Source organism: Polaromonas sp. (assembly GCF_010365105.1).
Classification (GTDB): domain Bacteria; phylum Pseudomonadota; class Gammaproteobacteria; order Burkholderiales; family Burkholderiaceae_C; genus Polaromonas.
In genome coordinates this window covers 1-56,042 of the sequence record NZ_JAAFGZ010000016.1, presented here as the reverse complement: position 1 = coordinate 56,042, position 56,042 = coordinate 1, and the positions used below count along the sequence as shown (strand labels likewise).

At 63.2% G+C, this 56,042-nt stretch carries 52 protein-coding genes and 1 pseudogene (1 of these 53 running past the window's edge); 31 read left to right on the top strand and 22 right to left on the bottom strand.

Going from position 1 to position 56,042, the window contains the following annotated elements; genetic code table 11:
* The 7 genes from GZ092_RS12155 to GZ092_RS12125 form a co-directional block, all read left to right on the top strand.
* Positions 1-845: the 3' portion of a tripartite tricarboxylate transporter substrate binding protein gene (locus GZ092_RS12155; protein WP_293636717.1), read on the top strand. Its footprint begins 148 nt before the window's first position; 845 of the gene's 993 nt are visible here — the last part of the coding sequence; its start codon lies beyond the left edge, outside the window; the stop codon is at positions 843-845.
* A 16-nt stretch (positions 846-861) separates the two neighbouring features.
* Positions 862-1,737: a fumarate hydratase gene (locus tag GZ092_RS12150; protein ID WP_293636715.1), complete on the top strand. Its 876-nt coding sequence runs from the start codon at positions 862-864 to the stop codon at positions 1,735-1,737.
* 20 nt (positions 1,738-1,757) lie between these two features.
* Complete coding sequence (locus tag GZ092_RS12145; protein ID WP_293636713.1) at positions 1,758-2,369, top strand: fumarate hydratase C-terminal domain-containing protein; 612 nt, start codon at positions 1,758-1,760, stop codon at positions 2,367-2,369.
* Positions 2,366-4,102, top strand: coding sequence for an FAD-binding protein (locus GZ092_RS12140; protein ID WP_293636711.1), 1,737 nt, complete (start codon positions 2,366-2,368; stop codon positions 4,100-4,102). Before GZ092_RS12145 ends, GZ092_RS12140 begins: the two co-directional genes overlap by 4 nt.
* 93 nt (positions 4,103-4,195) lie before the next feature.
* The gene (locus GZ092_RS12135) at positions 4,196-5,182 is read left to right on the top strand and encodes a tripartite tricarboxylate transporter substrate binding protein (protein WP_293636710.1); all 987 of its coding nucleotides are present in this window, start codon (positions 4,196-4,198) and stop codon (positions 5,180-5,182) included.
* An 11-nt stretch (positions 5,183-5,193) separates the two neighbouring features.
* Entirely contained in the window at positions 5,194-6,822 is a 1,629-nt protein-coding gene (locus GZ092_RS12130; RefSeq protein ID WP_293636709.1) for a thiamine pyrophosphate-binding protein, read from the top strand.
* A gap of 144 nt (positions 6,823-6,966) precedes the next feature.
* Positions 6,967-7,716 carry a sulfite exporter TauE/SafE family protein gene (locus GZ092_RS12125; RefSeq protein WP_293636708.1) on the top strand — a complete coding sequence of 250 codons (750 nt, stop codon included), beginning with the start codon at positions 6,967-6,969 and terminating at the stop codon, positions 7,714-7,716.
* A gap of 56 nt (positions 7,717-7,772) precedes the next feature.
* Here GZ092_RS12125 and GZ092_RS12120 read toward each other — a convergent pair whose 3' ends face one another.
* Positions 7,773-8,810, bottom strand: coding sequence for a LacI family DNA-binding transcriptional regulator (locus GZ092_RS12120; RefSeq protein ID WP_293636707.1), 1,038 nt, complete (start codon positions 8,808-8,810; stop codon positions 7,773-7,775).
* Positions 8,811-9,063: 253 nt separating this feature from the next.
* Between GZ092_RS12120 and GZ092_RS12115 the strand changes: the two genes are divergently transcribed.
* The 7 genes from GZ092_RS12115 to GZ092_RS12085 all read left to right on the top strand — a co-directional run bounded on the left by GZ092_RS12115 (position 9,064) and on the right by GZ092_RS12085 (position 15,769).
* A complete protein-coding gene (locus GZ092_RS12115; protein WP_293636706.1) occupies positions 9,064-9,837 on the top strand; it encodes an ABC transporter permease in 774 nt (257 codons plus the stop codon).
* On the top strand, positions 9,837-10,619 hold the full coding sequence (locus GZ092_RS12110) for an ABC transporter permease (RefSeq protein WP_293636705.1): 783 nt from the start codon (positions 9,837-9,839) through the stop codon (positions 10,617-10,619). Before GZ092_RS12115 ends, GZ092_RS12110 begins: the two co-directional genes overlap by 1 nt.
* 31 nt (positions 10,620-10,650) lie before the next feature.
* Positions 10,651-11,448, top strand: coding sequence for an ABC transporter ATP-binding protein (locus GZ092_RS12105; RefSeq protein ID WP_293636704.1), 798 nt, complete (start codon positions 10,651-10,653; stop codon positions 11,446-11,448).
* A gap of 40 nt (positions 11,449-11,488) precedes the next feature.
* Complete coding sequence (locus tag GZ092_RS12100; RefSeq protein ID WP_293636703.1) at positions 11,489-12,547, top strand: ABC transporter substrate-binding protein; 1,059 nt, start codon at positions 11,489-11,491, stop codon at positions 12,545-12,547.
* A gap of 117 nt (positions 12,548-12,664) precedes the next feature.
* Positions 12,665-13,978 (top strand): histidinol dehydrogenase, encoded by a 1,314-nt coding sequence (gene hisD, locus GZ092_RS12095; RefSeq protein WP_293636701.1) that lies wholly within the window; start codon positions 12,665-12,667, stop codon positions 13,976-13,978.
* Between the two features lie 11 nt (positions 13,979-13,989).
* Complete coding sequence (locus GZ092_RS12090) at positions 13,990-14,745, top strand: SDR family oxidoreductase (RefSeq protein WP_293636699.1); 756 nt, start codon at positions 13,990-13,992, stop codon at positions 14,743-14,745.
* A gap of 22 nt (positions 14,746-14,767) precedes the next feature.
* On the top strand, positions 14,768-15,769 hold the full coding sequence (locus GZ092_RS12085) for an alcohol dehydrogenase catalytic domain-containing protein (RefSeq protein ID WP_293636698.1): 1,002 nt from the start codon (positions 14,768-14,770) through the stop codon (positions 15,767-15,769).
* A gap of 43 nt (positions 15,770-15,812) precedes the next feature.
* Here the strand turns inward: GZ092_RS12085 and GZ092_RS12080 are convergent, their stop codons facing one another.
* The 3 genes from GZ092_RS12080 to GZ092_RS12070 all read right to left on the bottom strand — a co-directional run bounded on the left by GZ092_RS12080 (position 15,813) and on the right by GZ092_RS12070 (position 18,380).
* Positions 15,813-16,649: a ChaN family lipoprotein gene (locus GZ092_RS12080; RefSeq protein WP_363254483.1), complete on the bottom strand. Its 837-nt coding sequence runs from the start codon at positions 16,647-16,649 to the stop codon at positions 15,813-15,815.
* Positions 16,650-16,803: 154 nt separating this feature from the next.
* Positions 16,804-17,085: a DUF3567 domain-containing protein gene (locus tag GZ092_RS12075; RefSeq protein ID WP_293636696.1), complete on the bottom strand. Its 282-nt coding sequence runs from the start codon at positions 17,083-17,085 to the stop codon at positions 16,804-16,806.
* An 80-nt stretch (positions 17,086-17,165) separates the two neighbouring features.
* Complete coding sequence (locus GZ092_RS12070) at positions 17,166-18,380, bottom strand: DUF3108 domain-containing protein (protein WP_293636694.1); 1,215 nt, start codon at positions 18,378-18,380, stop codon at positions 17,166-17,168.
* A gap of 29 nt (positions 18,381-18,409) precedes the next feature.
* Here GZ092_RS12070 and GZ092_RS12065 point away from each other — a divergent pair, with 29 nt between their 5' ends.
* Positions 18,410-19,366, top strand: coding sequence for a fumarylacetoacetate hydrolase family protein (locus GZ092_RS12065; protein WP_293636692.1), 957 nt, complete (start codon positions 18,410-18,412; stop codon positions 19,364-19,366).
* A 42-nt stretch (positions 19,367-19,408) separates the two neighbouring features.
* On the opposite strand, the gene GZ092_RS12060 is transcribed toward GZ092_RS12065, so the two are convergent.
* Positions 19,409-19,822, bottom strand: coding sequence for a VOC family protein (locus GZ092_RS12060; protein ID WP_293636690.1), 414 nt, complete (start codon positions 19,820-19,822; stop codon positions 19,409-19,411).
* Positions 19,823-20,149: 327 nt separating this feature from the next.
* Here GZ092_RS12060 and GZ092_RS12055 point away from each other — a divergent pair, with 327 nt between their 5' ends.
* Together GZ092_RS12055 and GZ092_RS12050 are read left to right on the top strand one after the other, a co-directional pair.
* A complete protein-coding gene (locus tag GZ092_RS12055) occupies positions 20,150-21,070 on the top strand; it encodes a PhaM family polyhydroxyalkanoate granule multifunctional regulatory protein (protein WP_293636688.1) in 921 nt (306 codons plus the stop codon).
* A gap of 152 nt (positions 21,071-21,222) precedes the next feature.
* Positions 21,223-22,515, top strand: coding sequence for an FIST N-terminal domain-containing protein (locus tag GZ092_RS12050; RefSeq protein WP_293636686.1), 1,293 nt, complete (start codon positions 21,223-21,225; stop codon positions 22,513-22,515).
* Between the two features lie 6 nt (positions 22,516-22,521).
* On the opposite strand, the gene GZ092_RS12045 is transcribed toward GZ092_RS12050, so the two are convergent.
* Both GZ092_RS12045 and GZ092_RS12040 read right to left on the bottom strand, forming a co-directional pair.
* On the bottom strand, positions 22,522-22,734 hold the full coding sequence (locus tag GZ092_RS12045; RefSeq protein WP_293636684.1) for a hypothetical protein: 213 nt from the start codon (positions 22,732-22,734) through the stop codon (positions 22,522-22,524).
* A gap of 98 nt (positions 22,735-22,832) precedes the next feature.
* Positions 22,833-24,485: an ADP-ribosylglycohydrolase family protein gene (locus GZ092_RS12040; protein WP_293636682.1), complete on the bottom strand. Its 1,653-nt coding sequence runs from the start codon at positions 24,483-24,485 to the stop codon at positions 22,833-22,835.
* Positions 24,486-24,572: 87 nt separating this feature from the next.
* Here GZ092_RS12040 and GZ092_RS12035 point away from each other — a divergent pair, with 87 nt between their 5' ends.
* Positions 24,573-25,337: an NUDIX domain-containing protein gene (locus GZ092_RS12035; protein WP_293636680.1), complete on the top strand. Its 765-nt coding sequence runs from the start codon at positions 24,573-24,575 to the stop codon at positions 25,335-25,337.
* A gap of 23 nt (positions 25,338-25,360) precedes the next feature.
* Here the strand turns inward: GZ092_RS12035 and GZ092_RS12030 are convergent, their stop codons facing one another.
* Positions 25,361-26,092 (bottom strand): helix-turn-helix transcriptional regulator, encoded by a 732-nt coding sequence (locus tag GZ092_RS12030; protein WP_293636679.1) that lies wholly within the window; start codon positions 26,090-26,092, stop codon positions 25,361-25,363.
* Between the two features lie 244 nt (positions 26,093-26,336).
* Between GZ092_RS12030 and GZ092_RS12025 the strand changes: the two genes are divergently transcribed.
* The 4 genes from GZ092_RS12025 to GZ092_RS12010 all read left to right on the top strand — a co-directional run bounded on the left by GZ092_RS12025 (position 26,337) and on the right by GZ092_RS12010 (position 30,357).
* Positions 26,337-28,316 carry an MFS transporter gene (locus GZ092_RS12025; protein ID WP_293636678.1) on the top strand — a complete coding sequence of 660 codons (1,980 nt, stop codon included), beginning with the start codon at positions 26,337-26,339 and terminating at the stop codon, positions 28,314-28,316.
* A 123-nt stretch (positions 28,317-28,439) separates the two neighbouring features.
* Complete coding sequence (locus tag GZ092_RS12020) at positions 28,440-28,580, top strand: hypothetical protein (RefSeq protein WP_293636677.1); 141 nt, start codon at positions 28,440-28,442, stop codon at positions 28,578-28,580.
* Between the two features lie 72 nt (positions 28,581-28,652).
* The gene (locus GZ092_RS12015; RefSeq protein WP_293636676.1) at positions 28,653-29,873 is read left to right on the top strand and encodes a toxic anion resistance protein; all 1,221 of its coding nucleotides are present in this window, start codon (positions 28,653-28,655) and stop codon (positions 29,871-29,873) included.
* Between the two features lie 34 nt (positions 29,874-29,907).
* Positions 29,908-30,357 (top strand): YiaA/YiaB family inner membrane protein, encoded by a 450-nt coding sequence (locus GZ092_RS12010; protein ID WP_293636675.1) that lies wholly within the window; start codon positions 29,908-29,910, stop codon positions 30,355-30,357.
* A gap of 19 nt (positions 30,358-30,376) precedes the next feature.
* Here the strand turns inward: GZ092_RS12010 and GZ092_RS12005 are convergent, their stop codons facing one another.
* The 3 genes from GZ092_RS12005 to GZ092_RS11995 form a co-directional block, all read right to left on the bottom strand.
* A complete protein-coding gene (locus GZ092_RS12005) occupies positions 30,377-31,192 on the bottom strand; it encodes a hypothetical protein (RefSeq protein WP_293636673.1) in 816 nt (271 codons plus the stop codon).
* Between the two features lie 158 nt (positions 31,193-31,350).
* Positions 31,351-31,683: a hypothetical protein gene (locus GZ092_RS12000; protein WP_293636672.1), complete on the bottom strand. Its 333-nt coding sequence runs from the start codon at positions 31,681-31,683 to the stop codon at positions 31,351-31,353.
* 209 nt (positions 31,684-31,892) lie between these two features.
* Positions 31,893-32,951: a glycosyltransferase family 2 protein gene (locus GZ092_RS11995; RefSeq protein ID WP_293636670.1), complete on the bottom strand. Its 1,059-nt coding sequence runs from the start codon at positions 32,949-32,951 to the stop codon at positions 31,893-31,895.
* 759 nt (positions 32,952-33,710) lie between these two features.
* On the opposite strand from GZ092_RS11995, the pseudogene GZ092_RS11990 reads away from it, so the two are divergent.
* From GZ092_RS11990 to GZ092_RS11980, 3 genes and pseudogenes are all read left to right on the top strand, one after another.
* Positions 33,711-33,824: pseudogene (locus tag GZ092_RS11990) on the top strand (IS5/IS1182 family transposase); the annotation flags it as partial.
* Positions 33,825-34,181: 357 nt separating this feature from the next.
* On the top strand, positions 34,182-36,827 hold the full coding sequence (locus GZ092_RS11985) for an excinuclease ABC subunit UvrA (RefSeq protein ID WP_293636668.1): 2,646 nt from the start codon (positions 34,182-34,184) through the stop codon (positions 36,825-36,827).
* A gap of 521 nt (positions 36,828-37,348) precedes the next feature.
* Positions 37,349-38,467 (top strand): serine endopeptidase, encoded by a 1,119-nt coding sequence (locus GZ092_RS11980; RefSeq protein WP_293636666.1) that lies wholly within the window; start codon positions 37,349-37,351, stop codon positions 38,465-38,467.
* 106 nt (positions 38,468-38,573) lie between these two features.
* Here the strand turns inward: GZ092_RS11980 and GZ092_RS11975 are convergent, their stop codons facing one another.
* Genes GZ092_RS11975 through queA form a run of 8 tightly spaced genes read right to left on the bottom strand, consistent with a single transcriptional unit; the run spans position 38,574 to position 45,971 of the window.
* Complete coding sequence (locus GZ092_RS11975) at positions 38,574-39,575, bottom strand: aldo/keto reductase (protein ID WP_293636664.1); 1,002 nt, start codon at positions 39,573-39,575, stop codon at positions 38,574-38,576.
* 50 nt (positions 39,576-39,625) lie between these two features.
* The gene (locus GZ092_RS11970; protein ID WP_293636662.1) at positions 39,626-41,416 is read right to left on the bottom strand and encodes a glycosyl transferase; all 1,791 of its coding nucleotides are present in this window, start codon (positions 41,414-41,416) and stop codon (positions 39,626-39,628) included.
* A 12-nt stretch (positions 41,417-41,428) separates the two neighbouring features.
* Positions 41,429-41,914, bottom strand: coding sequence for a GtrA family protein (locus GZ092_RS11965; protein WP_293636661.1), 486 nt, complete (start codon positions 41,912-41,914; stop codon positions 41,429-41,431).
* A 13-nt stretch (positions 41,915-41,927) separates the two neighbouring features.
* Positions 41,928-43,154, bottom strand: coding sequence for a glycosyltransferase family 9 protein (locus GZ092_RS11960; protein WP_293636660.1), 1,227 nt, complete (start codon positions 43,152-43,154; stop codon positions 41,928-41,930).
* Positions 43,155-43,157: 3 nt separating this feature from the next.
* On the bottom strand, positions 43,158-44,285 hold the full coding sequence (tgt, locus tag GZ092_RS11955) for a tRNA guanosine(34) transglycosylase Tgt (protein WP_293636659.1): 1,128 nt from the start codon (positions 44,283-44,285) through the stop codon (positions 43,158-43,160).
* The gene (locus GZ092_RS11950) at positions 44,285-44,680 is read right to left on the bottom strand and encodes a type II toxin-antitoxin system VapC family toxin (protein ID WP_293636658.1); all 396 of its coding nucleotides are present in this window, start codon (positions 44,678-44,680) and stop codon (positions 44,285-44,287) included. The genes tgt and GZ092_RS11950 overlap by 1 nt, the downstream gene beginning before the upstream one ends.
* Positions 44,680-44,901, bottom strand: coding sequence for an AbrB/MazE/SpoVT family DNA-binding domain-containing protein (locus GZ092_RS11945; protein ID WP_293636656.1), 222 nt, complete (start codon positions 44,899-44,901; stop codon positions 44,680-44,682). The genes GZ092_RS11950 and GZ092_RS11945 overlap by 1 nt, the downstream gene beginning before the upstream one ends.
* Complete coding sequence (queA, locus tag GZ092_RS11940; RefSeq protein ID WP_293636654.1) at positions 44,898-45,971, bottom strand: tRNA preQ1(34) S-adenosylmethionine ribosyltransferase-isomerase QueA; 1,074 nt, start codon at positions 45,969-45,971, stop codon at positions 44,898-44,900. Before queA ends, GZ092_RS11945 begins: the two co-directional genes overlap by 4 nt.
* 17 nt (positions 45,972-45,988) lie before the next feature.
* On the opposite strand from queA, the gene recG reads away from it, so the two are divergent.
* The 4 genes from recG (at position 45,989) to ubiA (ending at position 50,669) form a co-directional block, all read left to right on the top strand.
* Positions 45,989-48,136, top strand: a complete 2,148-nt coding sequence (gene recG / locus GZ092_RS11935; RefSeq protein WP_293636652.1) for an ATP-dependent DNA helicase RecG — start codon at positions 45,989-45,991, stop codon at positions 48,134-48,136.
* A gap of 46 nt (positions 48,137-48,182) precedes the next feature.
* Positions 48,183-49,139, top strand: a complete 957-nt coding sequence (locus GZ092_RS11930; protein ID WP_293636650.1) for a LysR substrate-binding domain-containing protein — start codon at positions 48,183-48,185, stop codon at positions 49,137-49,139.
* Between the two features lie 110 nt (positions 49,140-49,249).
* Positions 49,250-49,774, top strand: a complete 525-nt coding sequence (locus GZ092_RS11925) for a Dps family protein (RefSeq protein ID WP_293636648.1) — start codon at positions 49,250-49,252, stop codon at positions 49,772-49,774.
* 34 nt (positions 49,775-49,808) lie between these two features.
* Positions 49,809-50,669, top strand: a complete 861-nt coding sequence (gene ubiA / locus GZ092_RS11920; protein ID WP_293636784.1) for a 4-hydroxybenzoate octaprenyltransferase — start codon at positions 49,809-49,811, stop codon at positions 50,667-50,669.
* Positions 50,670-50,785: 116 nt separating this feature from the next.
* Here ubiA and GZ092_RS11915 read toward each other — a convergent pair whose 3' ends face one another.
* The 3 genes from GZ092_RS11915 to glpK all read right to left on the bottom strand — a co-directional run bounded on the left by GZ092_RS11915 (position 50,786) and on the right by glpK (position 53,683).
* Complete coding sequence (locus GZ092_RS11915; RefSeq protein WP_293636646.1) at positions 50,786-51,004, bottom strand: hypothetical protein; 219 nt, start codon at positions 51,002-51,004, stop codon at positions 50,786-50,788.
* 254 nt (positions 51,005-51,258) lie between these two features.
* Positions 51,259-52,098, bottom strand: a complete 840-nt coding sequence (gene proC, locus GZ092_RS11910) for a pyrroline-5-carboxylate reductase (RefSeq protein WP_293636644.1) — start codon at positions 52,096-52,098, stop codon at positions 51,259-51,261.
* A 91-nt stretch (positions 52,099-52,189) separates the two neighbouring features.
* Complete coding sequence (gene glpK / locus GZ092_RS11905; protein WP_293636643.1) at positions 52,190-53,683, bottom strand: glycerol kinase GlpK; 1,494 nt, start codon at positions 53,681-53,683, stop codon at positions 52,190-52,192.
* A gap of 203 nt (positions 53,684-53,886) precedes the next feature.
* Between glpK and GZ092_RS11900 the strand changes: the two genes are divergently transcribed.
* A complete protein-coding gene (locus GZ092_RS11900) occupies positions 53,887-55,479 on the top strand; it encodes a glycerol-3-phosphate dehydrogenase/oxidase (RefSeq protein ID WP_293636642.1) in 1,593 nt (530 codons plus the stop codon).
* A gap of 418 nt (positions 55,480-55,897) precedes the next feature.
* Positions 55,898-56,042, top strand: a 145-nt coding sequence (locus tag GZ092_RS11895; protein WP_293636782.1) for an uL14 family ribosomal protein, incomplete at its 3' end; no start/stop codon positions are given.

Here is a 56,042-nt window from a genome sequence, read left to right as displayed (position 1 = left end):
CAACCGATGTGGTGGCACGCATGATCGGCCAGAAGCTTGCGGTGCTCTGGGGCCAGCCGGTGATTGTCGAAAACCGCGCCGGGGCTGGCGGCAACCTGGGCGCAGACATGGTGGCCAAATCGCCGGCCGACGGCTACACCCTGCTGATGGCCTCGGGCAGCATCACCATCAATCCGCACATCTACAAGAACATGCCTTTTGACACCAGGAAGGACCTGGCGCCGATCACGAATGTGGCAAGCGGGCCGATGTTGCTCGTGGTGCCTGACCGTGCGCCGGTCAAGAGCGTGAAGGAATTGATCGCGCTCGCCAAGGAAACACCAGGCGCGCTCAACTTCGGCTCTGCCGGCGTGGGCAGCCAGGTGCACCTGGCCGGTGAAAACTTTGCCGATGCCGCCCGCATCGAAATCAGGCATGTGCCTTACCGGGGCGAATCGGTCGCCTACAACGACCTGATAGCGGGCCAGATCCAGATGATGGTGGGCAATTTTGCAGCGGCTTCTGCCTTGCTGGGCCCGGGACGGCTGCGCGCGCTTGCCGTGACCGGCAAGCAGCGCTCAGCGCAGCTGCCTGACGTTCCTACCGTCGCCGAAAGCGGCCTGCCGGGCTTCGAAAACACCGGCTGGTTTGGTTTTCTGGCTCCCGCCGGCACGCCCCAGGGCATTCTTTCCAAAATACAGATCGACACCGCCAAGGTGCTGGCCGAGTCTGACACCAAGGCGCGCCTGTTCGTGCAGGGGATGACCCCGGTGGGCAACACCCCGGCCGAATTTGCCAAGGCCATGGATGCCGAGTCCAGACAGTGGGCCACCCTCGTGAAAAACCGCAACATCACCACCAACTGACGCGAGGGGAAAACCGATGAAGATTGATTTGCAAGCGGTGGAAGACGCCGCTATGACGCTGTACATCCGCGCGCTCAAGATGCTACCGCCCGATGTCAAGGCCGGGCTGGACCGGCTGACCCGGACGGAAACTGCTGCCACGGCCCAAAGCGTGCTGGCGACCATGGTGACGAATATCCAGGTGGCGGAAGCCACCGACAACCTGCTGTGCCAGGACACCGGCATTCCCATCTACAACCTGCTGATCGGCTCGAACGTGCAGGTGGACGGCCACGCGCTCAAGCAGGCGATACGCCGGGGCTGCGAGCGCGCCACCCGCGAGCATCCGCTGCGCTCCTCGGTGGTGCATCCGCTGACGCGCAAGAACAACCACACCTCCTGCGGCATCGAGGTGCCCGTCATCCACATTGATTTCAGCCCGACGCCCGACCTGCTGGACATCGAAATGATTCCCAAGGGCAGCGGCTCGGAAAACAATTCCTTCCTGAAGATGGCCATTCCGGCCGAAGGCATCGACGCGATCAAGACCTTTGTGATCGACTGCGTGCTGGCGGCCGGCGGCAAGACCTGCCCGCCGACCATTGTCGGCGTGGGCCTTGGCGGCACGTCCAACCTGAGCGTGGCGCTGGCCAAGCGCGCGGCCACGCGCGAACTGGGCAGCCGCTGCAGCGATCCGGAAGGCGCCAGGCTTGAAGAGGCGCTGTCTGCCGCAGTCAACCAGCTGGGCGTGGGACCGCAGGGCCTGGGTGGCGACTCGACGGCGTTCGCGGTGCAGATCGAGCTGGCCTCGACACACATCACCATGAACCCCATCGCCGTCAACATGCAGTGCCATTCGGCGCGGCGCGCCCGCGCAACGTTCACGCCTGCAGGCGTGACCTACGGCTATTAAGGACTTTTTAGGAATTCAGCATGGCGCATCACGAACTCTCCACGCCGGTCACTGAGGCGCAAATCCGTCAGCTGCGCATCAACGACACGGTCACCTTGCAGACGACGCTGTTCGGCATCCGCGATGCAACGCAGATTCACATGTTCGACCACGGCCGCCAAGCCAGGTTCGACATGAACGGCCATGCCGTTATCCATACCGCGCCGAATGTGCAAAAGGTTGAAAAATCCGCCGAGTACCCGGCCGGCTACCGGCCGATCTGCATCGGTACGACGACTTCGGACCGGATGGAACGATTTACCCGGCCGCTCATGACCGACTACGGCGTGCGCATGGTCATCGGCAAGGGCGGCCTGCGTGACGGCTCGCTGTCCGCATTCAGGGAACTGGGCGGCGTTTACCTGGCCATCGTCGGCGGCACCGCTGCGCTGGAAACGACCTGGATCGAGCAGATTGAAGATGTCGACATGGACGACCTGAACCCCGAGTCGCTCTGGAAATTCAGGATACGCAATTTCGGCCCGCTGCTGGTGGCGATGGACAGCCATGGCGGCAGCCTGTATGACGTGCTCAAGCAAAGTACGGCGGGAAACAGGGCCACAGCGCTGGCCAGTCTTGGAGTGAAAACATGAATATCAAACGCGTGCAGACCGACATCCTGATTTTGGGCTCCGGCGGCGCTGGCCTGTTTGCAGCCCTGCATGCGCACCAGACGGCGCCCGAATTGTCGATCACCGTCGCCGTCAAGGGTCTGCTCGGCAAATGCGGCTGTACCCGGATGGTGCAGGGCGGCTACAACGTCGCGCTGGCCCCAGGCGACTCGGTCGAGCGGCATTTCATGGACACGATCGAGGGCAGCAAATGGCTGTCCGACCAGGACCTGGCCTGGACGCTGGTGACCAAGGCGGTCGAGCGGGTGCACGAGCTTGAAAACGAACTGGGCTGCTTTTTCGACCGCAACCCCGATGGCACTGTGCACCAGAAAGCCTTTGCCGGCCAGACCTTCGACCGAACCGTGCACAAGGGTGACCTGACGGGCATCGAGATCATCAACCGCCTGTCCGAACAGGTCTGGTCACGCGGCATCGGGCGGCTTGAAGAGCACCGCGCCATCGAGCTGATCAAGACGCCCGACGGCAGCGCCTTGGCGGGCGTACTGATGATCGACATGCGGGACGGCGGCTTTGTTTTCGTGCAGGCCAAGGCCGTGCTGCTCGCCACCGGCGGCGGACCGACCATGTACAAGTACCACACGCCTTCCGGCGACAAGTCCTGTGACGGCCTGGCGATGGCGCTGCGGGCGGGTCTGCCGGTACGCGACATGGAAATGGTGCAATTCCACCCCACCGGCCTGCTCGCCGGCACCGGCACGCGCATGACCGGCACGGTGCTGGAAGAGGGCTTGCGCGGGGCAGGCGGCTACCTGCTCAATGGCGACGGCCAGCGTTTCATGGACCGCTACGACCCGAGGCTGGAGCGCGCGACGCGCGACATCGTGTCACGCTCCATTTTTTCCGAGATGCGCGAAGGCCGCACGTCACCGAATGGCGGCGTGTATCTCCAGATGTCGCATCTTGGGCCCGAGAAGGTGCGCAAGCAGTTCAAGGGCATGGTCGAGCGTTGCGGTGATTGCGGTTTCGATCTTGCAGGCGGCCTGGTGGAAGTGGTGCCCACCGCCCACTACATGATGGGCGGCGTGGTGTTCAAAGCCGACTGCACCACGGCGCTGACCGGTTTGTTTGCCGCTGGCGAAGACACGGGCGGTGTGCACGGCGCCAACCGGCTGGGCGGCAACGGCGTGGCCAATTCCACGGTGTTTGGCGGCATCGCCGGCGACAGCATGGCGGTCTGGGTGAAAAGCCAGGGCCGCCTGCGCGAACCGGACGAAGCGGCGATCGGGCAAAGCATGGCAGCGCACCTGACGCCGTTTGCGCAGGCGCCCGGGGACATTGAGGCGATTCGAGAGGCGCTGTTCGATTGCATGTGGCAGGACGTTGGCATCTTGCGCACTGCAGAAGGCCTGCAGCGCGCACTCGTTACCTTGAACGCACTTGACGAACGGCTATCAGGTATTGGCGTGGCCGATGGCGACCGCGCCTTCAACCTGAGCTGGCACGACTGGCTCAACCTGAAGAGCCTGATTGCCGTGGGCCGCGTTATCACCACCTCCGCGCTGGCGCGCGAAGACTCGCGCGGCGCGCATTTCCGCGAAGACCATCCGCACGCCGGCGACCTGGAAGGCTCCAGCTACATCGTCGTGACGCAGGCCGGCCAGACGCTGTCGATGCGCAGAGAGCCCGTTCACTTCACCCGCGTCGTGCCTGGCCAGACGATCCTGCAAGAGGAGGATGCAATCGTTTCTTGAAATTCTTGAACAAGGCGCACTGCGCGCTTTTACCTTCCATGGCAGGCCAGCCGGTTGGCGCCCGAATTTCTAATCTGAACAACAGGAGACGTCGTGCATTCCATCCCGTATACCCTGGCCCTATGGGCCGGCCTGTCTGCCATCGCACCTCAGGCAAGTGCCCAAGCCCACCTCTACCCCGATCGTCCGGTCACGCTGGTCGTGCCCTTCAGTGCCGGGGGCGATGCCGATGTCGCTGCGCGCAATCTGTCCGTTGTGGTGCAACGCACCATGGGCCAAAGCCTGATCGCCGTGAACCGGGCAGGTGCGGGCGGCGCCATTGGTTCCCTTGCGGTGCAGGGCGCCAAACCCGACGGCTACACACTGCTGCTCGCCCGTGTGGGTTCGCAGGTCGTCCTGCCGGCACTGCAAAAGGGGCTGGACTACAAGTGGGACAGTTTCACTTTCCTCGGTCTGCTGGAATTGAATCCTGTGGTCTGCGCGGTGCACAGTGAATCGGGCTACAAGACCATGGCGGACCTGGTCAATGCGCTGCGCGCCAAGCCTGGCAAGCTCAACTACAGCACCACTGGCCCAGCGACGATCCTGAATTTCGGTCCCCAACTGTTGTTCGATGTGCTCAAGCTCGGCAAGAACGCCGCTGTGCCGGTGGCCTACAAGGGCGGTGGTGAAGCGGCCATGGCGGTGCTTTCAGGCGATGTGGATTTCAGTTGTGGAAACCTCACGTCGATGATCGGCAATATCAAGGGCGGCAAGCTGCATGCGCTGATGACCACGACGCCAGAACGACTCAAGGATCTGCCAGACGTGCAAACAGCGCGCGAGGCAGGTTATCCGGAACTTGAAACGGTCATTGGCTGGAGCGCGCTGTATGGTCCGCCCGGCCTGGACAAGGAAATCACAAACCGCTGGGTGAACACACTGGCTGCTGCCGCGCAGGATGCCCAGTGGACTGCCGCAACTGAAAAAGCCGGCAGCATTCCACGGGTGATGAAACCCGCGGACACCAGAAAATTCGCATCAGACCAGTACCAGGTGTATGAACGCCTGGGCCGCGAACTCCAGATTGAATTGAAATAAAAGGCCGATACATGAACATCTCTTCCCGCAACCGTGGCTGTGATGCCTTGATCCAGTCGCTCAAGACAGCCGGCGTGCGCCGGATCTTCACGCTTTCGGGCAACCACATCATGCCGATTTACGACGCCGCGTTCAATTCTGGAATTGAGCTCATCCACACGCGCCACGAAGCCAGCGCCGTGCACATGGCCGATGCCTATGCGCGCATCACCGGCGAGGTGGGTATTGCGCTCGTCACCGGTGGCCCCGGCCATGGCAATGCGGTTTCCGCGCTTTACACCGCGCAGATGGCCGAATCCCCGGTGGTGCTGCTGTCCGGCCATGCGCCGAACAGCCAGCTTGGACTGGGCGCCTTTCAGGAAATGCGCCAGGCCGAGATGGCGGGGCCGGTGACGAAGGCGGCCTGGACATGCGCCGGGCCGGACCAGATCGCCGGCGACATTGCCAGGGCGATCCGCATCGCGCGATCGGGCAGGCCCGGTCCGGTGAACCTGAACCTGCCCACGGACGCACTCGATGACATCGCTGAGTCAGCATCGCTGACGGCCGATGCCTTTCAGCCCGAAACCATGGCATTGGATTTGGCTACTGCCAGCGACCTGATGCAGCGCCTGGCCCAGGCCAGGCGTCCGATGATCCTTGCCGGCCCGGCCTGCATGACCCGCCCGGGCCGCGCGATGCTGGCTGCACTGGAAGCTGCCAGCGGTGTGCCGGTGATCGGCATGGAGAGTCCACGTGGCATCGCCGATGCCAGTCTGGGTGCCTTTGCGCAGATGCTGGCGCAGGCCGACTGCGTGCTGCTGGTCGGAAAAAGGGTGGACTTCACACTCAAATTTGGCAAAGCTCCGGCCCTCTCGGCACAATCTGAAGTGCACCAAATAGATGCCGAGCCAGCCGAAATCGAACGCACGCGCAACGCGCTCGGTGATCGACTTCAAGTCACAGCACTGGCCGATGCTTTTTCGTCCCTGTCGGCTTTGACGCAGGCGGCTTCAAGCAGTGCGCCGTCCGCTTGGCTGTCTGATGTGCGCAGCGCTGTGGCCTACCGTCCGCCGGCATGGGACAGCGTGCAATCGGAACTGCCTGGCAAGCTTCATCCGGTACAGATGCTCAGGCCGCTGCAGGCACTGCTCGACAGCCATCCCGAATCGGTGCTGGTGTGCGATGGCGGTGAAATAGGGCAGTGGGCGATGGCTTGCCTGAATGCGCCGCACCGTGTCAACAACGGTGTGGCGGGCTCGATCGGCTCGGGTCTTCCCTATGCGCTGGCGGCGCGATGCGCCCAGCCGCAAGCGCCCGTGGTGGCGGTGATGGGCGACGGCACGGTCGGGTTTCACATCGCTGAATATGACACGGCCATGCGCTACGGCTTGCCCTTCGTTTCGGTGATTGGCAACGATGCGCGCTGGAATGCCGAATACCAGATCCAGCTGCGCGACTATGGTCCGGACCGGCTGGTGGGCTGCGAGCTTCGTCCCATGCGCTACGACGCGGTCACGCAGGCGTTTGGCGGTCATGGAGAACGGGTGACCGAGCCGCACGAGATGGCAGCTGCTGCACAGCGTGCGCAGGCGAGCGGCCTTCCCGCCTGTTTGAACGTGATGATCGAAGGGGTGCCTGCGCCCCAGATCAAATATTGAAAGAGTGCATGTGTGTCAAACGACAGCACCTGTGCCACGACAGTGGCAGGTTTGCCAACCTCTGTTGTGATTCACGCAGAAGCGTGGACTTAGTGATGGGCTGGCCTTTGCAGCGCAAGCCTGTCAACGCCAGGCCGCAAGCGTGTGATTGACTTGCCCTGGATCACGCTGCTGAGCGCGGCGCTGATCGTCACGGTCGCGTACACCGTGTACGGCCTGACCGGATTTGGCGCGGCGATCATTGCCATTCCACTGCTGGCGCATTTCTTCCCGTTGCGCTTTGCCGTCCCGATGATGCTGGTGTTTGATCTTTTTGCGGGTTTGTTGCTGGGCCTGAAGAATCGCAAACACCTGGACCGGACCGAATTGCTGCGATTGTTCCCCTTCTTGCTGATCGGCATGGTGGTGGGTGTGACCGTGCTTGTGCAGGCCAGCGAACGCTGGCTTTTGATGGTGCTGGGCATCTTTGTGCTCAGTTATGCCAGCTGGAGCCTGCTGCGCAAGGCAGAAATTGCACCCATTTCATCCAGGTGGGCCCTGCCCGCCGGCATGATAGGCGGCGCGTTCACGGCGCTGTATGGCACCGGCGGACCGGTTTACATGGTCTACCTGGCGCGGCGCCTGCCCGACAAAAATGTGATGCGCGCGACCATTGGCGTGCTGATTTTCGGTACGGCGCTGATCCGGCTGGTGCTTTTCACCGGCAGCGGGTTTTACCGCCAGAACGGCCTGCTGCCGCTCGCGTTCGCGTTGTTGCCGTGTGCGATTCTGGGCTATCTGGCAGGCAGCTTTCTGCATGCGCGCATGCCTGCAAAACGCGCCATTCAGGCGGTGTGGCTGCTGTTGATCGCCGGCAGTACCAGTCTGCTGTGGCGCGCCCTGACCATGCCATGACATCCGGTTTTTGCCGGAATGGACGGATTTTGCAAACGACTGAATGCCCGCGGGCCTCAGCCCGGTTTGCCAGCTGGCGCCGGCCCGGTGGACTGACGCACCACCAGCGCCACGTCGATTTTGGTGCTGCGCTGCACCGGCTCGCCCTGAAATGCCGACACCAGGCGGTCCGCCGCAGTCGACCACATGTGTTCGGTCGGCACCTGCACAGTGGTCAACGCGGGCTGCAAATGGCGCGCCAGTTCGAGATCGTCGAAGCCGACGATCGAAAGGTCGCGCGGAATCTGCAGGCCCATGACCGCCGATTCCAGCATGGCGCCGAACGCCAGCACGTCGTTGCCGCAGACCACCGCGGTCGGCGCGGGCCGGTGCGCCATCAGCTCGCGCAAGCCCGTACGCGCATCGGCTATCGTGTAGCGGCGTTCCACCAGGCGTTCGGGCGGCAGCGCCAGCCCTGCCGCCGAGAGCGCCTCACGCACGCCCGCCACACGCTGCCGGGCCCGATCATTCGCGCGCGTGACACCCGCCAGCATCGCAATGTTGACGTGCCCCAGATCGAGCAGGTATTGCGTTGCCTGACGCGTGGCTGCGGCGTTGTCAAAACCGACGCTGACCAGTTCGTCGCCTTCGTCCTGCACCATCACGTGCACGCACGGAACGCGCCGCTGGCGCAGAAAGCGCAGCAGCTCCGGATGCTGGCAGTTGCCACACAGCGCCAGGCCGTCGGCGCCGCGTGTCACCAGATTGATCGCCTGCCGCATTTCTTCCTCGGGATCGTAGCCGCTGGTGGCGAGCAGCAGATGGATGTCGGATGCCGCAAGGCGCCGCTGCAGGGCCTCGATGGCGGTGGCGAAGATCGCGTTGTCAATGGTCGGAAACACCGCACCAACCGTGCCCGAGCGGCGCAGCATCAACGCGCGAGCACCGGCATGTGGCACATAACCCAGCTCGGCCACCGCAGCGCCGACCTTTCTGCGCAGGTTCTCACGCACTGCGTCGGGCTGGTTCAGCACGCGCGACACCGTGGCCGTCGAGACGCCGGCACGCCGCGCCACGTCCGCGACGGTTGGATGTTTGGTGTCAGGGACATTCATGTTGATCACAAAAGTATTCAGTTGATAGTACAAGCCAATGACGACAAATGTACGCGCTTGCAGAAAATCCTGCGTCAGGCGTTTGCTTTCCCTGAGGGTTTGTACCACGAAGATTTATATCTTCATGGGTTGACGCACCGCGATAACCCGTCAAGAATGAAAGCGCTTACAAAAAATGGAGACCGCTCAAGTGACTACCACCGACACTGCGCTGCCCGCCGCAACCGCGAGGGGAACTTCAACCGCCTCCCGAATGTCCGGATGGCGCCGCCCGCTCTGGCGCGCGCTGGCGGCGCTGGGAATTGCCCTGCTGGCGTGGTGGGCACTGACTGAAGGCAGCGGTCTCATTTCACCAATCCGGTTCCCGGGGCCGTCCGAGACCTGGGCCGCCTGGCAGCAAATCCTGTGGGAAGGCTACGCAAGTGCGCTGTGGTATCAACACGTGGTGCGCAGCGTGGCGCTCGTGACCATCGGCTTTCTTGTCGCATCGACGCTGGGGGTTGCGCTGGGACTGGCGATGGGCGCCAGCCGAACAATCGAGGCGCTGGTGAACCCGGCCTTTCTGTTCTTGCGGCCAATCCCGCCGCTGGCCTGGATTCCGCTGGCGATCGTCTGGCTGGGACTGGGCGATGCGGCCAAGATAATGGTGATCTTCGCCGCAGCCTTCGTGCCGTCCGTGATCAACAGTTTCAGCGGGGTGCGGCAGATCGACAAGCCGCTGTTCGAGGCCAGCGCGATGCTCGACATCCGCGGCTGGCGCTACTGGACGCAGGTGTTGATTCCGGGTGCGTTGCCGAGCATCTTCACCGGCCTGAGGCTGTCGTTGCAAGCCTCATGGACCACCCTTGTCGCGGCCGAGCTGATCGGTGCGATTGCAGGACTGGGGCAGATCCTGAACCAGGCCTCACAGGATATTTATCCGCCGATGATTCTGGTCGGCATGATCAGCGTCGCACTCTTCGGCTGGGTGATGACGCTCGGCCTCGGGTGGATTGAAGCGCGGGTCATGCCGTGGAGGGCACGTTGATGCTGCAACCGAAACTGACACCGGCCCGCTTCTGGACGCTGAGCGCCGCAGGAGCACTGGGATTTCTCGCGTTTTGGGTCGTGGCGGCGCAGTCCGGCCTGGTTCCGCGCATGTTTCTGCCGGGTCCGCTGCAGGTGCTCGAGCGGCTGGTGCAGCTGATGCATGAACCGTTCGCCGGCTACACGCTGCAAATGCATTTGCTGTCCAGCCTGCAGCGTTTTGCGTTGGGCTATGGTCTGGCGGTGTGCGTCGGCATTCCGCTGGGCTTGCTGATGGCCTGGTTCCGCAGTGTCGACCGGATCGTCACGCCGGTGTTCGAAGCGGTACGCTTCGTCGCGCCGATTGCCTGGGTACCGTTCGCGGCGCTCTGGTTTGGCACGGGCATCGGCGGGCCGATGCTGATCATTTTCATGGGCGCATTTCCGCCGGTTCTGATCAACACCTATCGCGGCGCGAAGCACGTCGACAAAAAGTACATCGAAGCCTCCAACATGCTCGGCGCCGGGCCATGGCGCGGCATCACGCAGGTGCTGCTGCCAGCGGCCGTGCCGTCAATCGTTTCCGGGCTGCGCGTTTCGGCCGGACTGGGCTGGCAGTCGCTGGTCGGCGCCGAACTCATCGTTGCGTCCAGCGGCGTCGGCTACATGCTGGTCAAGGGCCAGGCCAGTCTTTCGACCGCTACTGTGATGAGCGGAATGATCGCGATCGGTATCGTCGGCCTCGTCATCGACGTGCTGCTGCGCAGGCTGGAGCAGGCGATCGAAACACGGCGCGGGCTTTGAACGCCGGTCAAACACACATCAAGAGGTAAACATGGCCAACATCGAATTTTCGAACGTGCAGAGAACTTTCCATCAGGGCGGCAACGCGTTCATCGCGTTGCAGGGAATCAACCTCGAAGTGGCCGACCGCGAATTCGTCGCGATCGTCGGTCCGTCGGGCTGCGGCAAGACCACCTGCATGCGCATGGCGGCCGGCCTTGAGCATCCGACCAGCGGCAACGTCAAGGTCGATGGCATCGAAGTCACGCGCCCCGGGCCCGATCGGGCGGTGGTGTTCCAGCAGTTCGCGCTGTTCCCGTGGAAGACTGTCTGGGACAACATCGAATTCGGCCTGCATTCCTTGTCTGTTCCGGCCGATGAACGCAAAAAGCGGATCGAGCAGTACATCGAATTGATGGGGCTCAAAGGATACGAAAAGGCCTTTCCGCACCAGCTCTCGGGCGGCATGCAGCAGCGCGTCGCAATCGCCCGCGCTTATGTGCTCGATCCCAAGGTGCTGTTGATGGACGAGCCGTTCGGCGCGCTCGATGCCCAGACCCGCGTGGTGATGCAGGAAGAACTGGTGCGGCTGGCGCGAAAGCACCCGCGCACGGTTCTGTTCATCACGCACGCGGTCGAAGAGGCGGTCTATCTGGCCGACCGCGTGGTCGTGATGTCGAGCCGCCCCGGAACCATCCGAGAAATCGTCGATGTGAAAACCGTGCGCGAAGCCGAAAACTGGGACGCATTGCCAAGCATCGAGGACGTGATGGACCAGGCCTCGTTCGTGCATATGCGCACCCACATCTGGAAGCTGTTGCGCGAGCAGCAGGGGAAAGACCTGCATTGATCACCCACTCACCGTTCGCTAAACCAACCCTGGAGACAACATGAACAGATTCCGCAACACAATCGTGCACGCTGCACTTGCAACCGTTCTCGCGAGCGCGACACTTGGCGCACAGGCACAAGCGCCGCTGCAGGAGATCAAGGTCAGCTACCAGCCAGCGCTGTATTGGGCTTTGCCCTTTTACGTGGCAACCGAGAAGGGCTGGTGGGCCGAACTGGGCCTCAAACCGGAGTTCAGCATCTTTCCCGCTGGCGTGCCGCAAATGGCGGCCGCGGCAGCCAAGTCGTGGGATGTGGGCGGAACCGGCTCGGTGCCCGCGGTGCTCGGCCATGTACGCTTCGGCGTGATGACCATCGGCATCTCCAACGACGAATCGGATGCGAATGTGTTGATGGCAAGCAAGTCCGCGGCCGAAAAGTTCGTCAAGGACCCGGCCTCGATCAAGGGCCAGACCATCCTCCTGACCAGCAACTCCACCGGCGACTACGCGGTGCAGTCCTGCCTGAAGAAGTGGGGCCTCAAGAAATCGGACGTGAGCATCAAGAACATGGGGCAAGGCGAGATCATCTCCGCGCTGTCATCCGGCGGCGCCGATCTGGCCGGGCTGTGGGCGCCCAACAATTATTCGGTCGAAGAAAAAATCGGCGCCGTTCAGCTCTGTTCGGGCAAGGACGGTGGCGCCGTGGTGCCGGGCGCATTGATCGTGCGCGAGGAATACGCGAAGGAGAACCCCGAGAACGTTGCCAAGTTCCTCGCGATCTACCTGCGTACCTGGTCCTGGATGAGCGCGCACAGGCCAGAAGCGCTCGCGTTGATGAGCAAGTTCTACAAAGAGGGCGGGGTCAACATCTCCGAATCCGCGCAGAAGAAGGAATTTGCCAAGCGCCCGACCTTCGATCTTGAACAGCAACTGGCGCACATGGACCGCAGCAAGGGCGCTTCCGACGCAGACAAGTGGTTCGAACAGATCGCAACGTTCATGCGCGGCTCGGGTGCGATTCAAAAAACGCCGGCGTCGGCGGACTACCTCACCGACGCCTACATGAAGCGTGTTGCGGCCGATCCGAAACTGCGTGAGTTTGCCAACCGCAAGGACTGATACCGGCCGCCAAGGGGCCGCATCGAACCGCACATTTTTTTGAGCCGTCCACCGCCACGACCGGCGCCCCGAAGGCTCCCATCCCTGGCCACACCGGCCACCAACGAAAGCATTGACATGAGCATCACCTATCTCAAGAAAGCCGACAAGAGCCCCGAAACCGAAACCGCGACCGCGCAAGGCGTCGTCACCGAGATGCTGGCCGAGATCGAGAAGAACGGCGAAGACGCGGTGCGCGCCTATGCCAAGAAGCTGGACAAGTGGGATGGCGACATCATCGTCACGAAAGCCGAATTGGCCGAGAACGCCAAGGCCGTGCCCGAACAGGTCCGCAAGGACATCGATTTCGCCATCGACCAGGTCTCCAAGTTTGCCAGGGCGCAGCGTGCGTCGCTGCAGGAGTTCCAGACCGAAGTGCACCCCGGCGTCACCGCCGGCCAGCGTGTGCTGCCGGTGAACGTTGCCGGCTGCTATGCGCCCGCCGGCCGCTACGCGCACATCGCATCGGCCTACATGGGCGTCGCGACCGCCAAGGCAGCAGGCGTCAAAACCATCGTGGCCTGCTCGGGGCCGTTTCGCGGCGGACCGATGCACCCTTACCTGATGTATGCCTTCAACAAGGCCGGCGCCGACATCATCATGACGCTGGGCGGCGTGCAGGCGATCGCCACGATGGCCTACGGCCTGTTCAGCGGCAAACCGGCCGATGTCATCGTCGGACCGGGCAACAAGTTCGTTGCCGAGGCCAAGCGCACGCTGTTCGGCAAGGTCGGCATCGACGTCTTCGCAGGTCCGTCGGAAGTGGCGGTGATCGCCGACGAAAGCGCCGATCCCGCCATCGTGGCCATCGATCTGGTCGGCCAGGCCGAACACGGCCATGAGTCGCCCGCCTGGCTGTTCACGACCAGCGAAAAGCTCGCCCGGGAGGTGATGGCGCAGATTCCGGCGCTTGTCGAGTCACTGCCGCCGACCGCGCGTGACGCTGCCGGTTCGGCCTGGCGCGACTACGGCGAAGTGATTGTCTGCGACACCCGAGAGGAGCTGGTCGAGGTTTCCGACCGCTACGCGCCCGAGCACCTGGAGGTGCAGGCCAGGGACCTCGACTGGTGGCTCGAAAACCTGACCTGCTACGGCTCTTTGTTCATGGGCGAGGAAACCACCGTAGCCTACGGCGACAAGGCCAGCGGGCCGAACCACGTGCTGCCGACCAAAGGCGCGGCGCGCTACTCCGGCGGGCTGTCGGTGCACAAGTTCATGAAGACCTTCACCTGGCAGCGCATGACGCGTCAGGCCGCGCGCGACATCGGCGAAGTGACGGCGCGGATCTCGCGGCTGGAAGGCATGGAGGGCCACGCGCTCACAGCCGACGTCCGCCTGGCCAAGTACTACCCGAAGGACACCTTCGACCTTGGCGAGAAGGTCAAGGTCTGATCGCGCGGGCCATGATGTTCGACCTGAGCGGACGACGCGCGCTGGTGACTGGGGGCAACTCCGGCATCGGCGAGGCCATGGCGCTGGCACTGGGACGCGCCGGCGCGAAGGTGCTGCTGCTTGCGCGGCGTCAGGCCGAGTTGCAGGCCGCTGTCGAGAGGCTCCAAAGCGCCGGGGTTGCCGCAGACATGCTGGTGGCCGACCTGACAGCGCTGCCGGGGCTTGGAGTCGTGGCGGCCCAGGCCCAGCAGAAGCTTGGAGGCGTCGACATCCTTGTCAATGCGGCCGGTGTCAACTTGCGCCAACCCTTTGGGGAGGTGACGCCCGAGGCATGGCAGACGCAACTGAATCTGCACCTGGGCGCCCCATTTTTCCTGACCCAGGCAGTGGCACCAGGCATGCGCTCGCGCGGCTGGGGCCGGATCCTGAACATCGCTTCCCTGCAAAGCACGCGCGCCTTCGCCAACAGCGCCCCCTATGGCGCCGGCAAGGGGGGCATCGTGCAACTCACGCGTGCGATCGCGCAGGAATGGTCGCGCTTCGGCATCACCTGCAATGCAATCGGTCCGGGGTTTTTCCCGACCGCGCTGACGGCGGCTGTTTTCGACAACCCCGAACTTGCACAACGCCATGCCGAACAGACCTGCATTGGACGCAATGGCGAACTTGCAGACCTCCACGGTGCGACCGTGTTTCTGGCGAGCAACGCGAGCGCCTACATCACCGGGCAGACGCTGATGGTCGATGGCGGCTTCACCGCGCGTTGAAAACTGAAAAAGGACCCATCTGATGAAAGCCCTTGTCTACACCCAACCCAACGAACTGCAAATGCAGGAGCGCCCCCGGCCTGAACTGGCCGATGGCGAAGTGGTGCTCAAAATCGACGCCGTCGGTATCTGCGGCTCCGACATGCACGCCTGGCACGGCCACGATCCACGGCGCAAGCCGGGGCTGGTTCTCGGGCACGAGTTTGTCGGCACGGTGGTGGAATCGGCTGCCCGTGGTTTTGAGCCAGGCACGCGTTTTACCGGCAACCCGCTGATCACCTGTGGCGTCTGCGACTACTGCGTGCAGGGCCGCAACAACCTGTGTTCTGACCGCACCATGGTCGGGATGACCCGGCCCGGCGCCTATGCCGAGTTCATGAGCATTCCAGCCGCATCCCTGATCGCCATGCCGCAGGACATGCCGGATGTGGCGGCGGCGCTGACCGAACCGGCGGCCACGGCCTGGCACGCCGTCAACCTGTCGCTGCGCGTGCTGCCGCGTCCGGTCCACGAATGCCGCGTGCTGGTGATTGGCGGCGGCGCCATCGGCATGCTGGCCGCCTTGCTGCTGAAGCACCTGGGCGTGGTCCGGCTCACCCTGAGCGAGCCCAACCCCCTGCGGCGTGAGGCCGTGCAGGCCCATGTGGGCTGCGAAACCCTGGATCCGCGCGAACAGGCACCCGCTGAAAACCAGTACGACTATGTGTTTGATGCCGTGGGCGCCAAGGTGACGCGCCAGCAGGCCTTTGTCGCCATCCGGCCCGGCGGCGTGATCATGCATGTGGGACTGCAGGACTGGGCCAGCGAAATCGACATGCGCAAGCTGACGTTGTCCGAAATCACGCTGCTGGGCACCTACACCTACACCACCGCCGACCTGCGCGCCACCGTGGCCGCCCTGCATGCGGGCGTGTTCGGCGACCTGGCCTGGGTTGAGGAGCGGCCGATGGCGCAGGGGCAACGCACCTTTCAGGACCTGGACGAAGGCCGCTCTGCATCGGCCAAGATCGTCTTGCGGCCCTGAGGGGCAACGATCGCCCTGGGGGTGCCCGGGGGATTGCGCCGGGCTACTTGCCGGCTGCAGGCCACTGCGCCTTCAGTTCGGCGCAGTAGTCGGTTTCGGGCAGGGCGGGTGTCGGCCAGATGCCGTCAAAAGCATCGGGTCTGTCGGTGGCATCGCCATCGCCAGCGCGTAGCTGCAGGGATTTGGCCTTGACGTCGGCCCGCAGGTGCTGCGGCACCCCCAGGGTACGGTCGGCATGGCCGTTGCCGGTCAGCAGCACCACCGTTTTTCCTGGCAGCAGCAACTGGTGAACCGTGTCGGCCATGGTGATGTCCTTGGCGATCTGGATGCGCGTCATGGGTGTGATCTGGCTTTCGGGCAGCAAGTTGCAGTGGCCGATGCGGATGCCCTGCTGCTGCGCTTTCAGGGCCGGGCCGGGCAGCTGCGCATCAAGCTTGCTGTCGTTCATGCTGGCAGGCATCTGGTCGCGCGGCAGGTTGGCGCCCAGCACCGGCACACCAGCGCGCACGGCGGTCATCACCGCAGGCCCGTAGTCGGCCCATGGCCAGGACTTGTCGTCCCATTTCAGTGCCCTGCGCGCCTGATCTTCGGTCGAACTGGGTTTGAGCTGCGCCGTGCTGACACCGACCTCGGCCATTTCCAGCGCCACGGCAGCCAGCAGACCCCGGCTCGCCAGGCTGGAGACGATCTGCTGCTCCAGTTCATGGTGCTCCGGCGCATCATGCTGCTCGCCGACCAGCAGCACATCGGCAGGCAGCAATGCCTCCAGCCGGGTCGCTGTCCGGGCAGCCGTGCGGCTGCCGGTCTGTTCAAGGATGGGCAGTTCGGGTCGGCCGGCACAGCCCGCTGCCATCAATGCGGAGGAGGCCGCCAGAAGCAAGGCGAAACGGCAGGGTAAAAAAGATCGGGAAGTAAACAACATGGCCGAATACTAAAGCCTTCGCCGGCCTGCTGCGTTGCGCCTGGCAGCTTGCGGGCTTTTTGCCGGAGGCCGGTGCGGCCAAGCGCTGCCGTCGGAGAGACCGGCCAGATGGTCAGTGCAACGAAACCGGCGTGTTCGCCAGGCCGCTGTAGCCTTCGAGCGTGTCCTCGACCTCTTCCTGGGTGGGCGTGTGCTTTTCCCAGCCGCTCAGACGCTGCTGGAACATTTCTGCCCAGGAGCCGTCAAGGTAAACCTGCTTGCCCGAGCGCTTGTCCACGATTTCATAGCCGTGCCGGGCCAGTTGGGGCGCGGCCGGCCGGGGTGCCGAGTCTTCGGGCGCATTCGCGTGGATCTGCACCACCACGAATGATTCAGAGTCGTAAAGCAGTTGCATGGAAATATCCTTTAGCCGCAGATGGCCACGATTGCCGCAACTTCAAGGGGGCCTGGGCGGGCAAAGCCGTCATGGACGGCTCAGGGACGCGTCAGATCGCTCAGTTGCTGATCGACAAAATCGCCATTCGCCTGGGTGATCCTGCTGCGCACCGGCAGATAGTCCAGCGCCGGGGCAAACCAGATTTCAACCTTCTGGTCGTAGTCGCGGCGGGGCTGGCGCGACAGCTTGATGGTCGCCGTTTCGCCGAAAGGCAAGGCGAGCAATTCCGGGCCTTCGACCACAAAGGTCCAGTTGTCCGCAGCGCGCGGACCGACGGTGAGGGTTGAAATGGTCGAGCCGGCCGGAAAACCCGACGGGTTGCCCGCCAGCATGCCGCCGAGCTGCAAAAACACGCTGACCCGGTCCTGTGCGCCCTGGACCCAAGGCGCCGTGGGCGTGTTGGCGCTGAAGCTGATCTGGCCCTTGTCGGGCTCGAAATGGGCCGCCACCTCGGCGCGCGACTTGTCGGAAAAGCGCGTGGGCGCCAGCCCCTGGGCGCCGACCTGGCCGGTGCTGCTCATGGTGCGAGAGCCGATGAACAGCGCCTTGACGGTCATGCGCGCGTTGTAGCTGCCGCCGGCGTTTTCCCACAGCAGTTCGCCTTGGGCATGGTAGGTCAGGCCCTTGGCGCTGCCGGTCATGCGGTAATCCAGCCGGGCGCTGGCCGCAAGCGCCATGGCGGTGACCGGCGTCTGGGTGGCTGGCGCCGGCGGTGAAGCCGCTGCCGCGTCGCTGGCGGGCGGCGTCGGTGCGGCCGCCGTGGCACTGCTGGCGGAAACTTCGGGTGCGGGTGCGGCCTCCGGCAAGGCCGTGGCTGGCGCGGCGCTGTCCGCCTCTTGCAGAACGGGCGCTTCATCAACGCTGCCCGGCGGCGGGCCAGAAGGTGCTATTGAATCAATAGCTGGTAGCGCAAGCTGGACCTGCGCAACAGGCACTTTTTGCTTGAAAACAGGTTTTTTGGAAGGCTTGGCGACGGGTTGCGGCGTGGCTGGCGCGGGAGGGGTGGCTTCGGCCGGCGGCGGACTGACGGTCACCGGCGGCAGCGTAATGCTGCGGGTGGTCAACACCGCCACGCTGTGGGATGGCGGCGCTTGCGACGGGCCGAAGCGGGCCGGCCGGGTTTGCAGCACCAGCGCATGCACGGCCAGCACCCCCGCCGCCAGCAGGCCCAGGGTACGCCAGGACGGTGCGGCGCGGCGCGGCACAATCTGGCTTGTTGCCGGGGTGTCGGAAGTCAGCCTGTCAGGACGCATCGCCCGGCCATTCATCTATTCTGGAAATCATGAAACTCGCTACCTACAAGGACGCATCGCGCGACGGCCAGCTGGTCGTGGTGTCGCGCGACCTGTCAACCGCCCATTATGCGACCGGCATCGCCAGCCGGGTCCAGCAGGTGCTGGACGACTGGCGCTTCATGGCGCCGCAGCTGCACGACCTGTATGAACTGCTGAACAGCGGCAAGGCGCGGCATGCTTTTCCGTTTGATCCGCTACGCTGCATGGCGCCGCTGCCACGCGCCTACCAGTGGGTCAGCGGCCCGGCCTACGCCAGCCATGTCGAACGCCTGGGCAGCATTCCGGCGGCCGCGCTGCCCCCGGGCCTGTATGCCGAGCCGCTGCTGCGCCAGGGCGGCAGCGACGGCTTCATCGGTGCGCGCGATGACGTGGTGGTGGCCAGCGAAGCGTGCGGCATCGACTTTGAAGTACAGCTGGCCGTCATCACTGGCGACGTGCCGATGGGCGCCAGCCCCGAGCGCGCACTGGACGGCATTCGCCTGCTGATGCTGGCCAGCGACGTCTGCCTGCGCAGCCTGGGCGCGCTGCAGGGCCGGCCCGTGACGGCCTTCGGACCGGTGGCCGTCACGCCTGACGAAGCCGGCGACGCCTGGCGCCAGGGGCGGCTCGGACTGAGCCTTCAAACCACCTGGAATGGCCGCAAGGTCGGCCTTTGCGATGCTGGCGCGGGCATGACCTTTCACTTTGGCCAGCTGCTGGCGCACCTGTGCAAAACGCGGCCGGTGAGCGCCGGCAGCATCGTCGGCGCCGGCCCGGTCAGCCACCCGGACTGGAGCCACGGCTACAGCTGCATTGCCGAAAAGCGCGCAGTCGAGACGGCCGACACCGGCAAGCCAAAAACCCGTTTCATGCAGTTCGGCGACACCCTGCGCATCGAGATCAAGGGCAAAAACGGGCAGTCGCTGTTCGGCGCGATCGAGCAGGAAATCACGCCGCCAGCCTGATGCGCTGCGAGCCGGAATACGCACTGCAAGCCGGCGGGCGCGTCACGCTGCGTAAAGCGTGTCCAGCGACCGCAAGCCCTTGACCTCGATCGGATTGCCGCACGGATCGTAAAAAAACATCGTCCACTGCTCGCCCGGCTGGCCTTCAAAGCGCACCTGCGGCGCCAGCAAGAACGTCGTCTTTGCCGCCTGCAGGCGCCCGGCCAGCGCCTGCCAGTCGGTCAGGGCCAGCACCACGCCGAAGTGCGGCATGGGCACCAGATGCTCGCCGACATGGCCGGTGCGCGCGGTGTTGAACGGCGTGCCCAGGTGCAGCGACAACTGGTGGCCGAAGAAGTCAAAATCGACCCAGGTGGCGGTGGCGCGGCCCTCCGCGCAGCCCAGCACACCACCATAAAAGCGGCGTGCCTCGTCCAGGTCGGTGACATTGAAGGCAAGGTGAAACAGGCTTTTCATGGTCCAAGCTTAGCAGCCCGGCGGGCCGGCGTGAAGCGAGGCGCGGCACCAAAAACCGCCTGGGATGCTATCAAACCAGAAGCGCATGAAGAAGATTGCATCAGCGGACAAGGCGATTTCGGCTATCAAATACGCGGGAGCGTCGACCACCGGGCTGGCCGTGGGTCCCTTCACGCAAACGCATCGAAAAAACCGGTTGACGCGATGCCTCCACACTGCACAATCAGGCCGTGTGCCGGGGTTTTTCCATGCCCCTTGCGCCCACAGGGCCGCCGGAGCCCGACCCCACAGACGCAACACCGCAAAAACCCGCCAGGAGACACTTCAATGAGCAATGCAAACACCCCGTCTTTTCCCGACTTTGGCAAATTGGTGCCAGGTTTTGATTTCCTGCAAAACCTGGCCAAACAGGCTGCCGGCAGTGCGACGCAGGCCATACCGCAGCTGCCCAACCTCGGAAACTGGATTGCGCCCACGCTCAATGTTGAGGAACTGGACAAGCGTGTGCAGGAACTGAAGGCGGTGCAGTTCTGGCTCGACCAGAACGCGGCAGCGCTCAAGGCCACGATCCAGGCGCTGGAGGTGCAGAAAATGACGCTGGCCACGCTCAAGGGCATGAACTTCAACATGGGCGACGTGGCCAATGCCTTCAAGCTCAAGGTCAGCGACAGCCTGTCGGGCGGCATGCAGCGCACGGCCGACAAGGCCAAGGGCTTTGCCGGGCTTGAGATTCCCCCTTCAGCCTTTCAGGCCAGCAAGGACAAGGCTGACAACGGCCCTGAAGCCGGCGAAAAATCATCAGGCGCCAGCGACACGCCAGCCCCGGCGACCGGCCTCGCGGACCCGATGCAGTGGTGGGGCGCGCTGACCCAGCAGTTCCAGACCATTGCCGCCGAGGCGATGAAGGAAGTGGCCAAGACCACCGCCATCGATGCGACCAAGAGCATGGCGGCCGGCATGGCCAAGGACGCGGTCAAGACCGCCACCGACATGGCCAAGAACATGGCCGAAACCGCCACCAAGACCATGGCCGGCGGCACCCGCGCCGCCATGAACACGGCCCTGGCCGGCAGCTGGCCCAAGGCTGGCGCCGCAAAAGACACATCAGTGACGGCCTCAAGGAAAACGGCTTCGAAGACAGGCGCTGCCAAGTCGCCAGCGGCCAAGGTGGCGCCCAAGGCCGCGACGAAGGCGAAATCACCTGCACGCAAGACGGGCGGCAGCGCGGCGCGCAAGACGACGCGCTGAAGCGTCCCGGACCGATGGCCGGCCCTGGTCTGGCGGACTTGATGCCTGCACGCGTCAGGCCGACCGGGAACCCGGCTTTCGGCAGGGTTGCGCCTGATGTGCCACATTGCAGCCCTGAATCCACTTTTAACGGTTAACGGCGTTCCTGCTTTATGAAACTCTTCCCCTACGGCCACGCCACCCATCCCCAATGGGAAATGGCTGCTGCCCTGGTGCTGGCGCAGCTGCGCGGCTACCTGTCCCTGCCGGCCTATGCCTCCTCGCCGACATTGGCGCTGCTCTACATCACCGACCACTACGCGGCCCAGGCCCAGGAAATCCTTGACCACCTGAGCGCCGAACTTCCCTTTATCACCGACTGGAGCGGCACTGTGGGCGTCGGCATCGCGTCCAACAACGTCGAGTATTTCGATGAACCCGCCCTGGCCGTGATGCTGTGCGAACTGCCGCACGACCACTACCGCGTGTTTTCCGGCGTGTCGCCGCTGCCGCCGGCGAATGCCGGCGTGTTCACCGCACACACCGCGCTGGTCCATGCCGATGCGGCCACGCCCGACGTGGCCGAACTGATTGCCGAGATGGCCGAGCGCACCGAAAGCGGCTATGTGTTCGGCGGCCTGGCGTCGAGCCGGAGCCGGACGGTGCAGTTTGCACTCAGCGGCCACGGCAACCTCAAAGGGCAGGGCGCTGCCTGCGGCGTGTTTAGTGGCGGCCTGAGCGGCGTGGCGTTTGCGCGCGATACGTCGGGCGGCATGGGCTTGATGTCGCGCGTCACCCAGGGTTGCTGGCCAGTGTCAAACACCTACGAAATCACCGCTTGCGATGCCAATGTGGTGATCGAGCTTGATGGCCTGCCGGCGCTGGAGGTGCTGCTGGCCGACCTGGGCGTGTCACTGGAGCAGCCGCGCGAGGCGCTGGCCAAGGTCCGCACCACGCTGGTTGGCCTGAGCCATGACGCGGATTTGCCAAACGATGTCGCCCGGCAGCGTTCGGGCCAGTTCGGCGCCGAGGTCATGGTGCGCCACCTGATCGGCCTCGACCCGACGCGCAAGGGCATTGCGATTGCCGATGTGGCCAGCATCGGCATGAAGCTGGCCTTTTGCGAGCGCAATGCCGAGGCCGCGCGCGCCGACCTGGTGCGCATCTGCGCTGAAATCCGCGAAGAACTGGAGCCCGAGGAGCTGACGCTGGAAGTGGCGACAGCCCTGAACCTGCCCGAGGCCCAGTCGGCGCCGCACCCGGCCCGGCGCATTGCCGGCGCCATCTACGTCAGCTGTTCCGGGCGCGGCGGGCCGCATTTCGGCGCGCCCAGCGCCGAGCTGCAGATCGTACGGCGCGCCCTGGGCGATGTGCCGCTGGTGGGTTTTTTTGCCGGCGGCGAGATTGCCCGCAACCACCTGTATGGCTATACCGGCGTGCTGACGGTGTTCACGGCTGCTGAGTAGTCACCGCTATTTGTTGGGGCGGATGGGGTAGCCCATACACCTCCAGCAAATTGGTCTGCGTTTTTTCGTACGCTTGAGTTCAACGACCACCAGGTTCTGGTCTTCATCGATGGCCAGCACGTCAATGCATCGGCTGGCATCGCTCCAGTTCGTGTACTCATACGCCAGCATCATCAGCCGGCGCTCCGAGTCAAGCTGGCTCAAATGAAGCAAAAGCAAGTCAAAAAACACATTTTCTTCAATACCCGCGCCGGCCCGGTCCTTGGCTGGCAGAAATTCGGCCTGCTCGACAGCCCCTTTGTTGAACGTAAAAAATGCTATTTATGCTCCCGTGATTGTTGAGTCGACTGATCGAGTATCTGCGGTGCCGTCGCCTGCGCCTCCAGAAATCGCTGTGTCACCTGCAGAGCATCTTGAAGCACATCGAGCCGTCGAACCCAGGCATGCGGCAGGGACATGATGCCGTGGCGGGCACCGTAGAGTTGCCCGGCAATCGAAGCAGTGGAGTCGCTGTCGCCATCGTGGTTGGCGGCCAGGCGAACGGCGTCTTCAAAGCTGCTGGCGGCGCAGGCCGCATAGACACCGATGGCCAGTGCTTCGTCGCCGGTCCAGCCTTCGCCCAGGCGCCTGAAAATTTCTGATCGGTCCGGCGTGTCATCCAGAAGTTGCAACGCCGTAGTGATGAGCCGGGCGGTGCCTGAAGCGTTGATGGCCCGTTGGTCGGGGTGCGGATGCCCAGCCAGCAGGCGCAGTGCGTGGTGCGCCGCTGGCCGGATCGCTTCACCCCGGGCAATGAAACGCACCATTGCGCTCAACGCACCGCCCGGCAGCCAGCCGTCGATGTGGCCATGCGTCAGCGCACCGGCTGCATCGCCCAACGCCATCGCCAGTTCCGGCGTCGTGCCTTCAATCAGTCCAATGGGAGCGGTGCGCATGACGGCGCCGCAGCCCTTGGACTGGTTGATGGAACTCATCACGGTGCCGGTAGCGCCGGCACGTACGGCCGACAGGCAGGTGTTGCCCGGCGCGCGCAAGTGGCGCATGGCGGGGCTGAGATGCAAGGTGACTTGATCGGCGTCCTTGAGCAATGGATGGATGCCCTGCGTGATGCCCCAGCGCAGGTAGGCGCGCCGGCAGGCAGCCTGAAACGGACGCATCAGGGTTTCGTTAAACAGCGGCGGTAACTGACCCGGCAGTGTCACGGCCATGGCTTCGAGCGTGAACAGCGTCATTTGCGTGTCGTCGCTGACCACCAGTTGGCCGCGTTGCATCACTGGCTCGCGCAGGCCGCGTGGGCCATGCTGGCGGCAGATGGCGTCCCAGGAGTCGAACTCGATGGCATAGCCAAAGGCATCGCCAACCGCGCCGCCCAGAATGCAGCCCAGCACGCGGGCGGCATGGCTTTCGTCGCTGGGGACGGGCTGAGTTTGAAGTACATGCGCTTCTTGCGCGCGGGTCTCGATCGCGCCGGGGCGCTGCGACCGCACGGCGCGGATGGCGGCCTGTGCCTCCCATCCGAGTTCCACCAGCAGCCGCGCCGCGATGGTGCCGCTGCGCCCCAGGCCGCCACGGCAGTGCAGCAGGACATTGCGGCCCGCGCGCAGGTGTTCGCGCAGACGCAATCCGGTGTAAAGCCATGCGGTTTCAAACGCGGCATCGGGCACATCGACATCCTGAATCGGCAGGTGATGCCATTCAATGCCGCGCGCTTCGCAGGCGGCGCCCATGCCGTCGGCCTGCACTGCCTGCAACTCGTCCTGCGGCATCAGTGTCACCACGGCAGCGGCGCCCCAGTGATGCAGTGCATCGATGTCCGTGGCCAGGTCGCGCTGCCAGGTGCCGGAGATTGAAGTCCTCTGCCACTTGCCGGGGCACAGCGTCACGCCGATAGCACCCAGCGCAGTGCCGGCGCAAACATGCGCCACGCGTAAAGGGCGATTGAGACTGGTGAGGACGGTGGAATGGGGCATGGTACGGTTCCTTTTGAGTTTAAGTTGTACAGAACAACTTTCAAGGTTGTAATATACAACTTTAAAACGACAGCACAAGAAATTTACATGAGCACCTCCAAAAAATCGCCTGCCCTGCCTAGTGCGCCTGCGGCTTTGGTGCAGGACATCGCCCGACCGCTGGTGACAGTGGACGTGGTGGTTTTTTCGCTGATCGATGAAGCCTTGCAGGTGCTGCTGGTGCAGCGCCCGCGCCAGGGCAGTGAGCCGTTTCCGGGGCAGTGGGCGCTGCCGGGCGGTTTTGTCGATGTGTTGCTGGACGACGATTTGCGTGCCTGCGCGCTGCGCAAACTGCGCGAGAAAACGGCGGTTGAAAGTCCCTATCTGGAGCAACTGGGAAGCTGGGGCGGGCGGCTGCGCGATCCGCGTGGCTGGTCGGTGACCCAGGTGTATTTCGCGCTGTTGCCATGGGCCAGCCTGCAGCCGCGCAAAGGCGCCAATGCCGCTGATGTGCGCTGGTTCCCGGTGGATGCCGCCGGTGTGACGCTGGCTGATGACAGCCTGGCCTTTGACCACGGACAAATCCTTGCGGCTGCGGTAAAGCGGCTTCGCTCGAAGGTGGAATACACCTCGCTGCCAGCCTTCCTGCTGCCCGAACCTTTCACGCTGCCGCAACTGCAACGGGTTTATGAAATCGTGCTGGGCCGTCCGGTGGACAAAAGCGCCTTTCGCACCCGTGCCCTGGCCGCACCGGATTTTCTGGAGGAAGTGGGACCGCAGGCCACCGGCGCGCCGCGTTCCCCGATGGGTTACCGGCTGGTCAATCGCCAGCAACCGGTGACGTTTCCCCGCACCTTCCAGTCGCGGAGTTAAACGCTCCAATCATTCATGTGCTGTCAGCGGCGCAAGGCCGCAAACGCCCCGAATTCCCACCTGCGCATGGCCAGCAGCAGCGTGTAGCCTTCGCGGTCCTTTTCCGGCAGCTTCTGGTCGGCCTGGTGCTGCTGGGCAAAATCCTGCGCCACGCGCTGCATGCGCTCCATGAAGGAGGACGCCAGGCCCCGGCTGATCGAGCCATGCACCAGCAGCAGGCCTTCGCCGGGGCCGTCGAAGCCGCCGGAAAAATAGTCCAGCAGCGCGTGGTCCCGAAAGTAGTCCATCACCGCGCCGTGCGGGCGCCAGCGAAAGGTCTTGGCCAGCTTGAGCCGGTAGCGGTTCAATGGCTTCAGCTCGATGATGCCGATGCGGTCGAGCTGCGCCAGGTAGCCGATGCATTCGGCCTCGGTCAGCCGGTAGCTGCCGGTGATCTGCTCCAGCGTCCACTGCGACAGCACGCAGATGGCGGCCAGCAGCAGCTTCTTGTCGGCTACCACGGCTTTTTCCTGCGCCTCGGTCAGCTGGGCCAGCAGCGGCTGCGCGTCCGCCACCTGGCGCGCCAGGTCGGCAAAGTCCAGCTTCAGGGCGCGGCAAATCGCGTCGATGCGCGACAGCGGCATGTCGCCTTTGGCCAGCATGCGCTTGACGCTGGACTCGGCCATGCCCAAGGCCAGAGCCAGGTCGGCATAGGTCATGCGGGCGGTCTTGAGTTCTTTTTTCAGGACGGCGACAAGGTCGGCGGTGGTGCTCATGGGTATCGATTATCGATACCCATGGCTTGAAACCAGGCCACTGTATGGAAATGAGCATCTTTGCAGGCCAATTGTTCGGCACAGTCTGTGCATTCCCTTTCGACGCATCCAAGGAGTTTGCATGCTGCCAACCGCTTTTGACCCCGGTCTTTTTCCGCCCAAAATCAGGGCAGAATCCGTGGGGCTGTGCAGGCATACGCTTTGTTACCTGTGCACCAAAAATCAACCATCCCAGGAGTCCGGCATGAGCGTTGAACTGTCCACACCGCAGGCCGCCCCGGCCGCCCTGGCGACCCCCTTGGCCGATGCGCACCCGAACCAGTTCGCCCTGCTCGGGCAGCGCCGCTTTGCGCCGTTCTTCTGGACGCAGTTCTCGGGTGCGGCCAACGACAACCTGTTCAAGTTCGCCTTCACCGTGATGGTGACCTACCAGCTCAGCGTCGGCTGGCTGCCGCCGGCGCTGGCCGGGCTGGCGATTGGCGCGCTGTTCATCCTGCCGTTTTTGCTGTTCTCGGCGACCAGCGGGCAACTCACCGACAAGTTCGAGAAAACCGGCATCATCCGTTTCGTCAAGAACCTTGAAGTCGTCATCATGGGGATTGCCGCCGTGGGCTTCATGAGTGGCAACATCAATGTCCAGGTGCCGGTGCTGCTGGGCTGCACGTTCTTGATGGGCCTGCATTCGACATTGTTCGGCCCGGTCAAGTTTGCCTACCTGCCGCAGGCCTTGGCCGAGCGCGAGCTGACCGGCGGCAACGGCATGGTCGAGATGGGCACGTTCGTGGCGATCTTGCTGGGCAATATCGTCGGCGGGCTGATGGTGGCGGTCCCTAGCGTCGGGCCGCACTATGTCGCCGTGTCGTGCGTGGCGCTGGCGCTCGTGGGGCGGGCGGTGGCGCAGTTCATTCCGAAGGCGCCGGCGACCGATCCGGGCTTGAAGATCAACTGGAATCCGGTCAGCGAGACCTGGCGCAACCTCAAGCTGGCCAAGACTAATCTGGTGGTGTTCCGCTCGATGCTGGGAATCAGCTGGATGTGGTTTTTCGGCGCGGTGTTTTTGAGCCAGTTCCCCAGCTTTGCCAAGGAAGTGCTGCACGGCGACGAGCATGTCGCGTCGCTGCTGCTGGTGGTGTTTTCCATCGGCATTGCCACCGGCTCGCTGCTGTGCGAGGTGCTGAGCCGCCGCCATGTCGAGATCGGCCTGGTGCCGCTCGGCGCGATTGGCATGAGCGTGTTTGCGGTCGATCTTTATTTCGCTTCGCGCGGCCTGCCGGCCTCAAGCCTGATGGGCGTGGGCAGTTTCATGGGCCAGCCGGCGCACTGGCGCGTCATGGTTGACCTGGCGCTGCTCAGCCTGTTTGCCGGCCTGTACAGCGTGCCGATGTACGCGCTGATCCAGCTGCGCAGCCAGCCGACACACCGCGCCCGCATCATCGCCGCCAACAACATTCTGAATGCGCTGTTCATGATCGTCAGCGCCATACTGGCCGGCGCGCTGCTCAAGGCAAATTTCAGCATTCCGCAGATCTTTTTGTTCACGGGCCTCGCCAATGCCGTGGTGGCGTTCTACATCTTCATGCTGGTGCCCGAATATCTGCTGCGCTTCATCGCATTGATGGCCTCGCGCTGCATTTACCGCTTCAAGGTCACGGGCGACCAGAACATTCCGGCGCAGGGCGCGGCGGTGCTGACCTGCAACCATGTCAGCTTCATCGACCCGGTGCTGTTGATGGCGGCGAGTTCGCGGCCGATCTACTTCCTGATGGACCACCGGATTTTCAAGATGCCGGTGCTGGGCTGGCTGTTCCGTCTCGCCAGGGCGATTCCGGTGGCACCGCGCGCCGAAGACCCGGCGGCCTATGAGGCAGCGTTTGAAGCGGCGGCGAAAGTGTTGCGTGAAGGCGACCTGCTGGCGATTTTTCCTGAAGGCGGCATCACCCAGGACGGCGAACTCCAGCCCTTCAAGGGCGGCGTCATGAAAATCCTTGAAAACGCCGAGCGCGACGGCCTGCAGGTGCCGGTGATTCCGATGGCGCTGACGAATCTGTGGGGCTCGTTCTTCAGCCGGGCCGAGCTGGTCAACGGCCAGCGCGTGGCCATGGCGCGGCCATTCCGGCGCGGCATGTTCAACCGCGTGGGGCTGAACGCTGGCGCCGCCATGGCGAGTGCCGAGGTCCAGCCCGAGGTATTGCGTGCGCGGGTGGCGGCGCTGATGACGGCTTGAAAGTATCGCTTCAGGATACCCGTCGACCCTTCAAAAGCAACTCCGGCTTTGGCTGGCCGTGTTTCAGCGCCACTGGCGCACATTCAGGTCAGTTTCATCCGAAGCGTTGCACAGGAAAAAATCTTGAAAACCCGAATTACTCATTTTTTGATAGCTGACTATGCATATCAGACGAGCGGAAACGGCCTGTTTGGCACTGAATTGCAGTCCACGGCGCTTCTTTTCAACGCCTTGCCGGAAAGCGGTCTCCTGATTCCTTCCTGACGCGTACCCAACCCGCATTTGGCGCAGTTGATTACAACTCGTATCATTCGTTCACCATTCCAAGGAATCGCCATGTCCGCACCGACCGATGAGGTAAAACGCCCGCCGCTGACGCCGCCTGACAGCTTCCAGCTGACGCCGCCCGAAGTGCTGCGCCCGCTCAGCGACGAGGTGGCCCGCACGGCCGTTCCCCTGCCTGCCGCCACACAAGCAGCCGTGGAAGACCAGGTGCAGCGTTTCATGGACGGCCTGATGTCCGAAGACCTGCAAAGTGACGCCTTCAAGGCCCGGCTGGACAGCGCCTTTGCCTTGGGTCGCGAAGAGATTTCGCTGGCTTCGAGCCTGATGCAGGGACGCTTCATGCAGCGCAATTTTGTCGGCCTTGAAAACAGCCCGGCCTTCAAGGCGGTGCAGGAAATGCGCGGTCACCTGGACGCGCTCAACCCCGGCAAGGACGGCGACTTGCTGCAGCCGCAAAAACTGCTCGGCCTCATTCCGTTTGGCAACCGGCTGCAGGGCTACTTCCGCAAGTTCCAGAACGCCGGCGAACAGATGCAGAAAAGCATGCAAGCCCTCTACGCCGCCCGCGACGACATGCAGCGCGACGTGGTCGAGATCGAGGCGACGCGCGGAAAGATGTGGGACGGCATGCAAAAACTGGCGGCAGCGGCGCTGTTTGCTGAAAGCCTGGACCGCCAGCTGGCGACGCGGGTCGAGGGACTCAAGGCCACCGACCCTGAGCGCGCCAGGGCGCTGGAGCAGGAAGTGCTGTTCTACGTGCGCCAGAATCTGCTGGATATCCTGACGCAGCAATCGGTCTGCACCAACGGCTACATGGCACTCGATGTGCTGAAAAAGACCGGCCGCGAGATGATGAACGGCTGCTCGCGCGTGACCACCACCGGCATGAGCGCGCTGGCCGTGGCGCAGACCGTGGCGCGCGCCACCGGCAACCAGGTCAAGGTGATGGAGATGCTGACCGGCGTGAACAGCACGATTGAAAACCTGATCGCCGAGACCGGCCGCCAGCTCAACACCCATGTCGAGAAAACCAACCAGTTCGCCAGCAACCCGCTGATCGGCATCGAGAAAATGAAGGAGATGTTTGACCAGACCTTCAAGGCCATGGACGCGATGGACACGTTTCGCAGCAAGATGGTCGAGGTGATGGGCCAGAACAACACCATCCTTCAGGAGCAACTGGCGCGGGCTGACCAATACATCGACCGGGTGCGCCAGCAAAAAGCGCGCGAGGTGACGCAGCGCAGCCTCAGCGGGCCGGTCGCCCTCTGAGCCAGGATTTTTTTAACGCAAGGGGATTTTGAAAATGGCAACTCAATATGTGATGCAGCGTGACACCAGTGGCTGGCGCACGCAGGTCTGGACTTCGTTCATTCTGGCCGTGGTGGCGAGTGGCGGCGGCGTGCTGCAGCTGCCCAGCCAGGAGCTGGACCGGGCTTTCCTGGCCATCGGATTTTTCTTTTGCCTGTTCGCCTCGTTTGCGGCAGCCAAGACGGTGCGTGACAACCGCGACGGGCGGGTGGACACCAACGGCTGGATCATCACCGTCTGGGTGTCGTTTGCGGCAGCGGTGTGCCTGACAGCCTGGGGCCTGTGGCGCATGAACATCGGCGACTGGCAAAAGGGCTACGTGGTGGTGAGCTGGCTGTTCTTGATCAGCAGCACGTTCACGCTGGCCAAGATGATCCGCGACCGCTACGAAGCCGACCTGATGACGCGCAGCAACGAACCCGCGCCTGAGACGCGGCCTGCCTGAACGGGCGTTGAAAGCGGACTCAGCCGCGCGTTGCCTTGGATTGCAGAAAGCGCTGCTGGCGCCGCAGGGCCTCGACCGCGCTGCCGTGCAGGCGCTGCTCGCGCTGTTCCAGCTCGGACTGCAGCAGCGCCAGCTGGCCTTGCAGCAGATCGTTGGCCGAAAGCCCTTCATCCGCGCCCGGCACCGGGCGCTGCGCGGCGGGTACCTGCAGGTAGGCGCTGAGCGTGTCGGGAATGTAGCGCCGCAGGGATTCGATCACGTACATGCGGTCATCCAGGGTGAACTCGCCATCGACGGGCGCGCTGCCCAGCGCCAGCGCCATCCGCACCGCTGCAGCCTTGAGCGACACGAGCGCGGCCAGCGCCGGCTCGTGTACGGCGGCGGCCGTGGCTTCAAAGGCCTCGTCGATGCGGCGCAGGGCTTCGGGCTCGAACGGCGACGGGCCGGAGGGCATCGGCATCGCTTCGCCGGTGGTGCGCTGGCTACGGTGTTGCCACAGCCAGCCGGCGCCCCCGAGCGCCGTGAGTGCTGCCGCCAGCGCCAGCCCGGTGCCTGAACGCAGCAAAACAAGGGCGCTGGCGGCAGCCACGGCACACACCGTGGCAGCAATCACGCCAGGATGGAGCTTTGCCTGCTGGGGCGCGACACCCGAAGTGCCGCGCGCCAGCAGCTCGCTGACCGACGGACCGAGCAACTGGCGCTGCCGCGCCTTTTGCGCGCGCGCCTTGAGCAATGCATGCACCGGCACGGGCTTGGCCGCTTCTCGTGGAGCCGTACGCTGGTTGACGGGCGCGCTGGCGTAAGCGCGCCGGGAATCGGGTTTGGGTTCTGGCATGGCGTGACTTGGGTTCAATTCAAGGAGTGGATGATGAAATTGAAAGCGTTCGGCCTTAAGGGTTGCAGCGTATCAGGCTGGTCGCGCTTGCGGCAGTGTGCAGGTTTTTGTGCATCGGCAAGCGTGACAACACGCCATCTTACGTTTCAATTTGCTATTTAATTAATAGCATCTTGTGAATGCACAGCATGCTCAAACGAATTTTTGAGTATGAATTTTCTAACAACGGCATGGCCGGATGCGGTTCTGGCCAACAACAGATTCTCCCAGGGGCAAAACCCTGCAATTGACCGAAAAATGAATGCGGTGCGGCCTGTGGGGTGGCGCTGGTGTTCGCCAGCTTCCTGACTGGCGTGGGCGGCATCTGGTCTGGCACGGGGGGTAGCCAATGCCGCATTGGCGAAGGGACCCATTTGGGTGCGTGGATCGAAAATGAGTGCTGCGACGCCAGCCGGCTCGAGCACGACGAAGCGCAGGTAGTCGTCCTGCATGCTGGCCTTCTCGACGTTTTGCGACAGCCAGTCGGAAAAAACAAAATTTTCGCAAAATGCGCAGCAACTGGCTCAATCGCAAATAACGCAGCGGCAACCCGCTGTTCAGCGCCTCCAGCCAGACCAGCCCATCCAGATTTTCACAGGTGAACTCGATGATTGGGTTGAATACCTTGCGCTGTGGATAAGCACCAAGTTGTCACCGTGCTTTAAATTCCAAATTCTGTGCAGACCTCTTTGATGGACCGCAGCGGCTTGAGCCGTTGGGCGGCAATGTAGGCAGTGCGGGTCGTCACCGCGATGCCTTCCAACCTTTTGGGCTGGGCCAAGGTTCTACGCATACGCCAGAGTTGCCATTCCTTGAGAAAATGGCCGGGAAAGAAAAGTGCCATCACTGCGGTCAGCCACCAGCGCTTGCTTTGGACTGCGTCATGGCCTTTCAGCAGCCAGCGCAGACCTTCGATACGGTTTCCTGAAACGATGGCCTGGCGCGCGAAAGACACTTTGAATTGCGCCACCAGCTGCAACAAGGAACGGCTTTGCCGTGCGCTCAAGTCGCCTGAAAGCGCGCGCACCTGCATGCGTTGCAGGAAGGGTCGCATGATCGTCGTCTTGTGAGTTGAGGTGAGACACCCCTCGGTCTCAAGGCGATAGGCGGCCAAGGGTGTTCGGGCCAATGCAACGGGCGAATGCTCTGCCAGGCGAAACCACAGGTCCAGGTCTTCGCCGCACGACTCGCCAAGCGGAAAGCAGGGCTGCATTTTTTGCAGCTGCGCAGTTCTCACGGTCACCGCGCTGGTGAAAAAGCAAGGGCCGGCCATCCACCGCCTGGGCAAATCGGTGATGAGTTCCACATTGGGGCAATTTTTAATAACCGGCCAGCACGGTGGCCATATGCCTTCGGCATGCGGCAAGCGCATGAAGTCAGCAGCCACCGTATCCACTTGCGGATAAGCGTTCTGGACATTGGCAAGCGTGTCCAGATAGCGTGGATGATGCCAGTCGTCGGCATCGAGAAACGCCACCCATTCGCCGCGCGCCAAGCTTATTGCGTGATTACGGGCGGCAGAAACCCCCGCGTTGGCTTGTCGCACCAGACGCACGCGGGGGTCGGTGATCGCCTCGACCAATTCGGCGCCGCCATCGCTGGAACCATCATCGACCACGATCACTTCAAAATCCATGAAGGATTGCGCCAGCACCGACTCGACTGTGGCGGTGATGTAAGGAGCCTTGTTGTAAAGCGGAATGATGACTGAAAATTTCATGACGGCCTTTGGTAAAAAGACAGCAGCAATCTTTTTGAAATGTTGCTCAATTTACGAGTTGATTTTATTGATTTGTTATTAATTGTGTTGCCAAAAAATCTTCTCAACAATAGGTCAAACAGCCCATCCAGGGTTACCTGTCAAATAAATCCGGTCAACTTTGGCCATGTTCCATCAGCACAAAAACTGTGCTTGCCGCTCTGAAAAAAAGAGGGTTTCAGGCTTGCATAGCCAGTCAGATGGATAGGTAGGCAGCTATCTCGTCCATAGCGGTCATTCGCCTGTATCAGCCGTTAATCGATTGCGCACCGTATCGTTTCAAATGTGAATTATTGTTAATTTTGTGTTTGGCATCGATTGTGTTTCGTCGGGGAAACTTTGAAGTGCTGACCTGTTTGTGTGAACGGCATGAATCCAGCCTGGGAAAATGCAGACCCTCAAATACGATGTGGCAAACCTCAATCTGAGCTTCAGTTAAACCCGCAAGCGCGAGTTTCCGGAGCAAATGCAGCGTGTGGTTCCCTTGGCTGAACTGGTCGCGCTTATTGCGTCGCAAAACCTCCGAAGACCGCCCCGGCCGGCTGTCTTTCGCGCTGGAGACGAAGCTGAGCATGGATTGCCTGCAGCAAGGGTCGGCCAGCCGCATCCGGTCATGGAGTAAGCTTTTTTTTCACAGCCCGCAATGCTGCGATGTTGCCCAACCGGCTGTGCATGGCCGCCTGCCCGGGGAGCGCAGCCATTTGCGCGTTTCGACGCCGCCTGGAGAAATTCAAGCTGGCTGAAGGAATCCCGGCCAGCGCTGATCTTTTATGGCGTGCGCAAGGCGTGCTGCTCAGGCAGGGCAGCGCAGTGGACGCTACGCTGATTGCCGCGTTGCCGGGCCGGCTCATGTTCAATCCGCAACGCTGTCAGTGACGGGAAAAATTCAAAGATACCGCGATCTTCATTCCGGGCGTTTGTCTGTTTGTCGGATATTGACTGCAAGGATGACGGGCTCTTGCTGGCTGCATTTGAATTCATGCACAAACATCATCAGCAATTACCTTTATCTTGCCGAACGCCGACGCAATGGAAGTCGTCATGCCACAGGCGACCAAAGCAAGCTGGGCGATAGCGGGAGGTTTTGCATCAGCCTCTCCCATTCCTGAGAGGACGGGGGAACGTCCGCCGCAATTCCGACCGCTTCTTGCATTTCAGGACGAACGGTGACTGCACGAAAAACCACGACCCATGAATAAAGACTTACGCAACAATCAAAGTGCTGACCAGGGCATGGTCCGGGTGCGGGGTGCACGCGAGCACAACCTGAAAAATGTTGATGTCAACATTCCCCGTAACGCGCTGGTGGTGTTCACAGGCGTTTCCGGTTCGGGGAAATCCTCGCTTGCGTTCGGTACCTTGTACGCCGAGGCACAGCGCCGATATTTCGAATCCGTCTCTCCCTACGCCAGGCGACTCATCGACCAGGTGGGAGTTCCCGACGTGGACTCGATAGAGGGCCTGCCGCCGGCTGTAGCGCTGCAGCAGCAGCGCGGAACCGCCAATGCCCGCTCGTCGGTGGGGAGTGTGACGACCATCTCCAGCAGCGTGCGGATGCTTTTTTCAAGGGCCGGAACGTATCCCCCGCACCAGCCGATGCTTTATGCAGAAGACTTTTCACCCAACACGGTGCAGGGGGCATGCCCGCAGTGCCACGGCCTGGGCCGGGTCTTTGATGTCAACGAAAAAACCATGGCACCCGACGATTCCTTGACCATTCGCGAGCGTGCGGTGGCAGCCTGGCCGACAGCCTGGCAAGGCCAGAACCTGCGCGACATTCTGGTTTCACTCGGTTTTGATGTGGACACGCCCTGGCGAGACCTGCCAGGCAGGGACCGGGAATGGATACTGTTCACGGACGAGCAGCCCACCGTACCGGTCTATGCAGGCTTGACCCCCGAGCAGACGCGCTCCGCGCTGCGCCGCAAGGCCGAACCCAGCTACCAGGGAACCTTTATCGGTGCTCGAAAGCACGTTCTCCACACCTTTGCCACCACCCACAGCGCCTTGATGAAAAAGCGGGTGTCGGGTTTCATGGTCGGCAGTGACTGCCCCCTGTGCCAGGGCAAGCGGCTCAAGCGTGAATCCCTTTGCGTCACTTTCGCGGGTTTGGACATTGGTGCGCTGTCCCGGCTGTCGCTGGACCGCTTGGCGCTGATTCTTGCCCCGGCAGCCGACGGCATATTTGACATCCCCGAAGGACAGTTGCCAGCCACCTTGAGCCGGGAGGATGGAGAAAAAGAAATGGCCCGCAGGGTGGGCGCCGGCGGCTCGCCCCATGCTGGGGCCAGCGACGTGCGGCGCACGGCGAACCTGTCACCGGAAAAGCGTATCGCAGCCCAGCGCATTGCTGCCGACCTGATGGCGCGCATTACATCGCTGCAACATCTCGGCCTGGGATACCTGTCCATCGACCGGGCAACGCCGACACTGTCGCCCGGAGAGCTTCAGCGCCTTCGCCTGGCGACGCAAATCCGCTCCAATCTGTTCGGCGTGATCTACGTGCTGGACGAGCCATCAGCGGGTCTGCACCCAGCCGACAATGAAGCCATGATGCAGGCGCTCGAGCAGTTGAAGCGTTCGGGTAATTCAATCTTCGTCGTCGAGCATGACCTGGACGTGATGCGCCGAGCGGACTGGTTGGTTGATGTGGGTCCGGCCGCAGGCGAGGCGGGCGGCGAAGTGCTGTACAGCGGACCCCCGGCCGGTCTTGGGCAGGTGCAGAACTCCCAGACCGCACGGTATCTGTTCGGCCGAAACAATGCGCTGCAGCGCAACCCGCGTAACCCGATGGCCTGGCTGGAAATCAGCGATGTTTCAATCAACAACCTGGCCGGCATTGACGCACGGTTTCCTTTGAAAGCGATGTGCGCAGTCACAGGCGTGTCCGGTTCGGGAAAGTCCAGCCTGGTGACCCAGGCGCTGGTTCAACTGGTACTCGAAAGCCTGGAAAGTGAAGCTCCGCATGCTGACGAGGAACCCGACCCGTTGCAAGAGCATGCGCTGCCCCGGGCCAGCGGACGCATCGTGGCGGGAATGGAGGGCATCAAGCGACTCGTCCATGTTGACCAAAAGCCCATTGGCCGCACGCCGCGCTCCAACCTGGCCACCTACACGGGGCTGTTCAGCCATGTCAGAAAGCTTTTTGCGGACACCCCTGCAGCCCGCGCGCATGGTTTTGACGCGGGGCGCTTTTCATTCAACGTGGCCAAAGGGCGCTGTGAAACCTGCGAAGGCGAAGGGTTTGTATCTGTCGAGCTTCTCTTCATGCCCAGCGTGTACGCGCCATGCCCTGTGTGCCATGGCGCACGGTTCAACGAAGAGACCTTGGAGGTGACCTTGCGGGGCAAGAATATTGCCGATGTCCTGCACATGACGGTTGAAGAAGCACAAACATTCTTTCGCAACGAAGCCGTCATTGCAAAGCCGCTGAGACTGCTGAGCGACATCGGTCTGGGCTACCTGCGGCTGGGCCAGCCGGCGACCGAGCTCTCGGGCGGAGAGGCGCAGCGCGTCAAGCTCGCCACCGAACTGCAGCGCGCACAACGCGGCGACGCGCTGTACGTGCTTGACGAGCCGACCACGGGGCTGCATGCAGCAGACGTGGACATGCTGCTTTCCCAACTGCAGGGTCTGGTTGACGCCGGGAACACCGTCATCGTGGTGGAGCACGACATGCGAGTGATCGCCGATTGCGACTGGGTCATTGACCTGGGGCCTGGAGGCGGCGCAGCAGGAGGAAAAATCGTTGCAATCGGAACACCTCTGGACCTTGCGCGCAGTGGAGACAGTCTTACGGCCACCTATCTCAGAAAAAGCATGGCGCTGTCAACATAAGCCAACAGCCGGTATTTTGTGGGCAGCATGGGTGCCGCGTCGCCAGTCATGGCATGCGCATAGCTGTCAGGACAGCTTGAAGATTTCATGGCCCGTCGCAATTCATGGATCTTGGGCTCGAGTTTCTCCAGCCGCTGCAACCATGCGCACTGCGCGCCCACGCGCCTCGGGACAAAACTTGTTCGACTTCTTGATAGCCCAATCGTCCGGGAGAAAAGAGCCTTGCGCCGCATACAGCGGTATCAACTCCACGCCTGTTGTGCCTGACCAGGTCGCCAGCGCATGACCATGGTGCAGGCTCGGCGTATTCCGCCGGTCGAGGCTGAACGTGGGCTTGGTGCTTGCAGCAACACAGGCCAGAACACTGCTGAATGCCTGAATCCGGCTGCTACATTATTGATAGTTAAAAATGCACGCTGATTAAGCGCGAAAGTCTGATTTCGTCATAAATTTCATGACTGGATGGCCTGTTGGCTGTTCGGCACCAGTCACTTTCAAAACAAGCAAGAAACAAATTTCTCATGAGTAAAACCCTGCGATTGACCGAGAAATGGATGCAGCGCGGCCTGTGGCTGGTGGCGCTGGTGTTCGCCAGCTTCCTGATCGGCCTGGGCGGCACGCTGGTCGGCGACCTGCCTCAGGTGGAGCAGCAGCGTACCGTCGACGATTTCATGGACAGCGCCGCCGCCGAGGCACTGCGCATCAGCATCAAAACGACCGAGCGTGCCGAGGAAGACGCCGATGCGGCGCTAGAGCAGGCACAGCTTAAGCGCAGCACGGCTCAGGCCGATTCGGCAGCTGCCCGCGAAACCTTCAACAACTGGCTGGCCACCCGCCGCGCCACGCAATTGTCAGAACAAGATCCGGAACTGGTCGCCCGCACGCGTGCGCTGGACGGACTGAAAGCCAAGGAACGCGCAGCCGGTGTGGCCATTGAAGCGCAGCAACAGGCAGCGCTTGATGCGCGTCAAAGCACCACGCGTGAACGGCGCAAGCTGGCTGAAATGGAACAGGCAGCGCAGCAGCTGCTGGATGCGGAATACCGCCGCATCGAGCTGCGGGTGTTCTTGTACCGGCTGGCGTTGACGTTGCCGCTGCTGGTGGTGGCCGGCTGGCTGTTTGCCAAAAAACGCCAGAGCACTTACTGGCCGTTTGTCTGGGGTTTCATCCTCTTTGCGCTGTTCGCCTTTTTCGTCGAACTGGTGCCTTATTTGCCGAGCTACGGCGGCTATGTTCGCTATATCGTCGGCATCGTGGTCACAGTGGCGGTTGGCCGGCAGGCCATTGTTGCGCTGAACCGCTATCTGGAAAGGCAAAAGCTGGCCGAGCAGCTGCCCGATGCGCAGCGTCGCGAGGAACTGAGTTACGACACCGCGCTGACGCGGCTGTCCAAGGGCGTGTGTCCCGGCTGCGAGCGCCCGGTGGACCTGAAAAATCCGGAAATTGATTTTTGCCCGCATTGCGGCATCGGCCTGTTCGACCACTGCCCGGCCTGCAACACCCGCAAGAGCGCCTTTGCCAAGTTTTGCCATGCCTGCGGCGCAACGGGTCAGCGGGCGCAGGCGTTGCCGCAAAAATCGCCATCGGGAAGCCCTCACCCAGATGCAGAGGGCGCAAGCAAGCCGCATTCGACAAGCTGAGTAGTTGCCAGGATTTTGAGCCAAAAAGGCCATTTCCGCATAGCTGACGAGCGCTCAAAGCTATTTATTTGATAGTGAATTACTTTGGCCTTCTGACGCGGTTTGCTCAAACAGGCCGGCCGAAAAACGGATAGCTTGGGTCATTGAACCCCGGCGTGGACGCATGGCCAGGCACCACCAGGCCGTTGATGAAGGCTTCATCTTCGCCGTCAAGCACCAGGTCCAGCGCGCCGTACACATCTTCCAGGTGCGCCAGCGTGCGCGGGCCGACGATGACCGAGGTGACCAGCGGGTTGGCCAGCACCCAGGCGGCCGCAAACTGTCCGGGCACCCAGCCTTTGGCTTCGCAGCGTGCCTTGATCTGCTGGGCAATCACCAGCGATTCTTCCCGGAACTCGGTTTCCAGGATGCGCTTGTCGCCGCTGCCGGCGCGGGTGCCTTCGGCGGGCGGCTGGCCGGGCGGGTATTTGCCGGTCAGTACGCCGCGCGCCAGCGGGCTGTAGGGCACCACGCCCAGTCCGTAGTGGCCGCAGGCCGGCAGGATTTCCACTTCCGGCCCCCGGTTGAGCAGGTTGTAGTAGGGCTGGCAGACCACGGGCGGCGGAACGCCGGCTTTTTCGCACAGGCGAAATACCTCGGCAATGCGCCAGCCGCGAAAGTTCGACAGGCCAAAGCTGCGGATCTTGCCCGCGCGGATCAGGTCGCCGAGCGCACGCACCGCTTCGTCCAGGTTCTCGTCATGGAAGTCGCGGTGCAGGTAAAGAATATCGAGGTAGTCGGTTTGCAGCCGAGCCAGGATGGCGTCGGTTTCCTGCATCAGCCAACGGCGCGAATAGTGGCTTTCATTGGGCGTATCGCTCACCGCATTGCCCAGCTTGCTGGCCAGCACCCAGTGGTCGCGCTGGCCCTTGAGCCACTGGCCGACATCGCGCTCCGACTGGCCGTGGTTGTACACGTCGGCGGTGTCGATGAAGTTGATGCCGTGCGCTTTGGCCGACGCCATGATGTTCGCCGCTTCCTCAAACGGGGTTTGCTGTCCGAACATCATCGTGCCCAGGCACAGGGTGGACACCTTCAGGTTGCTGGTTCCGAGACGGCGGTAATGCATGGCTTGACTCCTTGAGGATGATGAAAAGTGACCGTTCCAGCGACGAAGCCTCAGGGCAGCGGCTCGACCAGGTATTCCCTGGCGTACCAGTAGGTTTCGGGCGTTTTCAGCGCTGCCATGAAGCCGTCGTTTTCGTCCTGGCGCGAGCGCAGGTCCCAGCGCTCGTCAATGATGCGGCAGGCGGTGCAGGGCGCCTGCCCGATGCGCCGCTGCACCAGCACGTAGCGGCTGTTCTTGAACAGGCCTTCGACATCGGCGTAATCGACCGGCTGGGCGGCGAAATACTCGACGATCTTCGCCCCCGGAATGATGAATTCGTAGCGCTCGAAATGGCCGTTGAAATTGCTCGGCACCTGCACGGTCTGGCCCTTCAGCAGGGCATTGGTTTCAGGCTTGAAACGTCCCAGTTCTCCATTGAAGGGATTCGTCACCCAGGCCAGCGCGAACAGCACGCTGAAGGCTGACAAGGCGGCCAGCGGGCGGGTCCAGTTTTTCTTGACGATGCCGGCCCCGCAGGCCAGCGCAGCGCCAGAGACGAACACCCAGAACAGCGGCGACAGGATCCACGGGTCCTGCGTCGCCCGCACCGCGCCGTAGCCGATCAGGCCCATCGCCAGCAGGCCAATCATGCAGACCGCCAGCGTCAGGCTGAACCAGATGCGGCCTATGCGTTGCCAGTACAGCGCCATCACGATGGCCAGCGCCGGCATGGCCGGAATCAGGTAGCGCGTCGAGCGCTGGGTCGGCAGCATGAAAACCAGCGCCAGCGCCAGCAGCCAGAGCCACATGATTTTTTCGGCATCGCTGATGGTTTGTGCCGTGCCCCGGCGTTGCCGGTAGCTGCGCCAGGCGGCCACAAAGCAGCCGACCGACAGCGGCAGCAAAAACAGGGCGTTGGAGAAGTAGCCGGTCAGGATCACCAGAATCCCGCCGCCGCCGAAAGCGCTCTTGAGGTAGCCTTTGGACGAGTTCATCTTGCCGGCGTTCTCGCCGACGACAAACTCGCGCCAGACCTCGCCCGGCAACGGGTCGAGGGCAAACCACAGGCCGAAAATTCCCAGCCCCAGCGCGCAAATCACCGCGACCTTGACGCCGTCCTTGAGAATGCCGGGCCGGAAAATCTGCCACGGCAGGGCGCGCGCGCCCACCGCCTGGTAGCACAGCGCCAGCCCGAATCCGACCGGCACCACCATCACGAAGGACTTGTACAGGCAGCCGATGCCGACCGCGATGCCGGCCAGCAGCGGAAACGCCCAAGCTGAGGCCAGCAGCCTGGCGGGCGACCAGGCCAGGGCAAAGAACACGCCGAACAGCCAGAAGGTTTCGGGCGCGCTGGTCAGGAACGGCCGGCCGTAGCGGTAGGTGGTGAAGAACGACAGGTAAACGAGCGCGGCAATGGCGCCCATGCTCAGCGCGTGGCGGCTGCGCTGCACGGCCGTGACCGCGGTGTTGGCGGTGTCGGCGTTGCGAGTCGTCTTCCAGGTCAGCAGCGCCACCATCAGCGTGATGCCCCAGGTGTAGGCCACGCTGGGCAGGCGCAGGTTGAGCAGCGTCCAGTGATCGCCCCAGCCGCCGGCCACCATGGCCTGCCAGAACAGCAGCGGCGGCTTGGTGTTGCGCATGAAGTCCCAGGCGCTTTGCAGTGGCAGCCAGTGGCCGCTGGCGGCGGTCAGGCGCGCGATGTTGGCATACACCAGTTCGTCGCCGTTGCGCGGAATGTGGTCGCCGCCCAGGCCGAACAGGTAGGCCAGCGCCACCAGCAATGCCAGGCCGATCCAGACACGGTGGATCGGAAAGCCCGGGTGTCGGGCGGGTGCTTGCGTTTGATCAGGGCTCGTCATGGGCGTCAGAAATTAAGGCGCGGCCTTGCGGTGCCGGCGGAACGTCAGCTTGTCGTTGGCGACGAAATTGACCACGCTGGCCAGCACGATGGCAATCACGTTGGCGAAGAGGTAGTGCAGGTACAGCGCCAGCCACTTGGTCAGCAGCGACTGGATGAGGATGGACAGGGCGGCCGCCATCACGTACTTGGCGAACAGCCGCAGCGCCGGCTGGGGCGTGCTGCGCGTGCGGTCGCGCCAGGTCAGGCGCCGGTTCCAGTAGAAATTGCTGATGGTGGCGACGGTGATGGCCAGCGCAATCGAATAGTTCAGCCGTGTGTGAAAGTCGGCAATGCCCTTGAGCACATGTTCCTGCGCCAGGTAAAGCACGACGATGTTGATGACCGTGCCGCTGCCGCCGACCATGCCGAACTTGATGAAGCGCCAGCGCAGCATCAACTGGAAACGCGGCGGCAGCAGGCGGACCAGCGTTTCGGCAAAGGTTCTCAGTCTTGACATCGGGTCGTGTTTTTCAGGGGTTCGCCAGGCATTCGCGCGCCTTGGCCAGCACGGCGGCGGGTGCTATCACCTTCAGGCACTGGTTGTCGCCGTCGCAATAGGACGTGCGGTGGTTATAGGCCGTCAGGCAGGGCGAGCACGGCCACTGGCTGTAAAAGGAGTAACAGTGAGGCGTGAGCGGGGCGTAAAGGCCTGGCGTTTCGGGGCCAAACAGCATCAACGTCCAGATCGGTGTCAGCGCCGCGAACTGGCCGGGGCCGCCATCGTTGGTGACCAGCAGCCGCGCCACATGGAACAGCGCCAGCAGCTCGGAAATCGAGCGCGTGTAGCCGGTCAGGTCGATCACCGGGCTTTGCGGAAAAGACGCCTGCACATTGGCCACCAGCTGCCGCGCCAGCGCCTGGTCGTCCTTCAGGCCAATCACCGCCACGGCGCAGCCGTCGGCCACCAGGCCTTCGCACAACGCGGTGTACGACGCCAGCGGCCAGGCGCGAATCGGCAAAATGCCGCCGCCCGGATAGACCAGCACCAGCGGCTTGCCGGCGATGGCCGGAAAATCCTGCGCCAGCCGGGTTTGAATGCCCTGGATCAGCGTGCTTTCCAGCTGCACCTGCGGCGGCGGCCTGGGGCTGGCCATGACGGCCAGTTTGGACTTGGGCACGGAGGTCGAGTCAATCGCCCGCGCCAGCGTCAGGAACTGCGCGCTGATGTGGTGGTAAGGGTTGTAAGGCACCGGCCGGTTGATGTGCGAACCCCGGTAAAGACCTTCCTGCGTATGCCGGTGAAACCCCACCCGCACGGCCGCCCCACTGGCATACGACAGCAGGCTGCTGATGCGCGAAAACAGTTCGCAGTCAATCGCCACATCCACATTCGCGCGGCGCAACTCGCCAATCGCTTTCGCCAGGCTGGACAGCAGGGAAGTCAATGAACTGTCATCGACCGTGTGCACGTTCGCCGGGTCCATGACCTGCATCAGGTCGAGGATTTCGCGGTTCTTGCGGAACAGCAGCGCATGCAGCGGCGCATCGGGGTAGCGCGCCTTCAGCCGCGCAAACATGTCGTTGGCCAGCACCAGACTGCCCATTTCGGACAGCAAGATCACCACGATGGCGCGCGGCGGCCTGGCAGTGGCTGGCGCGGGCCGGAGGCGGCGCATGACTGCATCCACCGCCGAGACGGCCGCACACAGCGGAATGCCGGCCCAGCGGTCGATGAAGCGCTGCAGGTCGATGTTCACGGCTCAGACCCCGCGCTGCCGGTCGGCCTTGAACTGCACCACGAATTCGCCAAAGCGGCCCGCGTCCAGCGCGTCGCGCACTTCCTGCATCAGGTTCAGGTAGTAGTGCAGGTTGTGGATGCTGGACAGCATGGGGCCGAGCATTTCGCCGCAGCGATCCAGGTGGTGCATGTAGGCGCGCGAAAAGTTGCGGCAGGTGTAGCAACTGCAACTGCTGTCCACCGGCGCTTCTTCGCTCTTGTAGCGGGCGTTGCGGATTTTCAGATCGCCGAAACGCGTGAACATGTGGCCGTTGCGCGCATTGCGCGTCGGCATCACGCAGTCGAACATATCGACGCCGCTGGCCACGCCTTCAACCAGGTCTTCGGGCGTGCCCACGCCCATCAGGTAGCGCGGCTTGTCCGCTGGCAGGCGGTGCGGCGTGTGCGCCATGATGCGCAGCATTTCTTCCTTGGGCTCGCCGACGCTGACGCCGCCGACCGCATAACCGGGGAAATCCATCTCGACCAGCGCATCAAGCGACTCCTGGCGCAGGTTCTCGAACATGCCGCCCTGCACGATGCCGAACAGCGCGTTCGGGTTTTCCAGTTTGTCGAACTCGTCCTCGCAGCGCTTGGCCCAGCGGCGGCTCAGTTCCATTGAGCTGCGCGCTTCGGCTTCGGTCGTGATGTGTCCCTTGGTGTCGTAGGGCGTGCATTCATCGAACTGCATGACGATGTCGCTGTTGAGCAGCGTCTGGATCTGCATCGAGATTTCAGGCGTTAAAAACAGCTTGTCGCCGTTGACCGGCGAGGCAAACTTCACGCCTTCTTCCGAAATCTTGCGCATCTCGCCCAGCGACCAGACCTGAAAGCCGCCGCTGTCGGTCAGGATGGGCTTGTGCCAGCTTTCAAACTTATGCAGCCCGCCGAACTGCTTGATGACGTCCAGCCCCGGCCGCATCCAGAGGTGAAAGGTGTTGCCCAGGATGATCTGCGCGCCCATCTCATGCAGCGACTGCGGCATCACGCCCTTGACGGTGCCGTACGTGCCAACGGGCATGAAGATGGGGGTCTGCACCACGCCGTGGTTGAGGGTCAGGGTGCCGCGTCGGGCATGGCCTTCGGTCTTGAGGAGTTCGAATGTCAACATCAGTTTTTGGAAAAGTAGTTCACGCCGGCCAGGCCTTCAAAGTGCTGGTCTTGCGTCCATAAAACGGCGCCATGGCTTTGCGCCGTGGCATAAATCAGGCTGTCGGCCAAAGGCAGCGTGCTGCCGATGGCAGCGCGGCACAGCGCCAGGTCAAAGTCGATGACGCGCCCCCGGCACATCAGTGCTTCGGCATAGGCCGCGATTTTCGGGCTGATTTCGCGGTGCAGTTTTTTGGTGACCTCGTAAATCGTCACGATGGGCACGATCAACTGCTGGGGATTTTCCGCAGCACTGGCGAAAAGCTCTGCCCGTGGCGTGTCGCGCAGGTATTCGATCCAGCACGACGAATCAAGCGTCACCCACATGGCTTCGCCGGCTTTGGCACGGTTTGGCATCAGAGGCGATCAGGCTCGCAGGGAATGTCGCTGTCTTTCAAGGCGCGCGCCATGCCCCGGTAGGCGCTGACGGGTTTGAGCGGCACCAGATGCGCCGCACCGTCAAATTCAATCCAGGTCAGCTGCGCGCCTGGCTTGAGGTCCAGGCGCTCGCGTATCGCGCTGGGAATGACCACCTGGTATTTGCTGGACAGCGTCACGATGTTGCTTGCGGGTTTCATGTCGATGATTCTAGCGCTTTACCTGTAATGTATCGATCAAGCAGCATGGCGTCGCCATAGCTGAAGAAGCGGTAGCGCTGTTCAATGGCGTGGCGGTAGAGCGCCATGATGTGTTCATAACCCGAGAAGGCGCTGACCAGCATCATCAGCGTGCTTTTGGGCAGGTGGAAATTGGTCAGCAGCACATCGACCACCTGGAACTCAAAGCCGGGTGTGATAAAGATGTTGGTGTCATCACAAGCGGGGCCGAACCTGGCGGCCGACTCCAGCGCCCGCACCGTCGTCGTGCCCACCGCCACCACGCGCCCGCCGCGCGCCTTGCAGGCGGCAATCGCCTCGTGCGTGGCGGGCGGCACCTCAAAGCGCTCGAAATGCATGACGTGGTCGGCGATCTGCTCGGCCTTGACCGGCTGGAAGGTGCCTGCGCCTACATGCAGCGTGACGCTGGCGCGGGCAATGCCGTGCGCTTCCAGCTTGTCCAGCATGGCCTTGTCGAAATGCAGCGCGGCGGTCGGCGCGGCCACGGCGCCGGGATTTTTGGCGAATACGGTCTGGTAACGCTGTTCGTCGTCCGCCGAATCGGTGTGGTTGATGTAGGGCGGCAGCGGCACATGGCCGAATTGGGCCATCAGCGCATACGGATCGCTGCTGAGCCGGAAGCGGTACAGCGGCCCGTGCGCCTCGGGCCAGCGGCCCAGCAGCGTGGCGGTGAAGCCGCCCTCCATCTGCAGCACCGCGCCGGGCAGGGGCTTTTTGCTGACCTTCATGTGCGCGGCGACTTCATGGCCCGCGTCGGCATGCGGTGACAGCACTCGCTCGATCAGCAATTCGAGCTTGCCGCCGCTGGCCTTCTGGCCAAACAGCCGCGCCTTGACGACCTTGGTATCGTTGAACACCAGCAGGTCGCCGGGCAGCAGCAACCCGGGCAGGTCCGCAAAGCGCCGGTCGGCCGTGGTGCCGCCCCGGCCGTCGAGCAGGCGCGACGCGCTGCGCTCGGCAGCGGGGTGCTGGGCAATTAATTCGTCGGGGAGTGTGAAATCAAAGTCACTGAGGCTGAAATTCTTCTTCATGAAGGCACAATTGTCCCATGATGCAACCGGCTGCTCCTGCCCCTGAACAGGCCCTGAAAACCGCCGCGCTTGCGGCCGCTGCGGCCGGCAAGCCTGCCCCCAAAACCCAAGCCAAGTCGCCGGCCCAAAAAGCCCTTGAAAAGCTCGGCCTGCGCCGCGACATCGACCTGGCGCTGCACCTGCCTCTGCGTTATGAGGACGAGACCCGCATCGTGCGACTCGTGGATGCGCGTGATGGCGAGGTCGTGCAGTTTGAAGGCGAGGTCGTGCACAGCGAAATATTGATCCGCTCGCGCCGCCAGTTGCTGGTCACGGTCGATGACGGCAGCGACACCTGCGTGCTGCGTTTTCTCAACTTCTACCCGTCGCACCAGAAGACCTTGAGCGTAGGCGCCCGGGTGCGGGTACGCGGCGAGTTGCGCGGCGGCTTTCTGGGCCGCGAGATGATGCATCCGCACTTCAAGCTGGCCGGTGGTGAACTGCCGGGTGCCTTGACGCCGGTCTATCCGACGTCGGCCGGCTTGCCGCAGGTGTATCTGCGCAAGGCGGTGCTCAGCGGGCTGGCCCGTGCCGATCTCAGTGAGACCATTCCAGCGCCGTTTTTGAGCCAAAATATGCCGCAGCGCTTGTCCAGTCTGCGTGAGGCGCTACAGTTTTTGCATCATCCCACGCCCGATGTGGCACTGCAGACGCTGGAAGACCGCAGCCATCCGGCCTGGCAGCGCCTGAAGGCTGAGGAACTGCTGGCGCAGCAAATCTCCCAGCTGCAGGCCCGGCGCGTACGGGCTGCCATGCGCGCGCCGGCCCTGAACGGCCCGGTGATGCGCGGCACCCACTGCACGCTGCAAGATCAGTTACTGGAGCGTCTGCCGTTTCGCCTGACCAACGCGCAGCAGCGGGTCGGCCTTGAAATCGAGGTGGACCTGAAAAAACGCATTCCCATGCACCGCCTGCTGCAAGGCGATGTGGGTTCGGGCAAGACCGTGGTGGCGGCGCTCGCGGCCGCCCGCTGCATCGACGCCGGCTGGCAATGCGCGCTGATGGCGCCGACCGAAATTTTGGCCGAGCAGCATTTCAGCAAGCTGATCAGCTGGCTCGAACCGCTGGGCATCACCATCGCCCGGCTCAGTGGCAGCCAGAAACCCAAGGAGCGCCGGCAGATGCTGGCGCTGATTGAAAGCGGCGCGGCCGGGCTGGTCGTCGGCACGCATGCGGTGATCCAGGACAAGGTGGTGTTCAAGAACCTGGCGCTGGCCATCATCGACGAGCAGCACCGCTTCGGCGTGGCCCAGCGTCTCGCCCTGCGCAGCAAGATGACCGAGGGCGGGCAAGAGCCGCACCTGTTGATGATGACCGCCACGCCGATTCCGCGCACGCTGGCGATGAGCTACTACGCCGACCTCGACGTGTCCACGCTCGACGAGTTGCCGCCCGGCCGCACGCCCATCGTCACCAAGGTCGTCAACGACGCCCGGCGCGATGAGGTCGTGGCGCGCATCCAGGCGCAGATTGCCGAAGGCCGGCAGATTTACTGGGTCTGCCCGCTGATCGAGGAAAGCGAGTCCATGGACCTGGTCAACGCCACGCAGACGCATGCGGCGCTCAGCGAGGCATTGCCCGACGTGCTGGTCGGGCTGCTGCATTCGCGCATGCCGGTGGCCGAGAAAAAAGCCGTGATGAGCCTGTTCACCGAAGGCGTGATGGCAGTGCTGGTCAGCACCACGGTGATCGAGGTCGGCGTCGATGTGCCGAACGCGTCGCTGATGGTGATCGAGCATGCCGAACGTTTTGGCCTTTCGCAGTTGCATCAGCTACGCGGCCGGGTCGGGCGCGGCGCGGCGGCCTCGGCCTGCGTTCTGCTGTATTCGACCGGCGACGCGCCGCGTCTGGGCGAGGTGGCGCGGGCTCGGCTCAAGGCGATGGTTGAAACCGGTGACGGCTTTGAAATTGCCCGGCGCGACCTGGAGATTCGCGGACCGGGCGAATTCCTGGGGGCGCGCCAGTCGGGGGCGGCGATGCTGCGGTTTGCCGATCTGGAAACCGACGCTGCGCTGCTGGCCTGGGCGCGCGAGGTGGCGCCGCTGATGCTGAACCAGCATCCTGAACTGGCAGAGCGGCATGTGCTGCGCTGGCTGGGCGGCAAGGCCGATTACCTGAAAGCCTGAGCCGCCTGCCCGGCATTCATGGCCCGAAAAGCCGCACAATCACCCCATGACGCTGACCGAACTCAAATACATCGTGGCCGTGGCACGCGAAAGGCACTTCGGTCGGGGCGCCGAGGCCTGCCATGTCTCGCAGCCCACGCTCAGCGTGGCTGTCAAGAAGCTGGAAGAAGAACTTCAGGTCAAGCTGTTCGAGCGCAATGCCAATGAAATCACCGTGACGCCGCTGGGCGAGGAAATCGTGCGCCAGGCGCAAAGCGTGCTGGAGCAGGCCGACAGCATCCGCGAGATCGCCAGGCGCGGCAAGGACCCGCTGGCCGGCAGCCTGCGGCTGGGCGTGATCTACACCATTGGCCCCTACCTGCTGCCCGACCTGGTGCGCCAGAATATCGAAAAAACGCCGCAAATGCCGCTGATGCTGCAGGAGAACTTCACGGTCAAGCTGCTGGAGCAACTGCGCACCGGCGAGATTGATTGCGCGATCCTGGCCGAGCCGTTTCCCGACACCAACCTGGCGATTGCGCCGCTGTATGACGAGCCTTTCATGGCCGCCGTGCCGAGCAGCCATGCGCTGGCTGCGCGCACCAGTGTGACGGCCGAGGAACTGAAAAAGGAAACCTTGCTGCTGCTGGGCACCGGCCACTGCTTTCGCGACCATGTGCTGGAGGTGTGTCCCGAATTCGCGCGGTTTTCCAGCACTGCCGAGGGCATCAACAAGAGCTTTGAAGGCTCGTCGCTGGAAACCATCAAGCACATGGTGGCCGCCGGCATGGGCATCACGCTGGTGCCGCGCCTGGGCGTGCCCAAGGCGGCGCTGGCGCTCAGCGGCCAGGACACGTCGCCGGACCAGCCTTCCTACATCCGCTATTTGCCGTTCGAAGGCCATGTGCCGACGCGGCGCGTGGTGCTTGCCTGGCGCCGCAGTTTTACCCGCTACGAAGCCATTGCCGCACTGCGCAATGCGATTTATGCCTGTGAGCTGCCCGGCGTCATCCGGCTGTCCTGAAAGAGCACACCTGTGCAGGCGCTATTGCCTGCATAGACTTTGACTGTTGCACGGTTGATGCCGATTGCGTATGGTTATCAACATCTCATTGACTTTTAAAGGAAAACACCATGGCCAAATCCCCTGTAAAAACCATTGCCAGCGCAGCCGTTCGAGGCGCGCCGGCGATCAACATCGGCATCAGCGAAAAAGACCGCGCCGCGATTGCCCAAGGCCTGAGCCGCCTGCTGGCCGACACCTACACGCTCTACCTGACGACCCACAATTTCCACTGGAACGTGACCGGGCCCATGTTCAACACCCTTCACACCATGTTCATGACGCAGTACACCGAGTTGTGGAATGCAGTGGACCCGGTGGCCGAACGCATTCGCTCGCTGGGTCATCCGGCGCCGGGCTCGTATGCGCAGTTCACCAAGCTGGCCACGGTGCCCGATGTGCCTGTCGTGCCGCCCAAGGCGATGGAAATGGTGCGCATCCTGGTGCAGGGTCACGAAGCCGTCGCCCGCACTGCGCGCGAATTGTTCCCCATGGCCGACAAGGCCAGCGACGAGCCGACAGCCGACCTGCTGACCCAGCGCATGACGGTGCATGAGCAAACCGCATGGATGCTGCGTTCGCTGCTGGAGGAGTAAACGCTTGCCGGCTTCCTTTGCGGCGGCGGCGGGTGTGAAGCCGGGCAAGCTGTCGCTCTACCTTCAACTGATCCGCTGGAACCGGCCGGCGGGCTGGCTGCTGCTGCTGTGGCCGACGCTGTCGGCGCTGTGGGTGGCGTCACACGGCTTTCCGGGCTGGCATCTGGTCACTGTGTTCACGCTGGGAACGTTTTTGATGCGCAGCGCGGGCTGCTGTGTCAACGACGTGGCCGACCGCGAGTTTGACCGGCACGTCAAGCGCACGGCGCAGCGGCCGGTGACCACCGGCGCGCTGTCGGTGAAGCAAGCGCTGGCGCTGGGCGCGGCGCTGGCGCTGCTGTCGTTCAGCCTGGTGCTGACGACCAACGCGGCCACCATTGCCTGGTCGTTCGCCGCGCTGGCCGTGACGCTGGCTTACCCGTATGCCAAGCGCTATGTGGCCATGCCGCAGGCGGTGCTGGGCGTGGCGTTCAGCTTCGGTATTCCGATGGCGTTTGCCGCCGTGCAGTCGCGCGTACCGCCTTTGGCCTGGGTGTTGCTGCTGGGCAACCTGTTCTGGGTGATTGCCTACGACACCGAATATGCCATGGTAGACCGGGACGACGACCTGTTGATCGGCATGAAAACCTCGGCCATCACGCTGGGCCGCTTCGACGTGGCCGGCGTCATGCTCAGTTACCTGATTTTTATATCAATATGGGCTTTTGCGCTGTATGGACGGGCACATTCAGCTATCTTTAGCATAGCGATTGGCCTGGCGCTGCTGCAGGCGCTGTGGCACGGTTGGCTGATCCGCAAGCGCGAGCGCGACGATTGCTTCAAGGCCTTTCGCCTGAACCACTGGCTCGGGTTCACGGTATTTGCCGGCATTGCACTGTCGTACTGGGGCCAATGAGGCCATGGAACTGGCTTGCCTGTTGCGCCCATTGCGCCCGTAAAAAAGCCCGCGCAGTGCGGGCTTTCGGAAAACGTCAACTGGCCGGTTCAGCCAGCCGGGCGTCCTTTTGCAGATCAGGCAGCTTTCGGGGCCATTTTGGCTTTTGCCTTGACCTTGGCGTGTTTGGCCTTGTGCTTGACCACGGCCTTGCTGTGCTTGGCCTTGGCGGCAGGCGCAGCCATGGGGGCAGCAGGCGCGGCTGCGGCCGTCTGGGCTGCGGCAGGGGTGGAAATCACAGCCAAAGGCATGGCAAGGACAGCGGCGCTGGCAAGGATGGACAGAAATTTTTTCATGGAGTACTCCGGGGTGTTTGGAAAGTCATTACGTTCGTAGGGCCGGGTCGTCTTTCTGGCGGGCTGGCGACAAGCTGCACGTTCGTGAATGCTTAACGTAGCCTTGCGCAGGCTGGTTGACGGGATTTTTACGGTTTTTGCAATTGTTTTTGAGGCACCTGGCGCCATCGGCCAGTGCCTAAAATGCTATTGAAAATATAGCTGTATATGCAGGTTTATGCTGCGCAAACGCCTTGTTTCGTGCGCGAACTGCTTCAGGCAACGCCGAATTCATCGCCCATCTCCATGGCGCGCAGCCGGGCGGCCTGCATGGCGTGCATGAACTTTTCCTTGATGCCGTCCTGCTCCATGGCGCTGAGCGCCGCGTAGGTGGTGCCGCCTTTGGAGGTCACGCGCGCGCGCAGCACGTCAGGCGGCTCGGTGGCTTCACGGGCCAATGCCGATGCGCCGACAAAAGTGCCGACCGCCAGCTGGTGCGCCTGCTCATGGCTCAGGCCCATGTCGGTGCCGGCCTGGATCATGGCCTCGATAAAGTAAAAAACGTAAGCCGGGCCTGAGCCGGACAGCGCGGTGACGGCATCGAGTTGCGTTTCCTGGTCCAGCCACAAAAACGCGCCCGTGGTCTGCACCACGCGTTCCACGGCAAGCCGGTCGGTGGCGCTGGCGGCGGGCCGGGCGAAGAGGGCGGTCATGCCCTGGCCGATGAGCGCCGGCGTGTTGGGCATGGCGCGCACGACGCGTTCGGTGCCCAGCCAGCCGGCAATGCTGCCCGAGCGGATGCCGGCGGCCACGCTCAGGTGCAGGGAGGTTGCGGTGTAGGCGCGACTTTGTTCTGCGGCTTCGCGAAAGGTCTGCGGCTTGACGGCCCAGACCACCAGCGTCGCACGGTCCAGCGACGCACCCGGTGCTTCGCTGACTTCGACCTGGAACTGCTGCGTGAGCCGGGCGCGCTGCTCGGCAAACGGCTCGACCACGTGGATCTGGCTGGCTGGAAGGCCGCGCTTGAGCAGGCCACCGATGATGGCGCTGGCCATGTTGCCGCCGCCGATGAAGGCGATGTGTTGATGGCTGCTGTCGGGTGTTGTGGACGTCATGATGGTGGGTTTGCTGATGGGCTGGGAAGGGTGGTGGAATGCGCGCTGGCGGCCGGGAATTGTCGCCCAGTGCTTGCCACCCGCAGTGGCCTCAGGTCTGCACGGTCTGCCGCACGGCATGCTCCCACTGCGCCATCAGGCCGGCCGCGCGCCCGGGGCTGAGCGTCGGCAGGAAAGTGCGTTCAGCGCGCCACAGGCTGGCCAGCTCGTCGGTGCTGTGGTACACGCCGCTGGACAGTCCTGCCAGGTACGCCGCACCGAGCGCCGTGGTTTCGGTCACGGCCGGGCGGATCACCGGAATGCCGAGCAGGTCGGCCTGGAACTGCATCAGCAGGTCGTTGATGCTGGCGCCGCCATCGACGCGCAACTCGGCCACCGGCGCGGCGCCGGCAGCGACCGCATCGCGGCTCATGGCCAGCAGCAGCGCCGCGCTCTGGTAGGCGATGCTTTCCAGCGCCGCGCGCGCGATGTGGGCCAGCGTCGTGCCGCGGCTCAAGCCGGTGATGGTGCCGCGCGCATCGGGTTTCCAGTAGGGCGCGCCCAGGCCGGTGAAGGCCGGCACCATCATCACGCCGCCCGAGTCCGGAACGCTTTGCGCCAGCGCCTCGACTTCGGCGCTGCCCTTGATGGCGTTCAGGCCGTCGCGCAGCCACTGCACCACGGCGCCGCCGACAAACACGCTGCCTTCCAGGGCAAATTCGGTTTGCTTTGTGGTTTGCGCCGCGCTGGTGGTCAGCAGGCCGTTGCCGGACGTCTGGAATTGCGTGCCGGTGTGCATCAGCAAAAAGCAGCCGGTGCCGTAGGTGTTCTTGGCCATGCCGGCCTTGAAGCAGGCCTGGCCGAACAGCGCGCTTTGCTGGTCGCCGGCAACGCCGCCAATCATCATCGACTGGCCGAGCAGTTCGGGCCGCACCTCGCCGTAATGGGCGCTGGACGGTTTCACCTCGGGCATCAGCGACGCAGGAATGCCGAGCAGGGCCAGCAGTTCGGCGTCCCACTGGTTGGCATGCACATTGAACAGCATCGTGCGCGACGCATTGCTGACGTCGGTGGCATGCACCGCGCCGCCTGTCAGCTGCCAGACCAGCCAGCTGTCGATGGTGCCAAAGGCCAGTTCGCCGCGTTCGGCCTGCGCGCGCGCGCCGGGAACGTGGTCGAGCAGCCACTTGAGCTTGGTGCCTGAAAAATAGGCATCGATGAGCAGCCCGGTCCGTGACTGGATCAGCGCTTCGTGGCCTTGCTCCCGCAGTTGCGCGCAGGTGGCTTCGGCGCGCCGGTCCTGCCAGACGATGGCATGGTGAAGCGGCTGGCCGGTTTTGCGGTTCCACAGCACCGTGGTTTCGCGCTGGTTGGTGATGCCCATCGCGCGGATGTCGGCAGCTTTCAGCCCGGCTTGGGCCAGCGCTTGCCGGGCCGTGGCCAGCTGGCTGCGCCAGATTTCCATCGGATCGTGCTCGACCCAGCCCGGCCGGGGATAGATCTGCGGCAGCTCCTGCTGGGCCAGCGCCACCACGCGGCCCTCTTCGTCAAACACGATGCTGCGCGAACTGGAGGTGCCCTGGTCGAGGGCAAGAAGATAGGTCATGGCATCCGCAAGGGGTTGGGGGTTGGGTTCAGTTCAGGGAACAGTATTTCACAGCGCTGCACGGCGCTTGTCACGCCTTGCGCGGTGGTGACATCACCGCGATGAATATCTGCGCGCCGGGCCTGAAGTGCAGAAGGGGGTGAGGTAAGCTCAATATTTACCGTGAACGATGGGTTGTTATGAATTCGGGAAATGAAAAGCCCATGGCCTTTGATGCCTTGCCGGCCCGCACGCGGCGCAAGGCCCTGATGGACCGGCTCGCCGAACCGCGCCAGTACGATGTGGCGGTCATCGGCGGCGGCGCCACCGGCCTGGGCGTGGCGCTCGACGCGGCGGCGCGCGGATTTTCGGTGGTGCTGGTTGAATCGCACGATTTTGCCAAGGGCACGTCGTCCCGCGCCACCAAGCTGGTGCACGGCGGCGTGCGCTACCTGGCGCAGGGCAACATCTCGCTGGTGCGCGAAGCCTTGCACGAACGCTCGACGCTGCTCGCCATGGCACCGCACCTGGCGCAGCCGCTGCCTTTTGTCATGCCCTCCTACAAGTTCTGGGAGTCGCCCTTCTACGGTGTCGGACTCAAGCTTTACGATGCCCTGGCGGGCAAGGACGGGCTGGGCGACACCGAATTCCTGAACCGCGCCGACACGCTGGCGCGCCTGCCCACGCTGCAGCCGCAAGGCCTCAAGGGCGGCGTCAAGTACTGGGACGGCCAGTTCGACGATGCGCGGCTGGCGCTGGCGCTGGCCCGCACGGCCGCCCGGCACAGTGCGCTGCTGGTCAATTACTGCGCCGCCACCCGGCTGATCCACGAGGACGGCAAGGTCACCGGCCTGTGGGTGAAGGACCGGGAAACCGGCCATACCCATGAATTGCATGCCCGCTGCGTGGTCAATGCCACCGGGGTCTGGGTGGACCGTTTGCGCCTGCAGGATGGCCAGGCGACGGGCCGCGACGCCAAGCCAATGGTCGCCCCCAGCCAGGGCGTGCACATCGTGGTCGACCGCGAGTTCCTGCCGACCGACCATGCCCTGCTGATTCCCAGGACGGCCGATGGCCGCGTGCTTTTTGCCGTGCCCTGGCTGGGCAAGACCATCCTGGGCACCACCGACACGCCGCGCAGCGACCTGGCGCGCGAACCGCTGCCGTTTCGGGAAGAGATCGACTTCATCCTGCGCGAGTCGGCCCGTTACCTGAGCCGCGCGCCAGGCCTGGCCGACATCAAGAGCATCTGGGTCGGCCTGCGGCCGCTGGTCAAGCCAGCCGATGACGATGCCGAGCGCACCCAGTCCTTGTCGCGCGAGCATACCGTGCTGGTCAGCAAGAGCGGCCTGGTCACCGTCACCGGCGGCAAATGGACGACCTACCGCGCCATGGCCGGCGACGTGCTGGAAAAATGCTTTGCCGCCGGACTGCTGCCGGCGCGCACCGGGCTGGCGACCGACCATCTGAGGCTGGTCGGGGCGCAGGGCTCCAGCGTCCCGATCAGCAGCGCCCCCGGGCTGCACCTGTACGGCAGCGAGGCGGGCGTGGTCCAGACCATGCGCGGCGCTGACCACGACCTGGGCGGCGGCTTGAGTGAAGCCATGGTGCGCTTTGCCGCGCGCTATGAATATGCCCGGACGGTGGAAGATGTGCTGGCACGGCGCTCCCGCCTGCTGTTCCTGGACGCGGCGCTGGCGCGCACCCTGGCGCCGACAGTGGCCGCGCTGCTCCAGCAGGAGAATGGCATCGACGGGCAACTGCCCTCGTTTTTGAAGCTGTGCGAGCAGTACCTCACAGTGCCCGCGCCCGTTTGAGGATGCCCGCGTTGGTTCAGTGCGACGGCGTGCTTTGCAAGCCACGGGACATTGACTTGTCTGATTGCTATTTTTTTAATAGCTGATTGCGCCCGCTGGTATTGCGGAGATGGCTGATTGGAGCCTGAATGTCCTTGTCCGGCCTGATGCTGGCACGGTTGTTTTTCCTGGCGGGTCATCGATGGCGGTGGTCAGCAGGACATCCCAGACGATTCGGCAGGAATATTTTTACAAACATTGTTGACACCGGCTTTTACTTTCGTGATAATCGTGGGCTTCGCTCTAAAAGGCGAGGAACTTCTGCCCAGCGGAAGCATTGCAAGTGGTTTGCAGTGTGGACGACGGGCCCAAGACTGATTGGCAGGTGGTTTGCATACAGCAATCTGCCAATGCCGGTGCAAGTTGGGAACCAATTTAAATGATTCAAACGCAATCCAAACTCGATGTTGCTGACAACACGGGTGCCAAGTCCGTGATGTGCATCAAGGTGCTGGGCGGATCCAAGCGCCGGTACGCCAGCGTTGGTGACGTCATCAAGGTGAGTATCAAAGAAGCCGCTCCAC

What these genes read in the sequence shown, in the direction of transcription:
- GZ092_RS12145 (WP_293636713.1), top strand. Translation starts at nt 1,758, where the DNA reads ATGGCGCATCACGAACTCTCCACGCCGGTCACTGAGGCGCAAATCCGT.
- GZ092_RS11900 (WP_293636642.1), top strand. Translation starts at nt 53,887, where the DNA reads ATGGCCTTTGATGCCTTGCCGGCCCGCACGCGGCGCAAGGCCCTGATG.
- GZ092_RS12010 (WP_293636675.1), top strand. Translation starts at nt 29,908, where the DNA reads ATGGCAACTCAATATGTGATGCAGCGTGACACCAGTGGCTGGCGCACG.
- GZ092_RS11970 (WP_293636662.1), bottom strand. Translation starts at nt 41,416, where the DNA reads ATGACGAGCCCTGATCAAACGCAAGCACCCGCCCGACACCCGGGCTTT.
- GZ092_RS12005 (WP_293636673.1), bottom strand. Translation starts at nt 31,192, where the DNA reads ATGCCAGAACCCAAACCCGATTCCCGGCGCGCTTACGCCAGCGCGCCC.
- GZ092_RS12110 (WP_293636705.1), top strand. Translation starts at nt 9,837, where the DNA reads ATGCTGCAACCGAAACTGACACCGGCCCGCTTCTGGACGCTGAGCGCC.
- recG (WP_293636652.1), top strand. Translation starts at nt 45,989, where the DNA reads ATGATGCAACCGGCTGCTCCTGCCCCTGAACAGGCCCTGAAAACCGCC.
- GZ092_RS12025 (WP_293636678.1), top strand. Translation starts at nt 26,337, where the DNA reads ATGAGCGTTGAACTGTCCACACCGCAGGCCGCCCCGGCCGCCCTGGCG.
- GZ092_RS12075 (WP_293636696.1), bottom strand. Translation starts at nt 17,085, where the DNA reads ATGCAACTGCTTTACGACTCTGAATCATTCGTGGTGGTGCAGATCCAC.
- GZ092_RS11995 (WP_293636670.1), bottom strand. Translation starts at nt 32,951, where the DNA reads ATGAAATTTTCAGTCATCATTCCGCTTTACAACAAGGCTCCTTACATC.
- GZ092_RS11965 (WP_293636661.1), bottom strand. Translation starts at nt 41,914, where the DNA reads ATGTCAAGACTGAGAACCTTTGCCGAAACGCTGGTCCGCCTGCTGCCG.
- GZ092_RS12100 (WP_293636703.1), top strand. Translation starts at nt 11,489, where the DNA reads ATGAACAGATTCCGCAACACAATCGTGCACGCTGCACTTGCAACCGTT.
- GZ092_RS11925 (WP_293636648.1), top strand. Translation starts at nt 49,250, where the DNA reads ATGGCCAAATCCCCTGTAAAAACCATTGCCAGCGCAGCCGTTCGAGGC.
- glpK (WP_293636643.1), bottom strand. Translation starts at nt 53,683, where the DNA reads ATGACCTATCTTCTTGCCCTCGACCAGGGCACCTCCAGTTCGCGCAGC.
- GZ092_RS12105 (WP_293636704.1), top strand. Translation starts at nt 10,651, where the DNA reads ATGGCCAACATCGAATTTTCGAACGTGCAGAGAACTTTCCATCAGGGC.
- GZ092_RS11945 (WP_293636656.1), bottom strand. Translation starts at nt 44,901, where the DNA reads ATGAAACCCGCAAGCAACATCGTGACGCTGTCCAGCAAATACCAGGTG.
- queA (WP_293636654.1), bottom strand. Translation starts at nt 45,971, where the DNA reads ATGAAGAAGAATTTCAGCCTCAGTGACTTTGATTTCACACTCCCCGAC.
- GZ092_RS12130 (WP_293636709.1), top strand. Translation starts at nt 5,194, where the DNA reads ATGAACATCTCTTCCCGCAACCGTGGCTGTGATGCCTTGATCCAGTCG.
- GZ092_RS12070 (WP_293636694.1), bottom strand. Translation starts at nt 18,380, where the DNA reads ATGCGTCCTGACAGGCTGACTTCCGACACCCCGGCAACAAGCCAGATT.
- GZ092_RS12085 (WP_293636698.1), top strand. Translation starts at nt 14,768, where the DNA reads ATGAAAGCCCTTGTCTACACCCAACCCAACGAACTGCAAATGCAGGAG.
- GZ092_RS12090 (WP_293636699.1), top strand. Translation starts at nt 13,990, where the DNA reads ATGATGTTCGACCTGAGCGGACGACGCGCGCTGGTGACTGGGGGCAAC.
- GZ092_RS12150 (WP_293636715.1), top strand. Translation starts at nt 862, where the DNA reads ATGAAGATTGATTTGCAAGCGGTGGAAGACGCCGCTATGACGCTGTAC.
- GZ092_RS12065 (WP_293636692.1), top strand. Translation starts at nt 18,410, where the DNA reads ATGAAACTCGCTACCTACAAGGACGCATCGCGCGACGGCCAGCTGGTC.
- GZ092_RS12140 (WP_293636711.1), top strand. Translation starts at nt 2,366, where the DNA reads ATGAATATCAAACGCGTGCAGACCGACATCCTGATTTTGGGCTCCGGC.
- hisD (WP_293636701.1), top strand. Translation starts at nt 12,665, where the DNA reads ATGAGCATCACCTATCTCAAGAAAGCCGACAAGAGCCCCGAAACCGAA.
- GZ092_RS12040 (WP_293636682.1), bottom strand. Translation starts at nt 24,485, where the DNA reads ATGCCCCATTCCACCGTCCTCACCAGTCTCAATCGCCCTTTACGCGTG.
- GZ092_RS11950 (WP_293636658.1), bottom strand. Translation starts at nt 44,680, where the DNA reads ATGCCAAACCGTGCCAAAGCCGGCGAAGCCATGTGGGTGACGCTTGAT.
- GZ092_RS11980 (WP_293636666.1), top strand. Translation starts at nt 37,349, where the DNA reads ATGAGTAAAACCCTGCGATTGACCGAGAAATGGATGCAGCGCGGCCTG.
- tgt (WP_293636659.1), bottom strand. Translation starts at nt 44,285, where the DNA reads ATGTTGACATTCGAACTCCTCAAGACCGAAGGCCATGCCCGACGCGGC.
- GZ092_RS12120 (WP_293636707.1), bottom strand. Translation starts at nt 8,810, where the DNA reads ATGAATGTCCCTGACACCAAACATCCAACCGTCGCGGACGTGGCGCGG.
- GZ092_RS12115 (WP_293636706.1), top strand. Translation starts at nt 9,064, where the DNA reads ATGTCCGGATGGCGCCGCCCGCTCTGGCGCGCGCTGGCGGCGCTGGGA.
- GZ092_RS12060 (WP_293636690.1), bottom strand. Translation starts at nt 19,822, where the DNA reads ATGAAAAGCCTGTTTCACCTTGCCTTCAATGTCACCGACCTGGACGAG.
- GZ092_RS11915 (WP_293636646.1), bottom strand. Translation starts at nt 51,004, where the DNA reads ATGAAAAAATTTCTGTCCATCCTTGCCAGCGCCGCTGTCCTTGCCATG.
- proC (WP_293636644.1), bottom strand. Translation starts at nt 52,098, where the DNA reads ATGACGTCCACAACACCCGACAGCAGCCATCAACACATCGCCTTCATC.
- GZ092_RS12015 (WP_293636676.1), top strand. Translation starts at nt 28,653, where the DNA reads ATGTCCGCACCGACCGATGAGGTAAAACGCCCGCCGCTGACGCCGCCT.
- GZ092_RS12030 (WP_293636679.1), bottom strand. Translation starts at nt 26,092, where the DNA reads ATGAGCACCACCGCCGACCTTGTCGCCGTCCTGAAAAAAGAACTCAAG.
- GZ092_RS11975 (WP_293636664.1), bottom strand. Translation starts at nt 39,575, where the DNA reads ATGCATTACCGCCGTCTCGGAACCAGCAACCTGAAGGTGTCCACCCTG.
- GZ092_RS12035 (WP_293636680.1), top strand. Translation starts at nt 24,573, where the DNA reads ATGAGCACCTCCAAAAAATCGCCTGCCCTGCCTAGTGCGCCTGCGGCT.
- GZ092_RS12055 (WP_293636688.1), top strand. Translation starts at nt 20,150, where the DNA reads ATGAGCAATGCAAACACCCCGTCTTTTCCCGACTTTGGCAAATTGGTG.
- GZ092_RS12050 (WP_293636686.1), top strand. Translation starts at nt 21,223, where the DNA reads ATGAAACTCTTCCCCTACGGCCACGCCACCCATCCCCAATGGGAAATG.
- GZ092_RS11930 (WP_293636650.1), top strand. Translation starts at nt 48,183, where the DNA reads ATGACGCTGACCGAACTCAAATACATCGTGGCCGTGGCACGCGAAAGG.
- GZ092_RS11985 (WP_293636668.1), top strand. Translation starts at nt 34,182, where the DNA reads ATGAATAAAGACTTACGCAACAATCAAAGTGCTGACCAGGGCATGGTC.
- GZ092_RS12000 (WP_293636672.1), bottom strand. Translation starts at nt 31,683, where the DNA reads ATGCAGGACGACTACCTGCGCTTCGTCGTGCTCGAGCCGGCTGGCGTC.